The sequence below is a fragment of the Neisseria sp. 27098_8_139 genome (assembly GCF_041433195.1).
Classification (GTDB): Bacteria; Pseudomonadota; Gammaproteobacteria; order Burkholderiales; family Neisseriaceae; genus Neisseria; species Neisseria subflava.
In genome coordinates, this window is record NZ_JAPWBA010000005.1 from 57672 (window position 1) to 100473 (window position 42802).

The window sequence follows — 42802 nt, forward strand, 5'->3', positions numbered from 1 at the left end:
AACAGGGCGCGTGCATGGATATGGCGCAGGCGTGGGACGCTTCCGACGACTACCGCCCCGGCGAATATCCCGCTTCTGGCAACGTGGCAGGCAGCAGCAAAATCACGCCCTTCCTGCCCGAGCCTGTTCCCAATGCCGCCGCCATATATGAACCCAAACCGGTGCTGATGCCCGCGCAGGTGCTGCGGGTGTGGGTAAACGCCTATGAAGACAGCAACGGCAGCTTGGTTTATCCGACCCGCGTCTTCTCCGAAGTAACGCCGCGCCGCTGGAACGTCGGTTATTCGGCCGCGCAGGCGATTGAATCGTCGCGCACCGTTACCCCACTGGTTGCTCCGGCGGCGGACGGAACGGCACAGCGCGCCAGCGGACAGGGCGCGGCAGTTTCCGAAGGCAGTGCTGTTGCGACAACGGAAGAAAGCGATAGTGTGGAAACCGCGCCGCAGACACAGCCCGACAATACGCAAAGACCGTCTGAAAACACCCATACGCAGGACTCGGGCGGCAGTCCGGCACAAAGGCAGCCTGAAAGCCTGCCCGCCGGCGAACTGCCCGCGCCTTTGCAGTAACCCTTTTTTTAGCTGACAAGGAAAACGTAGTGAGAAAATTTCAAACCCTTCAATCCCAACTGTCCCGCCTGAACACACGCTATCTGCTGCTGCCGCTGTTCGGACTGCTTTCCGCCCCGGCCTTTGCCGGCTCGGACACCACCTTCCAAAGCATGGTGGACTGGATACAGGACAAACTGACCGGCTCAATGGGGCTGCTGCTCGCACTGATTGCGCTGGTAATTGCCATCATCAGCTCGACGATGGGTCAGTTCAAAGCCTTTATGGCGGTGCTGGTGGTGGTCGTTGCCGCCACGCTGGGCACAGCTATCATTGTCGGCATGTTCACCGCCACACTCTGAGCCACCGCGCTTTTCAGGCTGCCTGATGAAACTCTTTCTCTGCGAAAAGCCTTCGCAAGCCAAAGACATCGGCAAGGTGCTGGGTGTCTTGGGCGGGCGTAACGACGGCTATTTCCGCAAGGGCGATACCGCCGTTACTTGGGCATTCGGCCATATCCTGAGCCAGATGCCGCCCGCTGCCTACGGCGAGCAGTATGCCGATTTCGGCAACACCGCCGCGCTGCCGGTCATTCCCCAAACATGGCAGATGGAGGTATCCAAAGGCGCGGCCAAGCAGTTTAAAGTTATCCAAAAACTGCTGGCCGAGGCGGACGAAGTGGTCATCGCCACCGATGCCGACCGCGAGGGCGAGGTCATCGCACGGGAGATACTGGACTACTGCGGCTACCGCAAAAAGGTTTCCCGCTTCTGGACCAGCGGACTGGATACGGCTTCGGTCAAAAAAGCTCTGGCCAACATTCTGCCCGGCAGCAAAACCGAAGGGCTGTATCTGGCGGGGCTGGCACGCAGCCGCGCCGACTGGCTGGTCGGCATGAACCTGTCCCGCGCCTACACCGCCGCCTACGCCGAAGGGCGCGGCAGGGAACACACGCTGTCGGTCGGCCGTATCCAAACGCCGACGCTGGCACTGGTGGTGCGGCGCGACGCAGCCATCGACCACTTCAAACCCTATGCCTACTACACGCTCTCTGCGGTTTTTCAGGCTGCCTCCGGCAGCTTTACCGCCCTATGGCAGATACCGGACAGCCTGAAAAATTCAGACGGCCTGTGCACCGACCAAGACGCCGCCGAAACGCTGGCGGCGCAACTGGACGGCAGCAGCGGCACTGTCCGCACCGCCGCCACCGAGCGCAAACACACGCCTGCGCCGCTGCCGTACAGCCTGTCCGCCTTGCAGAAAGAAGCGGGCAACCGCTTCGGCATGAGTCCCGACGAGGTGCTGAAAACCGCCCAGTCGCTCTACGAGAAACACAAAATCACTTCCTACCCGCGCACACCGTGCCGCTACCTGCCCAAGTCGCAGCAGGCCGAAGTACCGCAGGTCTTCGCCGCATTATTGGCGCTCGATCCGTCGCTGGCCACCGTGTTGCAGGAGGCCGACGCACAACGGCCGTCTCGGGTGTGGAACGACGCGCAGGTCAATAAACACTCGCACCACGCCATTATTCCAACCACCGTCGCCAATGCCGATTTGTCGGCACTCTCCAAAGCCGAACGCGATCTCTACCTGATGATACGCAGCCGCTACATCGCCCAGTTCTACCCCGACTACGAATATGAGGCTACCGTTATCGAAACCGAATGCTGCGGCCACCTGTTCCGCACCGTCGGCCGCCGTCCCGCCAAAGCCGGATGGAAATCCCTGCTGGGCGATGCGGACGAAGAAACCGAAGGCAGCCTGAAAGACGGAGACGAAGAACAGGACAGCGGCCAAACCCTGCCGCCGGTCAAAGCCGGAGATGCCGTACAAGGCAGCCGCAGCAAGGCACAGCAAAAGCAGACCGCCCCGCCGCCGCGCTTTACCGAACCCAGCCTGCTGGACGAAATGCAGACCCTGTCGGATTTTTTGAAAACTGTAAACGACGAGCAAATCAAAAAGGTGCTGCGCCGCACCGAAGGGCTGGGCACCGAGGCCACCCGCGCCGCGATTATCAAACGGCTGTTTGAGATGGGCTACTTGGAAAAGAAAAAGCGCAAAGTCTATGCCACCGAAAAAGGCCGACGGCTGATTGCCCGTATTCCGAGTGCCATCGCCGACCCGGTTACCACCGCCAAATGGGAGATGGCTCTGGCCGCCATAGAAGAAGGCAAAATCAGCCTGGAAGAATTTACCGCCTATCAGGAAAACATGATCCGCAGGCTGGTGGCCGAAGCGCAGGCAGACGAGCGCAACAGGCAGCCTGAAAAAAGACATAAGGCCGTCTGAAAAGGTTTCAGACGGCCTGTTACCGGACCACACACAATGAACCGCAGACAGTTCCTATCCGCCGCAGCCGTATCAGCCGCCGGCATTCTGTTTTCCGACGAAGCGTTTGCGCTGGCCGACAACAGCGGTTTCTGGCGGCGCGACCGCCTGCTGGAAATGCGCCGCGCCGATACGGGCGAGCGGCGCATTATCCGCTTTTATGCCGCCGGACGCGGCTACCTGCAAGACGGCTATCTGGCTGCCCGCTGGTTTTTACGCGATGCCAAAGACGGCAACGCGGTCGTCAATATCGATGCGGGACTGCTCAACCTTTTGTACGGCTTGCAGGAATGGGCGCGGATTGCCGGTAAACACGACCCGCTGATTACCGTCAACAGTGCCTACCGCACCGCGCGGCGCAATGCCACGATTGAAGGCGCGGCACGCAACTCCATGCACATCCACGGCCGCGCCGTTGATTTGACCATGCGCGGTATCAGCTTGCGGCAGCTTGCCGATATGGCCGCGCATTTCAAGGCGGGCGGTATCGGCATCTATGACAGTTTTATCCATTTGGATACCGGCAGGATCAGAAACTGGCGGGGGTAGCCTGCGTTTGAAAATTCTCCCTTTTGACAAGTCTGCTAAACAAGCAGCATGGCAGCCAATATGTTCAGGTACATTGAAACGGTATTTTGCTTCGGCATAAACCCTTGTCTTGACAAGAGCACAAACGCAGGATAGTATCCTTGCACCCCCATTCTTACAGATCGGAATTTTTCCGGTTTTCTTATCCGGCTGTCTCCCGAAACGGAGACGGCTTTATGTCTATTTTCTCAACTGTCCGTGGCAATCTGGGACAGAATTTTTCCCTCAAAACCATCAACCGCGACGGCGAGCCGAGTACGGTGTTGAACTTTTCCGTTGCTTCCACACGCTACAAACGCCAAAAAACCGCCGACGGCGGCAGCCGCTACGAAGCGGCCGGGCCTGCCGAATGGATTGAATGCGAATACTGGAACCGTCAGGCACCGCATCTGGAAAAAGTATTGGCCAAAGGTATGCCCGTAATCGTGGAAGGCGAAGAGCTGATCGAGTTCTACGAAAAAGACGGTCAAAAAATCAAAGCACGCAAGCTGCGCGTTGAAAACATCTATCTGAATCTGGCATCCGAGCGCATTGAAAACGTCGCACTCAAACCGCCGCGTACCGCCGAAGGGGCGGATGACGGCGAAACTCCGTTTTGAGTGGCGGCAGTATGGGTATTTTCGAGAAAAACGCCGCCCGCGACTTGGGCTGGGAATACATCAGCCTGAGTACTGGCAACGACGACGAAGGCATTTTTTACTGCGAAAAAGACAATGCCATCGGCTCGGTATGCATGTTTTCGCCGCTGGCCGGCTGGGACGACAAAACTCCGGGCGCGGCGGCTACGCTGCTGAACGAAGCCTATCCGGGTGGAACGGTAATGCAGTTTGTCCAATTTGCCTCGCCCTATCTCGATCCGGTGCTGGGTAGCTATCTCGCGCCGCGCGACGGCGTGTCCGGAGATTCGGCGGTACAGACGGCGCGGCACGGTGTCGGCCGGCGGGCGGAGTTTCTAGCTCTGGGTGCACGGCACAAACTAACCGCGTCTTCCAATACACGCATGCTGGACAGCTACTGTCTGTGGACATTTAAAGTGCCGTTGAAGGTGCAGAACCCGTTTACCGGCAGCGAAAAAGAAATATCGGCGTTCCGGCGCGAATGCGATGCCTTTGTCAAACTGCGCGACACTGCCGTCTCGCAACTGGAAGTGATGGGCATCAAGGCCGAGATGCTGTCCACATCGGCACTGATGGGCATCATGCGCCGTTATTTCGCGGTGTACGAACCGTGGGATTTGGACGTAGAAGAGACCCGTCCGCTGAACGAGCAGCTTTTCCCCATAGGTTCGCGGATGAACTGGGACAACCGCCGCCACGACCTGATTCATTTCTCCGGTTTTTCCCATACGGACGAGCGGCAATATGTCGGCATGCTGGTTACCGACCGCTATCCTGGTCAGGAGCAGCCTTTCCATTTCGGCCGCATGATCGAACTTCTGGGCAATCCGCCCGGCAACGGGCCGCAAATCCCCATGCCCTATGCGTTGTGCACCACCATTCATTTCCCCGAACAGGGTGTAAAGGCAGCCAAAGTCCGCGCCTCGCAGACGCAGGTGGAAAAATCGTCCAACGCACTGATGCTCAAATGGTCGCCGCGCCTGCGCAAAAAACGCGAAGGCTTCCAGCAGCTGGCGCAACTGACGGTGGAAGGCGGCAATCTGGTCGAAGCCACCACCACACTGTGCCTGTTCAACCGTTCGGCGGCGGAAATCCGCAGTGCCCAAGCCTCGATTGCCTCGTATTACAAACGTTTCGGTTTCGTGGTGCGTCCAGAGAAATATATCCCCGAAGTTTCCTTCTTCAACCAGCTTCCGCTTAACGCATCGGCGGAAAGCATCCGCAACACCCACCGTTTCAAAACGATGGGCGGCAAACATGCCGCGCACCTGCTGCCGATAACCGGCGAATGGCAGGGCTTCGGCAATGAAATGCTGTTGTCCACCCGTCTGGGCCGTCCCTTCCATTACGCACTGATGGACAGCCGTAATCTCAACTACAACTGGATTTGGACGGGTGCGTCCGGTACGGGCAAATCGTTTGCCGTGCAGCGTCTGACACAGGACGAACTGTCGCTGGGCACCAAAATCTGGACCATCGACACCGGCGCGTCTTATCTGGCTGCCGCACAGGTTTCCGGTGCGCAGATTCTTGACTTCCATTTTGATTCCCAAGTCTGCCTCAATCCGTTTACCCGTATTGACAATATTGATGAAGAAATTGAACTGATTATCCCGATTATCGGCAAGATGGCGCGACCGAACGAAGGCTTGAACGACACCCAGCGCGCGCTGGTGGAAGAGGCGGTCAAATCCGTTTATGCCGACAAGGGCAATCAAGCCGAAATTACTGACATTATCCGTTTTTTCAACAACCAGACCGGTTCAATGATGCGCGAGCAGCACGAACTGGCAGTACTGCTGTCGCCTTTCGGCTCTACCGGCTCGATGGGACGCTGGTTCAGGGGCGAGAACAATTTCCGCACCGAAGCGGACTGGACGGTGCTGGAACTATCCGGTCTGACCGGCAACAAGCATCTGTGCGACGTGGTGCTGATGACCATCTCCACCACCATCGCCCAAGAGATGTTCGTTACCGCCGGCGGTCGCCGAAAAATGCTGATTATCGAAGAGGGTGGCGACCGGATTACCGATGCCTCGTTTGCCGACTTTACCGCCAAGCTGGCCTCAAAAGTCCGCAAAGAAGCCGGTTCGGTCGGCGTGGTGGTGCAGACTTTCGCACAGGTGTACAGCACGCCGCACGGCTCGGCGATTATGGCTTCTTCGCACACCAAGTTCCATATGCAGCAGACACCGGAAGCCATTGAAGAAGGCATTGAGAAAGGCTGGATTAAAACCGATGCCTATACCGAAAAACTGATGCGCGAAGTGCAGACTGCCAAAGGGCAGTACAGCGAAATCCTGATTCGCAGCGGCGGCAGCGCAGGCATTGCCCGACTGGTGGAAACGCCGTTTAACCGTGTGCTGTTCAGCACCGAAGGCGAACTATTCAAAGATTTGCAGCGGCGCGTGCGTGCCGGTGAACAAATCACCTATCTGGTCGAAGCCGAAGCCCGCCGGCTGTACGGCGACGGCACGCTGTAAGGCAGCCTGAAACGCAGAGGCCGTCTGAAAACCCCGTCAAACAAGGAATCTGTTATGAACCAACCCGAACAACGCCCCGAACCAGCCGTACAGCCTGTCGCAAGTGCCCCAAGCACCCCAAGCACCCCACCTGCTTCTGGTACAGGCAGCAGCTTTCTGAACAGTACGCTGCTGCTTTTGTCGCTGCTGATGGGCGGTTACAGCTTCTACCGCAGCCTGTACCCCACGCACGCGAACCAAATTACAGTGGTCGATTCCGACCGACTGGCTGCTTCCTATATCCAAGAAGCATTGGCGGATACCCGTGCGGGCAGCGATCCGGTGGCGGTACAGCAGCGGCTGCAAAGCCGTTTGAACGGCTTGCAGTCCAAACTTGATGCCATGTCCGCCGAAGGAAGACTGATTGTGCGCAAATCGGCAGTGCTGACCTATCCAGAAAGCGCGGATGCCACGGCACAAGTGGCCGCAGAGCTAGGCATTACCCTGACACCGAACAATGCGGCGGCGCAGCCACTGCCCGCTACGGGCGGGGCAGTTTCCCCACTGCCTGCGGTAAGGCAGCCTGAAAACGGAACAGGGACACTCCCAACCGAACCGGCTGCCTCCGCGCTGGGCAGTGCGCTGGACTGATGAACAGCAAGAAACCACTGCCACCGCTGCGCACCCGCCTGTTGGTACTGCTGTCGGGTGTCGCGGCAAGCGCGCTGGCCTGGCAGGCACGACCGCTGTTGCAGGAAAGATGGGCACTGATGTACGAGAAAAAGCAGGCGGGCTGCCTGCCGTGGCAGTTTTACTGGTTTGACAAAAAACAGCCCAAACCGGTGCTGCGGCGCGGCGATCTGATTCTGTTTCCGGCTCGCGGTATGGAGCCGGTGATTGCCGAGGGCAAACCTATCGGCAAAACCGTGGCAGGACTGCCAGGCGACGAAGTGCGCATTGTACAGGGGCGGGTCTATATCAACGGCCATCTGCTGACCGACGTTTCCTACGGCGCGACCAAACTGGGCAAATCGATCAACTACTGGGACAAGACATACAGATTGGGCAAGGATGAAATTTTTGTATTCGGCAGCGAACCGCACTCTTGGGATTCGCGCTATTGGGGACCGTATCCGGCTGCACTGGTTCGCGGCCGCCTGCATCTGCTGTTTTAGCGCGGCAGCAGCGGCAGACGGCTTTGACCTGCAACGCAGGCTGACCGAACAGCAGGCGCGTGCCGACAGTCTTTCAGACGGCCTCGACCTGCTGTTGAAAAGGCAGCCTGAAAACGGCGGCGGCACATTGGGGGCAAACCGCCAAATGCTGCTGCCGCCGGGACAGAACCCGATGTCGGCGCAACTGGCACAGGCCGATACCGTGGTGTTCGTTTCCCGCGCCATGCCCGAAGCGGAACTGTTGAAACTGCTTGTGCAGGGAGCGGGACGCAAAGGCACAGTGTTCCTGTATCGCGGCTGGGGCACTGGCGGCGCGGACAGCGCGTTTGCCTATGCCGAAGCACTGCTGCGCAAGCTGCCGCCTGCGGCACAGCGCAACCCGCCGCAGATTATGGTGCTGCCCGCAGCCTTCCGCCGCTACCGGATTGCCTATGCGCCGGCGGTACTGCACCGCGACGGCGGCAAATGGTATCTGGTGCAGGGAGCAGACACATTGGACAAAGCTGTGGCAGCGGTAAAAAGGCGCGAATTCAACCGCCGCCTGAGCCGCCAGTGGCGTGTATCCGAACCCGACCAGACCGAAATCATCAAAGCAGCAGCCGCGCGTTTCGACTGGGAAGGCGCAGCCAAACAGGCGGTGCAGTCTGCCGCGCGGCAACTGGAAGGCGGCACCGATTTGCCGTTGGCACAGGAAGCGTCCAGCCGCCTCTACACCCCGTATTCGATTACCGGTTTTGACATCCGCGATCCGCAAAGCGGCCGAATGCTTTATCCGCGCGGCAGCCATTTCAACGTACTGACGCTTGACCCGCAGGGCAGCCGTTCGCTGGTGGCGGTAGACGGGCGGGACGAGCGTCAGGTGCGCTACGCGCAGCGCATCGTGCGCGAACGGCCGCAGACGGTGGTGCTGTACACCCGTTTGGGCAGGCTGGCAGGAGCTGTGCCGTCCGCCTTCCCGCTCAACCCGACACTAATCAGACGGCTCGGGCTGCGCAGCGTCCCCAGCTATCTGCAACAGCAGGGGACGGACTGGCGCATCGTGTCCGCCCCGCCTGCCGATTGAGGGACCAATCATGAATGTTTTCCGTCAAATCGCCGCCGTTCTGGCTGCCGCATTATTGTTTTCAGACGGCCTGCACGCTGCTACGCCATCCGGCGGCAGCCTTACCGGTCTGACCTGTTCGCGTGCCGGCTACAACACGCTGATGAATTTCAACTACGACTCGGCGTTTCCGCTGCGCATTATGGGTAGCGACACGGTGATGAGCAGCGACGTGCCCGCGCCACCAACAGCCACCAGAAAATCAATCTGCAAATGCGGTAAGGAACCCTATGTCATTTACGGCTACACGCGCGGTATGTGGCTGCCGACCCGTTTTGTCGAAGTAGTGCGCGAAGCCTCCTGCTCGCCAGTGTACGGCGAATCGGTCAAACCGATACTGCAACAAATCGCGCAGGTATCCGGCATCGGTCAACTGCAACCGACTACGCTTATGACGGCGGGAGAGGCTGCCAAGCCTAACGAAACTTCCTTCCGCCACGTCCACAGCTGGCCATTCCCGTTCAACCCCTACAACTGGAATCCGCGCTGTTTCCACAAAGGGGAAAATCTGGAAACTTCAATATCGCAGATTTCGTGGTCAAAAAAAGACCCGGTGCTGATGAACCTGCTCTACCCCGAGTGGGCTGCGCTGGGTACGGTAGCCAACCAGCCACTGTTTGATTTGGCGGCGCACAGCGCGTCCTGTATTGCCAACACCACCGGCATCGGCTGGGGGCCAGTTGACGATGCCGCCTACTGGTTGGGCGGCTGTATGGGCAACAACCTGCCCGCCGCCGGCTCGATGTCGGCAGCCAAAAACAGCATTATCGGTACTTCCACTATTTTCAACCGTTCGCTGATGATGTCCAACCGCACCGGTGGCTATGCCTCGGTTTCAACAGTTGGCGATAAAGCCTTGTGCTCGCCAGTGCCTGTGCCGTATCCGAGCAAATCGGAATTCAAGGCATCAATGCTGTTTCCTTATCCCGAGTCTGGTCAAAGCGTCGGCGGACAAGGCGGCATGGGTGGACAAACCAGTCCGGCCGGAATGTTGAGCGGCGAAGTGGCCGATTTCGCCAATATTGGCGGTCGTGGGGCACACCGCTTGGGCGCAAGCAATTTTGCCTGGGCACTAGGACGCAGCGACCAAGCCTTGAACGAAAATGATTCGGACGCGGTTTACCTGATGTGGCGTTGGGTGGACTGCTGCGAATTTAAGTGAGAAACCAAGATGAAAATGATGAAAACAATTCTGCCGCTCTGTCTGTTGGCGACCGTCTGCATACCGGCGGCGGCTGATGACCAAGAACGCGCCTTCGGCAAAGGCGGTCTGCACGGCACGCGCAGTGGCAGTACGCAAAACAAACAGCCCTCAAAACAGCAGCTCTGGCAAAACGACCAAAGCTATGCGCTGGCTTTGGCCAAGCGTGCGGAAAACGGCGATACCACCGCCGCGCTGGAACTGAAAAATGCTGCCAACGGCGGCAACCGCTGGGCGGCGGTGCAGTACGGCTACCTTGCACACACTGGTCGCCTGCCCGGACTCTCCGGCAGAGCGGATACCGCCACAGCCGCCAAAGCCTACCGCATCGCACTTAAAGACGGCGGCGGCAACTATCTGGCTGCCTACAATCTCGGGCTGATGTACTACTACGGCATCGGCATGAAAGCCAATGGGGCGGAAGCCTTGCGCCTGTTCAAAACGGCTGCCGAGAATTACCGCAGTAAGGTTGCTTCGCGCGTGTTCTGGCCGGCGGAAGTCTATACCGCGCAGATACTGGAACGCGGCTACGGTGTGGCGAAAAACGAAGCATCGGCGGCCGAGTATTGGGAACGCGCCGCCAAAGCCAACGCGCCGGAAGGGCTGTACGGCTACGGCATGTTTATCCTTAACGGGCGAGGCGGTCTGCAAAACCCCTACCGCGCCTATCCGCTGTTGTTGCAGGCAGCCAATCGCTGGCATACCGGCGCGATGGTCGCATTGGCACAGTATCAGGGCAAAGGAGACAGGCTGCGTGATGCCGATCCGGTTGATGCAGCCAAATGGTGGATGCTGGCGGCGACCGCCGACAAACGCTACACCCGCCAAGCGCAAAAGGCGGTGGCTGCACTGCCCGCCGCGAAACAACAGCAGGTGCGCTCGCAGGTACGCTCGTGGCTGACCACCCATACCACCGTCCCCAAAAGTTTCGACTGGAAAAAACCGGTCAACGACACCTTGCCGCCGCGCTGAAAAGGAAAAATAAGCATGAAACGGATACCGTATCTGCGCACCGCCCTCTGCCTGTCGGCCGTCTGTCTGATGCTGGCCGCCGGACAAGCGTCCGCCGATGCCTACCGCAAGGCGAAACCGCAGGGCTGGCTGTGGTATGAGGACGATGCGCCCAAACCCGCAGCGAAACCCAAATCGCAGCAGCAGCCCAAACCACAGTCCGCGCCCGCTGCACCCGCAGCCGCCGCACCTGTTCAGGCTGCCCCCGAACCGTTTTCGGCGGCATGGGTGCGCGCCCAACTGCCGGTGCTGCTTGACCGTGCGATGACTAATCCCACCGACGAGAACGTGCGCGCCTACAAATATATGTCGCGCCTGATGGTGGACATGTCGATGAACTTTGCCGATGCCTCCGAGCGTGTGGTGCGCAACGACCCGATGTTGGACGAATCGGTACGCTTCCCGATTGCTGCGATGGCGCGGGCGCAGGCTTTGTCGCAAATTTCCCAAGCCAAGGAAAGCATTATCCGCGACCTGTCCGGCAAAGCCGGATTGTGGCTGTTTTTTGATTCCAAATGCCGCTTCTGCCACAGCCAGTATGCTGTGGTGCAGATGCTGGCGAAAAAATACGGCTTGCAGGTGCGCTATATCAGCACCGACGGCGGCGTGATCAGCGGTATGACGGCTGACAAACTGCGTTTTGATATGGGCGGCAACCGTGCCCGCACGCTGGGCATCAAGCTGACGCCGGCGGTGGTGCTGGCTGCTCCGCCGGAGCAGATGGCGATTGTTGCTCACGGTGCGATGTCGCAGTCGGAACTGGAAGACAAAATCGTGCTGGCCGCCATTGATATGAAGCTGGCTTCGCCCGAACTGACCGACTTGGCCAGGCTGCAAGAGCGCGGCGTGCTGACCCCGCAAGACATCGCCAAAGCCCGCCGTCAAATCCGCAATCCCGAAAATCCCGATGAGCTGGTCAGAATGCTCAACGGACTGATTCGTAATCGGATGTAAAGGAAAACGCATGAATACCCGACGCAAAACATTTTCAGACGGTCTCAAACGCTATATGCCTTCCATTCTAGCCGCATCGCTGTGGGCGGCATCTGCCGCCGGTGCGGACATCGGCAAAGGCATGGATGCAATGTGGAACAGCACCGCGCCCGCAGCGGCCGGCGTGAACGGCAACTACGGTGGCACGCTCGGCGGCTTGTCGCTGCGCTCGCCGGTACGCAGTTTCAACATCATGGCCTTTGATCCACCGCGTTTTTCGGCAGGCTGCGGCGGTATCGATGCCTATTTTGGCAGCTTCTCCATGATTTCCGAGAAAAATCTGAAAGACCTGATTCGCGCCATCATCGCCAACGGCACGGGATACGCGGCCAAAATCGCCTTGGACAATCTCTGTCCACCCTGCCAGAACATCATGTCCGGTTTGCAGGATTGGACAACCAAAATCAACAGCGCGGCCAAAAACACCTGCCAGCTGGGCACGGCCGCCGTTGATTACCTGCGCGGCAGCCGCAATCCTTCCGCTGCTGCTGATGATAGCAAGGCAAACGAGGAAGCCGTTTCCGCTGCCGCGTCCGGTGCAGCAAAAGACTTTGCCGAAGCCAACGACAGCCGCAGCTACAAGGGCAAAAACGCCAACCGCGCGGACGATGCCGCCGACCAGTCCACCGACTACGGCAACAACATGATGAACACTCTTGTTTCGGCCGGCGTATTCGGCGGGGCGCAACCTGTTATTGACACCCGCCCTTACGGCGGCGATCAAGGTTTTCTGGAAATGGCGATGAGCCTGTATGGCACGCAGATTCTGCTGACCGGTGCTGATGCTTCGTCCTCTGCATCTGGCGGGAAATTCACCAAAGGATCGCAGGAAAAAACCGACAAAGATCTCGCCCCGATTTGGACGTTTGCCGATGTGGTCAACGGTGCGCCGAGCAATGCTGCGTTGACACAATACCGCTGCAAAGACTTCAACGCTGCCAAAGCTGACAGCTGTCAGCATGTGTCCACTGCCGACTCTTCCTTCCCCGGTACCTACCGCTACATCCTTAACCTGCTGATTGGCAAACAGACTGCCTACGGCGACAGCAATGCGATGGGCGACTCGGTGGCGACACAAATCCAGTCCGGCTCGCTGATGGCCTACTTCGCCGATAACAACGCGCAGACGCTGACCCCCGAACAGCAGGCATTTTTGAAAAAGTTACCAAAAGAAGCATCCGACGTGCTCAGTCAGGCCGCAAGGGCAGGCAGCCAGACGGCGGTTAAGGCTGCCGATGCGGCGGCCAGATTCTACGGCGAGCAGATGGCGGCCGAGCTGGTCGGTGCGATGAACAAAACCGTTTCCGTCGCCTATTCGGCCAACATCACGGGCAACGGCAAGAAAATCGTCGCCATGTCGCCGGCGCAGAAGCAGCAGCTGGACAAACTGGAAGCCGAAACGGCCCGCTACGGCGAAAGCAGCTACCGCGCCGCCGCACAGCAGAATTTCGTTACCCTAGTTACCAGTGCGATGACACTGACCGGCAACAACAGCGGCCTGAAAGCACAGTGAGGCCGTCTGAAAAAACGCTTTGACGCACAGGCAGCCTGAAAAAGGTTTTCAGGCTGCCTGAACAGGAGAAAACCATGTCCGTCCCGTCCAGAAACCCCGCCCTTTTCAGGCTGCCTGATTCCCTGATGCGCCTGTGGCTGCCGCTGCTGCTGCTGACTATCGCTGTGGCCGCGCGTGCTGACGCGCTGCCCGAAAGCGTCGATACCGATGCGCCTTCGGACATTATGACGCTGTGGGTGGTTGGCGATGTTGATGTGATTGCCAAAGGGCTGAACGCGGTAGCGATGTTCTTCAACGGCATGGGCAGCGGTTCGCCGCTGGTCAGCCTACTAATACTGGGTTCGGTGCTCGCCCTGTGTGCGATGCTGGGACAGTTTATTACCCGCCGCACCATGCAGCCGGGCAACAACTTCCTGATGATTGTGCTGGTGGCGGCGATGTTTATTCCAAAAACCCCCGTCTGGATCGCCTCCTACTACGATGCGGGCGGCGGCAACAGCGGCGGCGCAGTCGGTTTCCGCAAAATTGACCATGTGCCAGTAGGCGTGGTCTATCCGCTGGCACTGTTCTCCTATGTTTCCAAAAAAATGACCGATATTTACGACACCGGTATGCAGGTACTGCCCGATTCCTCGCTGTCCGGTCCGTCCACTGCCGCGCCGCAGGGCGGTCTTCTGACCCACGGTGCGGAAGGCTATTTCAGCCCGCTCAAAACGGTGCTGCGCCTGCGCAACCAGTTCTCCGGCCCAGACAACACCCTGCTGTTGGCCAATCTGGCTAACGCCTCCCAAGTGTGCAACTGGTCCGACCGCTGGGGCGATGCCGACAAAGGTGGAATCTTCAATGTGCTGGCACGCGGGCAGCAGAGCGGGGTAACCAATATCGCCCTGCCCGCTGAAAAAGAAGGCGCGCCGCCAGTAATTGGTAAGGTGGGCTGCGCCCAAGCAGGCAAAATCATCTCGCTGATGATGCTCAAACAAGTGGCCAATCTCCCAGGTAAAGAGTATTCGCCCACTGCGGTGGCTGCGTCCAACAGCCGCAACCTTTCTGGCGTAAAAGGCAGCACCACCGATTTGGCGCAACGCTACAAGTCCGTCCAAGAGGAATTGGATCAGCTTCCCTCGGCAATGGCACTGGCTGCGGGCGGCAACGCTTCGCGCAGCACAGCGGCAATGGGCGTGAACGATCCTGACATTCTGCTGAAAATGGTGCGCAGCGAAATTGAAAAAGGCGAACTGCAACCGCCAGCACTGGCACAGGTGTTTACTGCCTATAACGCGGTTAATGCCGCTGAAATTGAAGCCAATATGGTGTTCTCACACATCGTGCAGCAGTGTTTGGGCGGCAATGATGTCAACTGCGCACGGCAGGCGTATATGATGACCGAAGCCCGCAACCGGGCAGCGGTAGATGCCGCCGGCGAGGCCTCGCTCTACCAGAATTTTATGGGACACGGCATGAACATCCTGATGTTCATATACATCGTGATGTCGCCGATTGTGATTTTTGTCGTACTGGTAATGGGGTGGAGCGGTATCCGAGTATTGGGCAGCTACCTGCTGTTTGCCGCATGGGTCAATTCCTGGCTGCCGCTCAACAGCGCGATTGCCTACTACATGCTGCAAAGCTACAACAACCGGATGCGCGAACTGATTATGACCATTTCCGCCTCCGACAATCCCTTGCAGGTGTATTCGCCTGCCGTTATCCAAAACATCTTCGACGGCACGCAGGACATGCTCGCCTCAGCCTCGACCATGATGGCTTCGACACCGCTGATTATGCTGTCGCTGCTCTCTGGTTCGGTTTACGGACTGGTGCAGCTGGCACAGCGTGCGAATATGGTGGGCAAGGATTATGTGGACGAAACCAAAGCCACCCCGCCACTCGATCAGTCGGAAGTTATCGGCATGAGTCGTATGATTGCCAACAGCACGGCTGCCGGTCCGATTCCTACATCTGGATTCGAAATGCATCGGGTTTCCGATGCCCAAGCAAACCACCATGCCGAAATCAATTTGCAGGCAGATCGGAGCTATGTTGATACCGCTATGCAGGCAGAAGCGGCAAAAATACAGATGCTGGAAGGCGCAGCCGATGGGATGACATTGGCGAAAATCGGTACGGACGGTATCGTTACCCAAAGCGGTTTGGTATATGCCCAAAACGACAAAGGGGAAAGCAGTGTCCGTTTTGCCCAGCAGGGAGATCATGCAATCCAGACTGGGGAGAGCTTTGTTGTGGGTGCGAATGCCAACGCAGGAAAAGGTGCTACGATTGGTTTTGGTGCCGACGGAAACAGGGATGATACGATTTCCTTTAAAGACAGTACCGGTCAAGACCATGCATTCGTACAAGGTAAAAACATTAGCAGCACTAATGGTATTAACTCTCAGTTTGGAACAATGGATAGCCAGCAATTGAGCCATTCCATTAACCAACAGTTGAGTGATGCCCGTGAACGGGTTCACAGTCTCAGCCAAGCCAGCAGCGAATCCCTCAGTAACGGGTTTAGTACCAAGCTGGATCAAAGAGCGTTTTCCGCACTGTTGTCTGCGAACTCTTATGACGCGCACCACCAACTGGAAAGCGGTGCCAATGCCGCTGCCCAATACGACCAAAGCGCGGCAGCCAAACTACATAACGCATCCGACAACGCAGCATCTTATTTCTCAACTTTGGCGAATCTGGCCTCTTCATCCAACGCCGGAGAACGTTCCGCCGCGTATGCCGCCATCCATGACCTAGCACAAGAAAATCCGGCCGGTCATGCCCAAGCCTATGCGCAAATGGCAGGCGGAGCGCTGTCTGTTGAGCAACACCGGCACGATATGTTGCTGGGCAACCGCTCGGCTATTGACCAACCCATATCGACTGACAATCTTTCTAAAAGTGCTTTTGCCAACCCGATCGATCACAGCAATTTACGCAACGATTTATTCGGGCTTAATCAATCAGCCTATGGCGACCCCGGTCATGCAGCCAGCAGTTTGAAAGATATGTCGCCACAAGACGAAGCAAAAATCATGGCGCATAACCATGACAAATTTAAAGAAATGGTAAATTTCAATAACCGGGTTATTGAGAAATACAATCTGCGCAGTGTGGCGGAACAGGCACAGGACTATGCTTTAATCGATGCATTTAAGGCATGGGATGCGGCAGGCGAGCAATGGGATCAAAAAGACTACGTCGGAGCGGCTCTCGGATATGGTGCAGGAACACTGGAAGTTCTTTCAATGGGGCTGGGTAAAACTTTCCGCAAACTTGCTGGAGTTGAAGAGAACAACGGCACTGGTATGGGAGATGTTATTGACCCTGAGTTGAGTGCCGACATCAAACAGGTACAGGAAAACCTGAAACAGATGAAGGCATTTAATATACAGGATATGGGGCATCGCACGGTTGACGGCGTGCCGATTGAAAAAGTGATCGGCCATCCAATATCGCATGAGCAACACAATTCATCCGATAGCAATAACCAGCGAACTGCCAGTCATGCGACACCATCTGCTCCCAAAGCATCAGCTGCCGCAGATTATGCACTGGCTCATGCACGCCCTAAAAGTATCAAGAGATGTGCCGAATATGTGAATAACGGTCTGCAAGCACAAGGCATACCGATACACGGACATGGTAAAGATGTTGCAAATAATTTAGTACAGCTTGGTTGGGTAAAAGTGCCTTATGATCAGAACTATGTACCCCGAGATGGAGATGTACTATCGTTTGCTGCACATGGAAAAACAAAAGGCGGAGGCGGAATTTATGGTCACGCCGCCATTTGGTCGCAAAAGGCCAACGGTGGGAAAGGTGCATGGGTATCCGATTATGTTCAAAACAGTATCTATCCGAACAGACATTATCATGGGATAACACCAACAATCGTGCGGATGTCTACTAGCCCTAGAAAATAAATAGTTGCAACAAAGGCTGTGCATAACAGCACAGCCTTTCTATTTTTAACGGCATTGCTTTAAACTGTTCTTATAACTTATTCCGCGATAAAACACGTCATCAACCTGACAAAATTTTTTAGAACAACTAACAGCCAAATCCACTTGCTGTTTTTCCCCTACGTTAAAAAATTCCGCTCTAATCCGACCGTTACGAAGCGCGGTAACTTTTACTGGATGCTTAAAAAAATCAGGTTCAATGCCAGCATTCCCCGGAATAATTTCAGGAAACGCTTCACAATCTAACCCAAGGCTTCCGGGGCGCGTATTAATCCAATCACGCCGTTTTTCAAGTGATTGGATTTCCTTGCTGAATTGTACATTTTCAATGTCTCTGCTGCCGATAGGAATACTATATATTTGGGTAACAAAGTCCACTTTGTTCTTCACAGAATCAGCAATAGCAGGGAAAGCCAAACAAGCCAATGCGCCAATCATCAGGATGCGGCTCGGTTTCACGATCATCTCCTAATTCAGGATATGGAGTAACAATGCCAAAGCCAGCGTAAGAATAACGAACAATCTTAGACCTTTATTCCTTTTAAGTACCTGAATAACATCTTCGCCATTATCGACATTAGGTCTGGAATGATGCCAAAAGTTGTTAATTTCATGAGCAAATAAGGGATTGTATCTGCGTTTCATTTAGTTACTCCTTCAATTACACCTCGGAAAACCAAGATGCCCAAATTTCCATTCTGTATCTGCTTATTGCTGCTGTCAGCCTTCCCTTTTCAGGCTGCCTCTGCCGATCATGTCAGCGACTGTTTAAAAGGACGATCCAAGTCAAATACCTGTCAGACGATGATTGCAAACTATTGGGCACACCACCAAACCATCGAACGGATTGCCCGACAAGAGGGGGTGGAGCCAGCACTGCTCAAAGCTCTAATCGCCTATGAAAGCCATTACAACCACAAAGCGGTTTCGCCGAAACAGGCTTCCGGTCTGACTCAGGTTATGCCGACAACGGCTAGGGGCTTGAACATCGATCCTGCAAAACTGTTTGTGCCGGAAGTTTCTGTCCGTACGGGTGCGCGTTATCTGAGACGGATGTTCGGTCAGTTCGGTCGGACAGATTTGGCTCTGGCCGCCTACAATGCCGGTCCCGGTCGGGTAATTAAAGCGGGATACCGTGTTCCGCCGATTGCCGAGACCCAAAATTATGTGTCCAATGTGTCGGCACTGTTTCGGGAATTCAAAAACAAGGAAAGAAACAATCCGACTGAAAACCGAACCGGCAGAAAAACTGTTGTAGTTTCCGCAACACCTGAAATCCGCGTAAAACAAACGACTCCCAAGCGTTCCGACCCTTACCAGTCCCATATTTCTAATTCGTACTGAACCGGCTGCGGCTGACACATCTCATAACTGCTTTTAGACTGCATGATGGCGGAATTACCGCCTTTTCTTTAATTTTCTATAAGGAAAGCATTATGTTAAAGTCTAACATTTCAAATCAGCTGCATCAACATATCAACGGTTTTTTGGATCACTGCCGTTCTCGCTGTTTTTCGGAAGGAACCATCGAGGGGTACCGCAGCAACCTACGACAGTTTGCTTCGCGGCTTAACGACTATGCGGTTAAACACGAGATTGCCGATTTTCAGGCAGCTTGTACTGAAATTGTCATGATGGAAACCATTACCATGAAGCAGGCAGATAATCCCGAATTGAAAGCGACCACCATACGCCGCTATATTTGTGCTTGGCGTAGTTTTATCGCTTATCTGGTCAAAGCCAACGTGCTGGATTTGTCTTACGACCGTTTTCGTTTTGATCTGCCGAAGCTGCCAGAGACATTACCTAAATCAGTAGATATGTCGGTGCTGGACAAACTGCTTGACAATCCGCAGTGCCTGCCAAAACAACCCCATTGGATGTATCTACGCAATTTGTGTATTTTTGAACTGATGACCTATTCGGGGCTGCGCATCTCCGAAGTTAGCAATCTGCTGATGACCGACGTTTATTTTGCTGAACGTCAGATACGGGTAATAGGTAAGGGGCAGCGTACCCGCCTAGTACCGATAACCGACACCGTAGCCAAACGCATTCGTGCCTACCTGAAAGAGCGTTCTGCGTCGGCGGTCAATATCCGAACCAACCATTTGTTTGTTGGTCGTGGCGGTAAAATGTTGCGCCCGTGCAGTATCCGTTTGTCCTTGCATAAAATGGTAGCAGCCCGCTTGGGCGAAGAAATGCATATCACACCGCACAGCCTCAGACACTCCTGTGCTACCCATTTTGTCCGCGAAACCCATAACCTACGTTTCGTGCAGATTTTGCTCGGGCATAAAAGTATCGCCACCACGCAAATTTATACTCATCTGGACAATGGTTTTATCCAAGAAATGTTTCACCAACACCACAGCCGTTAGGCTAGATAAGGAGTTCCATTATGAAACAACTGTTTTTTGCATTGCTGCCCGCTATCCTTTTGACCGCTTGCTCAACCAATCCCGATGGCAGTGTCAACTGGTCAGACAATCCGCTGAACAAGGTAGCGACCAAAGTGGACGATGGCGTTCAGAAACTGAACCATAATACCGACAAGGTTATCGCAAAAACCGGTGGCGGAGACCGCTTTGGCAACCATTGCGTTACCTGTTACGACCAAGGCACATCGCACAAGCAAATGCTCGAATGGGGCTATATCCGCCGCAATCCCGACTATCCGAAATATTCTTCCCAACGCTATGTGTTCACTTCGCGCAACTGCGACAAAACGCGACAGTCGCTTTGCTTCCGTCCAAGTAAGGATATTGCCGAACGACCATAGCATAGGCATTCCGCCTTGTTTTCAGGCTGCCCGATATGTGGACAGCCTGAATTTTATGTGCGACCGAACTGAGTTATGTCTTCGATACAGTGTATTTCCCGTCTGCAACCAGCTTGCAGATGCGTTTAACCGTTGCTTCACTGCATTCCAAAATCTTGGCCGTGCGGCTGATAGACAAACCCTGTTTGCGGCAGCTGATGACATCATCAATTCGCTTTTGGCTGATTCTGCGACCGAACTGTTTACCTTCTGATTTTGCTCGGCTGATACCAGCCGCCTGACGGCTACGGCGCATCTCATAATCGTCGCTGGCCGATTTCAGTAGGATTCTCAGTAACAAGTCTTGGATAGATTTGAACACAATCGATTCCATGCTGTCCTCTGCCGCCTTGACGGCTGGCAAGTCCAACACTTCCGGTAACAGCAGGCGTGCGCCACGGTTATTGATTTGGGCAATCAGTGCCTCGGCTTCGACCAGCGGCAGTCTGCTTAACCTGTCCATACTCTCGGCAATCACGATTTCGCCTGCTTGCAGGTCTTTAATCATCTCCAAAAGTTGCGGTCGGTCGGCATGGCGACCGCTGGCTTTCTCGGCATAAACCTTGGCTACATAGAAACCGCGCAATTCCGCCCACTTCTTCAACCCGAGTTGGCGGGATAAGTCCTGCTCCTCGGTTGAAACCCGGCAGTAAATCCGAGCGATTTTGTTTATTTCGGACATTTTGGATTTTTCTCCCATAGTCTCTCTTGTTTGATTTAGGTATGCTTTGTAAGCCAGTATGGAAAGTAGGGTAATAAATCCGTTCAAATAGGCTTAAATAAGCTAGGCTGATTATTATAGCCTTAATAAGCCATAAAGCATAACGCTTATCTTATTCTTCATCTGACGACCAATCCTCCACCGACAGTCCATGTATATAGGAAAATGCGCGGTCATTACTGACCAGAACGGCTCCGATGCCGTGTGCGTGCGCGGCAATCTGCATATCTGGCGCAGACAGACTGCGACCAGACGCTTCTACACCGGCTCGGAATGTTCCGTAAACCTCTGCTACTGCCGTATCAAATGGTAATACGTCCACCCTTAGCAGAAATTCGGATACCAGCCGGTGCAGCCGTCGTGCTTCTGGGCGTTTGGCCAAGCCGTACATCAGTTCCGCATGGGTAATGGCGGAAATGCACAGTTCGGACATCGGCACGTTTGTCAGATGTTTCAAAACATGATTATTGCCACGTACGGCAAGACTGACGATATTGGTATCCAACAGATATTTTTTCATTCCTGCCAGCCTTCAAAAGGATCGCGCAGGTTCGGAGCAGCATCTTCGGGCTGGCGGACAAATGGGTCGGTATCCGTTTCTACTCCGGCAGCCTGCAAACTGCCGATAAAACCTGCCCAGTCGGATGGATGCTTGGACAAAATCACATCCCCCGTCTTTTCGTCGCGGCGGATAAATACCTCCCCACCTTCAAAACGAAAAGCGGCAGGCAAACGAACTGCTTGGCTGCGCCCATTGTTAAACAATTTAGCTGTCTGCATATTGAGTCTCCTAAAAAATTACAATCTGATATTAGTATAAACCATGATATATATCATGCCAAGTGTCTGATGTTTTTTATAACGCATGGGCAACAAAAAGGCCGTCTGAAATTTCAGACGGCCTCTCTTGTGAAAAAGGGAAACGTTTCCGCAGAAACGCCCCATAGTTTGAAAAATCAACAACCATTGCCCAACAAATCTGCCAGATAAGCCGGCATTTCCCCGTTGGATACCGGCCAGTAGCTGTCGGCATCCAGCCAGTAGGTGCTGCCGCTCCAATCATTGACAAACTCGATGTCGGAACAGAACGTATCGATGTATCTCGCCATAACGATTTTCAACTCTTCACGGCGTATTTTGCCTTCGTAGCCGGACGAACCGATGCTGATGGAGATGGAAACACTGCCGAAGGTTTCGGGATGTTGCGAATAGACAGCCAGCGCATCGGCCAGTGCCTGCGCATTGATGACAATGCGGGCATCCAGCACGGGCAGGTCGTATTCGTCGTTACAGTAAAACGCCCATTCGTCTTTGCGTTCCGCAGGTAAATCCAGCAGCAGGCAGGTTTCCCGTGTCTGTGGGTTGCAGAAAGGGGTGAAGACCAAAGGGTTTTCAAGGGCGGTACAGTCGTTCATGGATGTTCTCCAAAAAAATGCAGGAGAACACCCTTGCGGGCGCACTCCCGCTTGGGGTTAAAAATATTTACAACCAAATAGTTATAACTAGGGGATTACTCATCCTCGTCATCGTCAAAGAACTCGCAGCCGAAATGCTCAACAGCAAAAGCGCGGTACTCCTCATCGCTGCACGGGTAGTCGTACAGTTGTGCGCCTTCGTTTTCGTAGCGTCCGGCAAAACACATTCCTTCTTCGATGTATTTGGCTTCCAGATGCAAATTCGGATAAGCGGCACAGATGGCGCGATAGATACCCTCCGGTGGCGACCAAGCGGTCTCAAAAGAAACCTCCAACAGACCGTCTGAAAGGCTAATGCAGCAGTCTTGCGCATTCCACTTGGTTCCCCAGTGGGATACACACCAGTGCCACCAGTCCGGCGAGCCGTAGCGTTCGATGTTCTGCATAATCAGCGCAGCGGCTTCGGGGTTCAGCCCGATTTCGCCTTGCAGTTCGGGAAAGGCTTTCAGTCGGCGGTTGATTTCGCCGACTTGCAACTCCGCCCAGACAAAAGTTCCGGACAGCTTTTTTTCCAGTCTGTCGTACAGGTCTTTGCCAATCAGGCTTTCGATTTGCGACATCCGCATGCCTTCGCTTAGTTGCGCCCATCTGAGTTCGTCAGACGAGCATGACGGCAAAGGTTGCGACAAGGCTTCGGGCATCGGCAGAATGCCGTTGAAATCAAACAACCGCTCTCTCGGCCGTTTGGGGTCGGGGCGGACGGTTTTGGAGGCCAGATCGGCCACTTGCGCAGCATCTCCGCTGACGCACAGATGGTTGGAACACCAATTGGGCATGATGCACTCCTTAAAAAAAGCGGGTCATCACGCCCTTGCGGGTGCGATAACCCGCAGGGTTAAAAAACAGACTAGCGGCGGTGTTTAATCGTCTTCGTCTTCATCATCGTATATCCAGCCGAAATGCTCGCGGGCAAATGCCTCAAACTCGTCATCTGGACAAGGTTCGTTGTACAGGCAGCCGTCTTCGCCGTAAAACGTACCAGCAAAGCCGCCGCCTTCGTCGATATAGCGTGCCTCCAACTGCAAGTCGGGGAAGGTTTCAACAATCTCGGCGAATACCGGCTCCGGCGGACTCCATGCGGTATCAAACTCAACATAGATTCCCGTATCGGAAAACGTGCCGATATGCTGGTGGTAGGCATTCCACTTGGTTCCCCAGTAGCGGTTACGCCATTCATACCAGGTCGGGCAGCCGTACAACTCGATGTTGCAGCGGATTTGTTCGCCGTAATCCAAGTTGATGCCGCATTTGGCGGCCAAATCGGGCTGTTGTCTGAACAAGGCTTCCACGTCGGATACCTTGTCTTTCTTCCAGTTGATTTGTCCACCCGCGTGTTTCACAAGGTTGTCATACAGTGCCTTGTATTTGGCTTGCAATACGGCGGCCGGTCGTTCTTTATCGATGGCAACCCACTTCTGCATCGACGAGGTCAGCGAGCCGGCCTCGATGTCCAGTGATTGGGGCATCGGAATCAGACCGTTGAAATCAACCACCAGCCTGATGTTTTCGTCGTCGCTGCTGTCCGGTATGCCCGAAGCAAACAGCACGGCTTTCAATTCAGCCAGCGATTCGGCGTTGCCGCTGATGCTGACTTGGTTGGTTACATGGTTAGGCATAGTAAAAACTCCTAAACGGCAGGAGCCGCCGCCCCACAGGGGCAGAAGCCCCCGCAGGGTTGGCAAAAAAGGGCGTATGCCCCGGTTGGTAAAAATACCGCCGCCGGACGAATCCGGCGCACCGTTTCAGGCGGCTGGTGCTTTATCGGAGCGGCCTGCTATTTCAGGCTGCCCAAATGGCTGCGGACGGTATCGCACGCCCAGTTGTAAACGACTTCCCAGCAGACTTTGTTCGGCTGTTCCAGCACCACATCGGCGTTGTAGCCGAAGTCGTGCAGGCTGAGACCTTTGCCGCCCATCCAGTCAAAAATGCTTTGACGATGGCGGCCGTACAGCCAGCGGGTGTCGTTTTCGGTCAGCTTGGCCAACACGGTCGGCAGGCTGCCTACATCGTATTCCACGTCTTGTAGCAGATAGAGGATGTCGGCTGTGCCGGACGGCAGTGCGGCATTTTCAGGCTGCCTTGCGGCAGGCGGGATAACCACCGCCGCCGTGTAGCAGTTGCTGCTGCGGCAGGGCGTGTTTTCAAAAACGTTTTCCCTGCGGACGTACTCCGCCGCCGGCTCAACCAGTTGAATCAGGGATTTGGCATAGCCCACTCTCTGCTCCAAAAAACGGCCGACTGCGTCCTGTATGGTTTCCTGCGGGTGTTGCAGCGGGAAAACCGTTTGGCCGTTTAACGCCAAAGCGGCTTCTTCCGCCGTCTCGAAACAGTCTTTGAACCAGACGATATAGGTGTTGGATAAAACTTCTTGCATAACAGACTCCTAATGAAAAAAGCAGGCTGCCATGCGCGGGGCACGGACACCCCGCTCGGGTTGAAGAAAAAGCCGTAACTGCACGAATGCGGTTGATGCTGTTTAACGGCTGCATCAAGACAGTAAAACGACTGCCGGCGTGTGAAACAAAGTCGGTTTTTCAGGCTGCCTTCGACCAACAAGGCAGCCTGAAAAACCCACCTTGCGGCAGGTTTGGATAAAAGCCGCAGGGCGGCAGGGTTTAACGAATGGTCAGCACCTCGCCGTATTCCGGCGAACCTTTGGTCAGATTGACGGCGCGGATACTCGGCACAAAGCGGTCAAGCGCGGTGGTGGTTACCACCAGCCGGTCTTGCGCGTCATACTCCTCGGCAGTGGTTACCACTTTGGTTTTGTGCGTCGATCCTTTGACCAGCAGCCTGCGGCCGTCGGCAGCGGTAACAATACCGCTGACCTGTCCGGCGGCCAGGGCCAGCGCGGAATGCCACTGCCCCAGCGCACACAGCGGGCGGCGTTTTTCCTGCACCAGATGCGCGCCGAACCAGTGTCCGAAGTGCGGCCACAGGGTTTGTCCATGCAGCGCGGGCAGTTCTTCGGCCAGCACGTCGGAGGAAACCTCTAAGCACAGTGGCTTGAACGGCTTGACAGCAGCGGGCGGTACTTCGTAACAGCAGTCCGCTTCGCTGCCGATGTCTTCGGCATGTTCAGAAGCCAGCAGGGTTTGGGTTTGCTGCTGCACCAGTTTCTTGCCGATTTGGCTGCGGTTGGCGGCTTTGATGCCCATAATGACCACCTGCCGGTAGGTATCGACTCCTGCTTTGAATATCCGTATATCGGTAAAGTAGGAGGCAATTTCGCGGCAGAAGCCTTCGGTCAGTGCCTGCGTGGGCACAATCAGCACCAGAATGCCGCCGGTTTGCAGCACGCCTGCGGTTTTGGCGAAAAACACCTCTTCCAGCCGTTGCGCCTTGCGGTTGTCCAACTGGTCTTTGGCGGCAAAACCGTAAGGCGGGTTGAGAAACAGCAGCCCGACGGTTTTGGCCTGCAAGATGCAGTTTTCGATGTCGGCGCGGACAAGGTGCTCCAAACGCTGCGCGGCAGCATCGGCACGCTGTCTGTCCAGTTCGATACCGAAGGTGCGGCAGCGGCTGCCGCAGGTGGTCAGATAATCAGCTAACGTTTCTAGTGCCAGACCTTCGCCGCAGCACGGGTCAAAAATACGCACTTCGCCGCCGCCGATGTCCAAGCGGTCGGTAATGCCTGCCAGCGTGGCTTCATCGGTGGGGAAGTAGCCGTTTTTGATGTGGTTGTAGGCCACACGGTCAAACATCAGATGGTTTTGTTGGGGGTGGGATTGGGAAAGCATATCGGCCTCCGTAAGAAAAAGAGGCCACCCCCGCAGGGACAAGCCCCTGTTGGGTTGGAAAAAAGTGAAAAAGGTTGGAACAATGCCGTTCCTCCACGAACGGAGGCGATGCTGTTTAACGGCTGCATCAAGACAGTAAAACGACTGCCGGCGTGTGAAACAGGTTTTTTCAGGCTGCCTGAACGCATCAGGCCGTCTGAAAAAACCTGCTTGCCGAGCCGTATCCTTGCGGACACGGTTCGGGGCAGGTGCGAAGCCTAGTCCGCCGCAGCGGTCTGGCTTTTCTCAATCAGGCGTTTGGCCAGTTCAACCTCAACGGAATCGCCGGACTGGTTGAGGATGTCCAAGCCCGAATCCGGCATGTCGCCGGAGGTGGATTGGGTTACGGCGATCTTTTTGCCCATCAGTTCGAGGCAGATGTGCTGCGCCGAATCTTTGTAGCCGGCGAAATACACTTCCACGTCTTCCGTCTGGCCGATGCGCCACGAGCGGCGGGCGGCCTGCATCAGGGTATAGACGTTGTAGCCGGTCTGCATGAAGTAGATGGTGGGAAACGCCAGAAGGTCAAGGCCGGTTTTGACCAGCTCGGGGTTGCAGATGACGACTTGGCAGCCTTCTTCCAAACGGTCGGTCACCCAGTCTTCGCGCTCGTCGGCCTTAACTGTGGCTTTCATCACGGCGGCTTTGATGCCGTGCCGCTGCAAAAGCTGTTTCAGACGGCCTGTGGTGTCGCGGGTGTCGGAATACACGGTATAGACCAGACAGCGTCTGCCGCGTTTCAGGCTGCCCTGCACCACTTCCAGCAGGTCGGCTTCTTTGGGCGAAACGTCTTGCGACCCGTACTGCGCCGGCGTGTAAAACAGGGTTTCCCGCTTGCGCTTCCAGTACACCGTTTCTTCCTGATGGCAGCAGTCCGGCCAAGCCAGCAGGGCGTTCATCACCACGCCGGTGAGCGAGTTGTCGCGCTTGCTTAAAGCCACTTTCAGGTAGCCTTTGAGCACGCGCTCCATCTGCTGATACACCGCTTTTTGCGCGTCGTCCATGTCCACCGGCCGGAAGATTTCCCGATAGCCCGGTAGCACGCCTTCGCCCAAATCGCGCAGTTTCAGAAACACCGTCAGCGGCAGCACATAGCGCATGATGCCCAGCGGCGAGAAGCCCGGCGCTTTGGCGGTGCGCACTTGGTTGCGGGTGGCTTTGGAACTGTTGAACGCTCCTTCGCTGTACTCGCTACCCAAATGGCTGCGCGTGATGTCTTTCAACACCCCGTGCTTGCGCATAAATGCCATGCCTGCCGTGCCGAGCGTACCGGCCTTGTTGTAGCCGAAGCCGTCGGCCAGCATGGACTGCGGATCAAGCCGCCACAGCAGGTAAAACAGGTCGTCCGCGTAGCCGCCCATCAGCGTGCCGGTCAGACATAGCACTTTGCGTGCGCAGCGTGCCAGCACGCCCATCGCCTGCCCTTGGGCAGTGCCGTAGTTTTTGTACTCGTGTCCCTCGTCCACCACCATTAGCCCGAAAAAATGCTTGGGCAGATAGCGTTTGACGAACTCGGTCGGCTGGTAACCGCCTTGTCCCAGCGTGAACTCGGCTTTGCTCAAAGCACGATCCAGCCGCGCCGCCTGACGGTCGCCGAACACAAACTCGCCGTTCTCGTCCATCAGGTTGGAAAACGCCTGCACGTTGTTTTCCAGAATTTCGGCCAGATAGCTTTCGCCGTAGGTCTGCACCAGCTTGGCGGCGGTTTTCGGGCCGATGGTCGGCAGTACCGAAATGGCTTGGATGACCCGCTCGTACACCGTGCTTTGGCTGCCGTTCTGCTCCTTGCGGCACAGCGTCCACAGCGGTTCGCCGCACTCGCACGATGCCAAACTTTTACCGCGTTTGGCGCGGCAGAACAGGCGGTTTTTTGACAGCGCGTCGTTCAGGCTTTGCGCGTCTTCATACGGCTGGTTTTCCGCATCGGTGATTTCGCTGCCGCATTTCGGACAGCAGAACAGCTTGCGCCGTACGCCGTCTTCGCTGCGATAGCGCACCGCATATGCCGGCCGCCAGTGGTAGCCCATGCGCATCCGCACCCGTCCTAGTACGAAAAACTCCGGTACCGTCGGGATTTCGCGACAGTGGCGGCGGATATGCAGCAGCTTGACCAGCGTGTCGGTGCCGTTGAGCACCCACACTCTCGCTTCCGGCACGGTTTTGAGGATTTCGCGCCGCCATTTGTACACCAGATGCGGCGGACTCAATACCAGCGTGCGCGTGCAGCCCTGATGGTGCATCGCCGCAGCGGCGGCAATTGACATCATGGTCTTGCCCGTGCCCATTTCCGCATTGATGACCGCAGCGGGGCGGTCTTCGCGCAGCAAGAGTTGCAATACCGCCCGCACCACTTCGCGCTGGGCGGCAAACAGCGGCCGTGCCAGCGCATCCAGCACGCGCTCGGTTTCGGGATACGTCTGCCCCTGATACAGCGGCCGGTTCTGCTCGGTTACCGCCTGAAACAGGCTGCCGCCGAAATCGGCCAGAAACTGCGACAGCGGCATTTCGCTGCCGGAAGCTGCTTCGGGGTTTTCAGGCTGCATCGCCTCGGGTGTGGCAGGCAGTACGGCGGGGGTTTCGTTGTCGTAATACATAGGGTTCTCCTAAAAAAACGGGAACCCTGCCCGTAAGGGGTGGGTTCCCTTACAGGGTTGGAAAAACGCTGCAAGCAGCGGTTGGGAAAAAGCCGCGAACCCACGATCGGGTGTGATGCTGTTTAACGGCTGCATCAAGACAGTAAACGACTGTCGGCGTGTGAAACAGGTTTTTTCAGGCTGCCTGAAAGCATCAGGCCGTCTGAAAAAACCTGCTTGCGCAGGTTTGGTAAAAAGCCGCAGGGCGGCGGGGTTGGTAACTTTACCGGTATTCCCGGATGAACTCGTTGAAAAAGTTACGGAAGGTGATCGCTTCACCGATGGTTTTAAAGTAATCGGACACACGACTGTAGGGTTGGAGAAAATCCGGCTCGTCTTCGTGATAACAATTTCGGCCGACATAGAATCCGGCACCCGAACACATAATGCGCAGGTCGGAAACACAGAGACCGGTCATCACTTCTAGGTCGTACTGCGGCTGGGAAGCGGCGAGGCCGTCCGTACCGCCGTATTCGGCTTCGATGTCGAGGCAGCAGGCTTTGCGGTAGAGGGTTTGGGAAAGGTTGAGGGACATGGCAATACTCCTGAAAAAAAACAGGGATACCTGCCCCTATGGGGCGGATACCCCAAAGGGTTGGCAAAAAATCAACGTGCGCAATCGTTGCGTTCACAGAACAGCGTGCTACTGCCGTCTGCGCTGCGACCTGCGGTCAGACCGCACAGCCAGCCACGACGGATCATCACAAGTGCGTACAGCGACAGCAGCAGTCTGCTGCGACTGCGGAACTCGCACATACTGTGCAGCACGCCTGCGTGCGGGTCGCAGTTTTCGTAATGGCGGCTTTCAATGCCGAACAGGCGTTCGGCGGCAGCGGCAAAACGGTGGGTTAAAGTAAAAGAAGGCATGGCAATACTCCTAAAAAACAGGGGACTGCCGCCCGATGGGGAAGCATGTCCCCAAAGGGTTGAAGAAAAAAATCAGCGTTGCTCGGATGTCTCGTTCAGTGCCAGCACCACAGTCAGCAGAACCGACAGCAGCAACAGGCTCAACGACAGCGTGCGGTGGAAGTCCGGCCCCCACAGGGCGAAGGACATGCCGTAAAACAGCGCGGTCATCAGCGAAAAGCCAATCATGAAGGGCAGATACCGCAGCAGGGTGCGGCGGCAGAACAGTTTGCGGAACATAAAACATCTCCTGAAAAACGGGGATGCGTGTCCCGCAGGGGAAACGTATCCCCACGGGGTTGGAAAAAATGCCTGTACAGGCGGACGGATAAAAGCCGTACCCTTACGAATAAGGGCGATGCTGTTTAACGGCTGCATCAAGACAGTAAAACGACTGCCAACGTGTGAAACAGGTTTTTTCAGGCTGCCTTACAGATTCAAGCCGTCTGAAAAAACCTGCTTGCGCAGGTTTGAACAATCAGGCTGCTTTAATCCGCATTCGGATAAAGTGCCTGATAGAGTTCGTCCAGCTTGCCAGTATCAATGTGGTAGCTGACACCGCCGTTGGGCGTATAAAGGTTTTCGGATACGAAGTCGGCAACAGGGCGGTCTTCAATCCAAAAACAGCTTGCTTCGCCGTTGATGTCGTCTGAAACACGGAACAGCGGCCATTTTTCGCGAATGGCAGCAGCCAGCTGATCGGCAACCACAGCTTGCGCGACATTGCCCAAAGGTGGCAAGTTTTCATAGTTGTACCATCTGGCGGCATTCCAGATTTCCTTGTCCAGGCTGCCGGACTTGTCCGGCCGCAGTCTGCCCAGCAGGGCGCACCACAGTGGGAAGTCTTCGCAAGTATGCTCGGTAAAGGCTGCATCAATCGTCATTTCGGTATCTCCGGTTAAAAACGGGAATACCGCCCCGGCGGGGATGGCATCCCCGTCAGGGTGGTTGGAAAAAAACTGCGTCAGGCTTCTACAATCCGTTCGATACGACCATACACATGGGCGCGGACTGCCGTTTTATCGGTTGCCCATACTTCGTACCAGCGTCCGTACTGCTTGACCAGAAAGAGTTTCAGCACATCGGAAAAGTCAAACGCCCAGCCGCTGACCGGTATCGCCTTTTTGAAAAAAGAGTTGTTGTTGACACCGTGCGTCAGTACGTTTTTGTCTTCCCGATCCAGCGGGATGCCCCGATTGATTTTGTCCATCAGGTCGGCGGCATAATGCTTGGCCGGTTGCTGCTCCACTGCGGTAGAACTGAATGGGTAGCAGGTTACTAAGGGTTTGGTTGGGTTCATGGTGTATCTCCATAAAACGGGGATACTCCTCCCGCAAGGGGAAACGTATCCCCACGGGGTTGGAAAGTGCCTGTACAGGCGGTTATGTAAAGCCGTCCTTCCGCGAACGGAGGTGATGCTGTTTAACGGCTGCATCAAGACAGTAAAACGACTGCCAGCGTGTGAAACAAAGTCGGTTTTTCAGGCTGCCTTGTTCGTACAGTAAGGCAGCCTGAAAAACCCACCTTGCGGCGGGTTTTGAAAAAGCCGCAGGGCGGCGGGTTGGTGTTTACGCATTCAGACGGCCGGAACGCAGTCCCTCGGAAACCAATACGTCGAAATCTTCGGGGATGCGCACATGCGCGGCCTGCAGGTTGAACAGCGTAGCATCCCCGCCGTTTTCGCGGTAGCAGCGGATGCTTTCCCGTTCGGTCAGGGCAGCCGTCAGGTAGGGCTGCCACTGTGGCAGCAGCGGCACGTCGGACAACTGCTCCACCGCCTGCCATACTGCTTTGTCCAAATCGGCAGCGGTATCCGTCTGCACAATCCACGCGCTGCGGTTGTCGCGATCGGGTTCTTCCAGCACGTCGGCATACAGGAACATATGCGTCAGCACGCCGAAATTGTGCGTGGCGTATTTGCTGATGCGTTTGCCCATGCCGTACACCTGCTGTGCGGTGGTACGCGGTGGATGCAGCTGTGCGTCGTCAGGCAGCCTAAAACCAACTTGGCGGATGCCGCCCTGCTCGGGCGGGGCGGTCAGTGCGGCCATAAACGACAGTACATTGGCATCGCGCCCGTGCAGGGAAGCGAACATTAGCCGTTCCTGATGGATAAAAAACGCATCGGCGAACAGGTCATGCGAAGAAGTGCGGTACAGCATTATGGGTGCTCCTTATGCCAAGACTGCGTGGGCGCGTGGAAACGGTAGCCCTGCTGTTTGACGGCTTCGCGCAACTGCCGGAACAGGTTGCGATCGTCCATCGACGGATCAAGCCGGATAACTGCCGCCTTGCCGGACAACATGCCTTCCAGTTTTTCCATCGAGTCGGCCAAGTCGTCTTCTTCCTGTACCGGCACAGTATCCGGCACATGAGATGTGCGGGCGGGTTCGGTTGCATCGGCAGGCACGGAGGCAGCAGGAGCTGCCGGTTTGACGGGCGGAGGAGTCTCCTCTTCCTGCTCGGCGGCGATGCCGGCCATTTGCAGAGATTCGGACACTTCCGCCACATGGTTCTGCGCCATAATCTGCAACTGTTCCCAGTCTAGATCGGCATACAGGCTGACCCAGATGCGGCCTTTGGCAAAGTTGGATTGGTTGTAAACACGGGTGAGATAGAACAGACCGTCATAAGAACCTTCGGGAAACTGGTCCAATACACGGTGCTTGATTTGAAACGCGCCGATCTGCGTTTGCAGTTCGCCGACGGTAAAAATACCACGGCTGCCGTTGCGTTCGATGACAGTGAGTTTGCCGGGAATGGCGATAGACATAATGTGCCTCCTGAAAAAAAGGGGCACACCCGCAGGGGACGCGCCCCATAGGGTTGGAAAAAGAAAGACTGCAAAAGAAAGCCGTGGCCGCACGAGTGCGGCTGATGCTGTGTAACGGCTGCATCAGGACAGAAACGGTCTGCCGGCCGGTAAAAACTTACCTGAACGCCCTGCAAAGCCAAGCCGCTCAGGTAAGGCTGCCTGAAAGCAGACAGCCGCTGAAAATACGGGCAGACCGCACCGCCACAGCGGAACGGGTGCGCCCGAAATCTGAAATAGAGACTTTCCACTGTTCACAAAAAATGTGGATAAGTCTGTCTGTAAATATCAAAGTCCCGATTGTTAAAGAACAAATTGAAGTGCTTAAAAATTCAGCACCCTAATCGCTTGCCGATGCCCGCCCGTGGGGACGGGCATCTGTAAGCAATCACAAACAATATTGGTTGTAAGCCTGCGGTTAAGGCGGGAACCGCAACCCGTACTGCCGGAGAAATAAGGGAGAGTTCGACCGATGATACTGACCGCAGCATAGTGCGTCAGAACCACGCTGTGGTCAGTATCATCAGGGATAAAGAAGCCGGATACGGCGGGATGGGAAATAAAAGAGGAAAGGGTTCTGAAAAGAAGCCTGCGCCGCAGAAGCGGCGGTACGGATACAGGCAACCGTACAAGGGGATGGATTTTCCGGGAAAGGCTGCAAAGCAACTTTTCCGGGAAAACCCACCGAAGCGGGTTTTCGTTAAATAAGACGGTTACTGGTTTTAGACTTTGAGGTTGTAACGTTTTCTCAAATCGTCGCGCTCTTTATCACTCATTTCCCGCCAAGCCTTGCGACCGGCGATAACGAGGAAAGCGACTGCACCAAAACCAATCATAAAAGTGATGGCGATAGATATCAGGCTAAACAGCATTTTTGTATCCTTTCATGATGAAAGCGACTATCCAAAGTATAGCACAAAAGAATAGGCTGAATACGAACAAAACCAACGTCGGCCAAAAAGGCCAGCCGTATTTAGTCAGTGCGAACCAAACTTGCGTTACACAAAACACGCCGAACAAATCCAGCTTGACAGCCAGAGCATCGACTTGTTTCTCGGATAACCGGCCTTTTGTCAGAAAAGACAAAATGCCTGCTTCAAGCCACCGATAGGAGTTAAGGAAAAAGTTCAGGTTCATAACCACTCCAAAAATTGAAAAAGCCGGAGCAGCAGAACCCGGAACCGGGACTGTTGCCCCGGTGGGGAGAAAAAGGAAAGAAAGCGGGTGCTTTCTTTCCTGTGCAGTCAGACTGCGGGTTTAAGCGGCAACTGCATCAGCAGGCACTTCCGAAGAAGATTCTGCATCAGGCTGACCGTCCTGCGACTTGTACCAGAGTTCGCGGTTGACTTTGACGAATTTAAATTTCAGTAACCGTGCGTCAATCGACGGTGTGGTTACTTTAATCTCTTCGCCTTTGTCGTTTTTAGCCGACGTTTCAAAGCAGACAGGTTTCAGGTCGGAGACCCGGAACCCTACAAACACAGTGGGTCTGCGTTTGTAATCTTTGTCCAAGAGCGCTGGAAATTCATCCAGCATACGGGCAAAAATCTCTTTGGCTTCGCCGCCGACAATGCGGACATCAAAACGCGATTTCTCATCGGCATCTCCGTGGAGGGCTTGGATAGTGCAGGCAAAGTACTCGGAACCCCGTTTCCCTTTGGACTGAACAATGCGGACACGGTTCAGGTAGCCGACACCGTCGGCGGTCAGGTTGAAGTAGGCGGGTACTTGTTGGGTTTGATTTGCAGACATGGTATATCTCCATAAAAACAGGGGATATACCTTGCCCCAAGGGGACAGATATATCCCCAAAGGGTTAGATAAAGAAAAGCCTAATAAGGCGTGCTTGATAAAAAAGCCGTGGTTTGACGAATCAAACCGTACAGATCGAGCGGCAGCTGTACCTTTGCTTTTTGAATGAAAGCAACAAAACATATGAAACGGTTTTATGTTTTCACAGTATAAAAAATTTGTCAAGATTTTTTTCGTGCTACTTAATTGGTTTGTCTGTCATGTATTACTTAGGATTTCGTGTGACCAGTGGTCACAAACTTTGCCGCATTCAAAAATCTGTAAAGGGAATTTACAACCTGTTTGTGTAGACTCTACACAAACTCTGCCGACCCAAAAAAATCCGTGTGGATTCCACACAACCTAACCCTGAGCCAGCTTCCCTATCGGGATGTTCTGCGACTGTGCCATCTTTGCCATCTCGTCCGCCAATGCATAAGCCGCTTTCAGTTTTTCCTGCAACCGCCGTCCTTCCGAGTGGTAACGTTTCATTGCCAGATGCACCCGCATATGCAGCAGCCTTTCATCATAAGACGCATTCGCCGCGTCCAGATAAACGGCCACTGTATCCCAGTCGGTAATATCCCTGCGCTGTTTGCCTTCGTATTCCGCCCAGCAGATGTTCGGCACATTGAATTCGCGCAGCGGATACGGTGGTGCGGCACGTCCTATCCGCACGGGAATCGTGCGGTAGGCCAGCCGCCGCACCAGTCCCATTTTGCGTGACTGCTCCACAAATTGCCTAGCCTCTTTAACCCACTGCAACACCGCTTCTTCCGTTTCTTTGATTTCTGCCTGAACCGCCTCAATCCCCCTTACCCTTAAAAGGCTTTTGTCGCACACAGATTGTTTACGGTTGGAAAACAAGTCGCCCATAGCAGCCAAACCTCCTCTTTATTCCGTATCAGAATACTCAATCAAGCCGAGTGCTAATGCTTTTTCGTACAGTTCGTTCAGACGGTCTGCTTCGATTTTTTGTACAACATACACATAAGCCGGTTTAGTTTCGTACAGCAGGACTTCTTTGGGCAGGGGAGACAGCCCGCCCGCAGCAACACCTTCTGCCAGTTTGGCAGCCAGCGCATCGTTTTCCAGCAGTGCCCGACGGTTTACTTGGCGGATTTGGCGGATACGCATTGCCGACAGGTAAATCCCTTGCAGCAGCACCCGCATTCCGCGACCGCTTTTGTGAATCACATCATTGCTGGCATGGTTGGTCATAACCCCTTTCATCCCCATCGTCATGGCCACACGCACCAGATAGTCGTAGGCCAGCAACAGTTGCAGCAGCCTGAAACCGTAGCCGCGCAAAGAAGCCACCTTAATCAGCAGCGGATTGTTGTTGGCCACCACGCTGATGTGGATACCGCCGCTACCGCAGGCTTCCAGTTGCTGCTGCAAACGGTCGGTATCCGTTGCAAGCTGTGCCGACACCGCCTCCATTTCGCTTTCCAAGCGCAACAGTTCCGCATGGGCAAACGGATTGTCGGCTTTGGTTGAACGTGCCAACTCTCCGCACAAACCCATTGCGTAACGGATGCCAGGCCAGCGCGGTCCTTTCGGATCGTTGCGCCCTTCCCACATCCGCACCGCATGTTTGGTGTGCAATTCAAAGGCATCTTCGCTGCCGCCCAACTGGCCGACATCTTCAAATGCTCGGTCTTCCGATGGATAAATTTCGTAGTCGTCCAAATCTACTGCGGCAATTGAACGCGAACGTGCCCGCCCGCTGCGGATACGCTGCCGCATAATATGCTGCTTCAACAGCATCTCATGCGCTGCCAGCACTTCCAAAGCTGCCGCATCAGAATGCCCGCTTTCCTCATCCGACAAACCGGACAGGCGTTTGCGCTCCGTTTCCCAGTCGTAGCTGTCTGAAAACACCGATTGCTCCGATACCGGAAACGCTATATCAAAAGCCTGCGCCACATGAACGGATTTTGGTTTGATTACCAGTTTCTGCTTGGTTTGAGCCATTTTGTACTCCCTGTTAGTTTGTCTGTCATGTATTGCTTGGCAATCTGTAACCACTGGTTACAAACTTGCCACACCCAAAATCTGTAAAGAGTGTTTACAGCCTGTTTGTGTGCCCCCACACAAACCTACCGACCTAAAAATCTGTGTGGACTCCACACAAACTCTGCCAATCTGAAATCTGTGACCACTGGTCACAAACCCCTACCGCATCCAAAAATCTGTGACCGAGGGTCACAAACCTTCTGTGTGGACTCCACATAAACCTGCCGACCTGAAATCTGTGACCACTGGTCACAAGTCCCTGCCGCATCCAAAATCTGTGTAGCCCCTACACACTCCTGCGCTGTTTCAAGTTTCGCAGCATCTCTTCCACCGCCTTGTCGCGTGCCGCATCGCTTTCGGCCGTTCTACGACCTTCTCGTTTCGGGGCAGGCTGCTGCGCTTGGTTTTCATACGCTGCTGCCCAAGCGGCTTGGCGTTCGCGGTTTTGTTTTGCCAGTGGCGCGGTAACGCAGATCAGTTCCCCTGCCGCTTCCTTGCGGCACAGTACGGTCAGCAGACCGAGCGGGCTGGTTACAGGTTTGGTCTGTCCGGCGATTTCGTCAAGAATCTCCTGCAAACGTTCCGCCGTGGTTTCAGGCAGCAGTTTGTCGAAGATTTGGCGGGCGTTATTTTGCAGCGACTGGCCGAAGGTTTTGGGGTAAACCAGTGCATCGTAGCGGGAAGGGGTTGGAGAAAAAAATCCGTCATTTCCCACTACCCCATTTCGTGTGCTTTCAGGCTGCCTGTGTTCCGTCTGCAAAAGGGGGCTATGGTTGTAGTTGTTCCCGATAGGGAACTGTCTGTAATCTAAAACCTTAACAATTTCCCCATTTGTCGGGTGTGTATTTTCCGATTGGTCGGCTGTGTATTCGCCCTTTTGTGAGGTATGTATTTTCCCATTTGTCGGGTATGTATTTTCCCTTTTGTCAGGTATGTTCTCCGAAAAGTGCACTACTGTATTCGCCCTTTTGTCGGGTGTATTCTCCTGAAAAGCGACTGCTGTATTTTCCCTTTTGTCGGGTATGTGTTCTGCAAAACTGTCTGTTGGAGAAACGGCGGCATTTCCGTTTTTCAGACGGCCTTCAATACTACTTTCAGGCTGCATCGGCAGGAAATGGCTGCGGCGGTTTTGCAGAGCCTGCCAGATGGCGCGGCCGTTAATCAGGGTAAAGATGCGCCGTGAGGCGTAAAAGTGTTTTTCAACGATAAACTGCCGCGCTTTGAGTTTGCTGCGGGCAGTCAGTTGGGTTTTGTAGGGCAGCGACAGGTATTTCTGCCATGCGGGGATATTGAAGCTGACAAACCAGCGTTCGCGTCCGTTGCCGCCTTTGGCGATGCACTGTTGCAGCATAAACGACAGCATCAGCGCGGAATGGATGCAGCCGGTCAGTTCAACCAGATCGCGGTGGTAGGCGATGCGCTCTTTGAAATAGCGCAGGAAAAACAGGTCGGATTCGTGCAGTGTCGGTACGGGTGCACCCTCAGGGCAGGGCACGCCGTTGGCGGCACACACCGCGCGTGAGAGCCTTTCCAAATTCAGGCGTAGTTCCAGCCGGCCTTTGCCAAAACCGAAGCGGCGGTAGCGGGTTTCAATCAAACCGCGTTCCAGCAGCTTTTTCTTGCAGGTACCCTGCTCGCGTTCGGACAGACCGGTTTCCTCAAACATCTGTACCACCGATTTGAATATCCAGCCCTGTGTGGCGGCTACATCGCGACCGTGGCGTACCCAATAGACCAGCTGCGACAAAAATACCGCCGCTTTGACCGAGCCGGCGACGGCAATCAGGCATTTGTAAACGGCAATGGTGCGCCCGCCCTGCAAAGCCTGTTTGCAGAGCATGATGTCGCGGTTGAACTCATTTGGGGCGGGCAGTTTCATGCTTATTCCGTCTCCATATTCACCGCTTCTGGTTTCAGGCTGCGGTCTTCGTATCTCACGATTCTCGGGGCACTGCCAGGTCGGTCAGTTTGTACCCAGTAATAGCCGTAATAACCGTCCTTATCGGCAGTGCTGAGTATGGTGGCGGATACTTCTTCCAAGCCGTCCTCTATTCTGATGCGGCAACCGACAGGAAGTTGCGGGCGGATGTCGTTATCCGCTACCCAGCGTTTTTCTACTTCCCTGAACAGTTTGCACAGAACCGTGCCAATTCGGGCAAAGTCTGCAATATCCCTATCATCAAAGGTGGCAAAATCGAAGCAGTTCGGGTAGTGCCGTTCCAAGCAACGCAACAGCTGATAGCCGTGCTGCGATACTTGAAAGTATTCACGGATAAAGCAGTCGCGTATCAAGACCAACTGTTCTTCGCTGAAAGAATGGAGAGACAGAGTCTCGTGGACGGCAGCCAATACCAGTTCGGGATCACGGATGTCTGGTCGGGGCGGGATATTCGTTTTCATCGTGCGTCTCCCTTTTCAGACGGCCAAAGCCTGCATATAGGCGGTGGTCAGCACAGCCAGCCGGTTCAGGCTGTAACGGCAGCGGCGCATACGCGGGAAACCGCCGTAGCCGTATTCCAGCACGCCGATGCCACACAAGGCTTCACCCGCCCGCCGCTGTTCGGCTTTACTGAGAAAGCTGCGTTCACTAACATTTTTTTCGGGAAGCAGCACCCAGTCGCTCCACGTTTCGCGCCCGCTCAGGCTGCGGTGCGGGGTTTCCGACTGGACAACGGCCAGATACAGCGCGGCTTTGAACGACAGTCCGAAATGCAGCAGGGTGCGCAGGTGCAGACGGTTGAGCGATACGGGTGGCGAGGCGATGTCAGACAACCGCAGCGCGGCATTGTTCCGCACCATTTTTTCCAAACATTCCCCGTTGAGCCGGTAGAGCGATACGCCGGTATCTCGCCGGTTTTCCAGCACGCCGGCGGTCAGTAGGGTGTCGCGCACCGCATACCAGCGACCGCGCCCCAAACCGGTCTGTTTGTGTACGATGTCTTCGTTCAGGGCAGCCCATTCGTCGTGCCCATACAGGCTGACGTAGCAGCTGAGAAAATAACCGGCGGTAACCGAGTTTAAGGCTTGGGCGAACTGGGTAACATACACCACAGGTTCGTCCCATAAGGCGGCCAGATAGGCGGTATCGTCCGCTATGTAGGTGTCGGGTACGACCATATCGGCTGTGTGTAGTAAGGCGGCATCGGGACTCATGCTTCTTCTCCCGAACAGCAAACGGTGCAGTACAACTGACCGAGGCTGTATTGCGGATACTGCGCCGCAAGTTTTTGGTAGCGGACAAAGGTATCTGTCTCATCAGCCCCTTGCTGCCAGCTTTCCAGCACCGACAACCGTTCTTCCAGTGGCAGTGCTGGAATGCGACCTTTCCCAACGGGTAGGTTCATTTCCTGACGCATCTGCCGAATGTCCTGCGGCGAGACTTCGCAGCACAGCAATAGAATCATGCGGTTGCTGCCGCCGTGTTGAATCAGCCATTCGCACCGTTGCAGGTGCAGGCTGCGCCGTTCCGAGTCGGTCGTCATGCCGTCCACGGCTGCCTGCAAATCGGGCAGGGACACGCGCACTTCCACCGCAGAGGCCAAACGGCGCGTCAGCTGGTGCATCTCTTCCGGTGTCATGGCGTGCAGGCGGGCGAACAATGCGGCGTAGCGGTGTAGTATTTCGGCATTGTCCGCCGCCTCACGCCGGTTTTTGGGCAGAACCAGCAGCGAGCCGACTACGGTCAGGAGTTGCTGGTGGACGGCAGTGTGGCCGTCCGTGCCGATACGGTAGTATTCCTTATCCACGGTTGCCCTCCTCGCTGCGATGAATGTGCCGGAGCATTGCCAGAATCTCTTCCACCGGTTGCGTGTAAGGCGTGTCGGTGGTCTGCCAGCGCAGAACCTGGTCAAGCAGGTAGTGCCGCTCGCCGATGCCCATTGTGTTGTATTCGTCAAATACCTCTGGGTCTTGGTAGGCCAGCCGCAGCGGTGAGTCGTCCGGCAGTTGCAGCAGCGGGTTGCCGCCGCCCAAATCGGGTTTGTTGAGCAGCGCGTCCTGCATGGAAACACGGCTCAGATAGGCGAACACGTCGCCCGCGTCTTCGTGCAGGTTGTCAATGACGTACAAGGCGGGCGGGTCGGCAGGACGGATACGGTGGAAGTCTGGATATTCGAGATAGAAGCCGTAGCGGAAAGCAGAATGGCTGCGGAAGCAGTGTGCCAGATGCACCTGTTCTAGCATGGTGCGCACCGCCGAATGCAATCTGCGGGCAGCTTCATCGCGTGAGAGGACGACAGGAGTGCCTACTGGCGCAGTTTCCTGTGCTGTGTGCCGTTGCGGCAGCGGGTCGACCACCGCCGCAACGGTGGTGTCGGATTGGGCACGGTTTGAGGAAATGGACGATGGAGTACGGTTGCCCGACTGGTTTACTGCCCCAGCTTCCTGCTTTTCAGGCTGCCTTTTGCTGTTTTCAGAGGGGCTGTGTGCTGTTTCAGGCTGCTTGGAAGCGTGGTCTGCTGTTGCAGCCGCCCCCGTATCATCGGACGTATTCTGCTTCGGCAGAACGTCCGCGAAGGTTTCACTAAAACGCTGTTGCAGGAATTTTTCCAAAGCGGGAAGATTCAACTCGGAAGCATCAGAATGCTTTGCCGACCATTCGGACAGGCTGCTGTGCCAGAAACTGTCAAAACGTTCGGCAAAACCGTTTTGCTCTGATAAGGCTTGTTGCTGGTTGAACAGCTTGCGTAATTCAAATGCTTTGGGGTTGGATAGGTCAGCCGCCTGCTGTTGCAGTTCCGACAATTTGTCGGCGGCAAAAAGCATCAACCCCAATGTTTTGTAGGATAAGGACAACCCGTGCGTCAGAAACAAAGCCTCCAACTCCCGCAGGCTCAGTTTCTTTTCACTTTGGCTCTGGAACATTTCACGCACCGCCGCATAGGCCTGCGCCTTGTCCCAGAAACACATCTCCGCACGCTGCTCGTTTTCAATCAGGTGGGCGATTTGAATGTCCGCTTCCGAAGTGTATTCGGTGTAGATGGCCGGAATTTCGGCAAACCGCGCATCGCCGGTTTCCGCCAGCAATTCCTGCATGATTTTGAGCCGCGTATTACCGCCCTGCGACAGCAAAAAACGGCTGCTGCCCGGACGGCGGGTAATGTGAACCGGCTGCTGTATGCCACTTTCGCGGACGGATTCCTTGATTTGGCGGTACAGTTCCGGATCGTGGCGGGTGCGCGGGTTCTTGTCGAAAAAGTCGATTTCCGCTACCGAAACATTGATAAACAGCCCCGGAAACATCTCCTCCTTGCGGCCGATGTCCATCGATGTTTGTGCAGGCTGAGGTATCAGCAGGCTGCCGGCAACCGCTTCCGGTGTCAGTTGGATTTTTGGTTTAGCGTGGACGGGATTGCTCATGACTGCACCTCCCGTACTGTTTCAGGCTGCCCTACACCTTCTTCCGGCAGCAGGTTTTCCAGATGCTCGCCAAACATATAGCAGGCAATCTGCTCTTCCTTGATTTTTGGGAATAATTCCTGAACCAACGCAATCATCAGCTGCCGCGCCGAATCGGATTTGCCTGCATGGGTATGTTCGTGGCAGTGCACCGGAATCCGCAGCGTCGCCGCTTCCTTATAGGCTTTGGCGTGAGGAATTTCCAAAGACAGCAGCTGCTTCTTGCCGTCCAAACCGCTGTTGAAATACGCCCTGATGCTCTCGGTAATCATCCGTGCATCTTTGGTACGGTCTTTGCCATAAATCAGCGCACGCAGCGGCGGCACCAGCAGATTCATCGCCGCGCCGTGGGCAAGACGCTCCAATGCCTCCTGCGTGCCGGAAATGAACTCCCGCGCACTCAGGGTTTCAGGCATAATCGGCGAAATCAGCATATTGGCCGCAAAGCAGGCCGCATCCTGAATCACGCCCACCGCACCTTTGGTGTCAATTAGGACGGCATCGTAGTTTTCGGAAATATAGGGGTGGATAAGTTTGTTGCGCAGCAGAAACGCGCGGTCGGGACGGTCGTAAACCTTGCTCTGAACATCGTCGCGGATGTTGTTGGACAGCACAATGTCCAGATTCGGATAAACCGTATTGGAGATGGTGGAACGGATAGACGCTTCGTCGTTTTTACCCAACAGCAATTCAACTGTGCCGTTGGGTGCGCGGCGGTGCAGCGGATAATATTTGCTCAAAGATGCCTGCGTGTCGGTATCGACCATCAGCACCCTGAAACCCATATCCGCCAGCACCGCAGCCAAAGCCGCCGTCAACGTTGTTTTACCCGTCCCACCTTTTGTAGAGACAACTGTCAAAATAACCATAAGAATATCCTTTTTTATCAAAAGCATATTCTCTTGAAGGCCTTAAAAGCAATCGCACCGTATCTAGGTTGAACTCACTGAAAAT

45 protein-coding genes (1 of these 45 running past the window's edge) are annotated in these 42802 nt (G+C 55.2%); 18 read left to right on the forward strand and 27 right to left on the reverse strand.

Annotated elements, in window-relative coordinates:
* From O3660_RS06925 to O3660_RS06990, 14 genes are all read left to right on the forward strand, one after another.
* Window positions 1–569: the 3' portion of a TraV family lipoprotein gene (locus tag O3660_RS06925; protein WP_371464736.1), read on the forward strand. Its footprint begins 103 nt before the window's first position; the window shows 569 of its 672 coding nt (coding positions 104–672); the start codon falls outside the window, past its left edge; its stop codon occupies window positions 567–569.
* Between the two features lie 29 nt (window positions 570–598).
* Window positions 599–910 carry a TrbC/VirB2 family protein gene (locus tag O3660_RS06930; protein WP_371464737.1) on the forward strand — a complete coding sequence of 104 codons (312 nt, stop codon included), beginning with the start codon at window positions 599–601 and terminating at the stop codon, window positions 908–910.
* Window positions 911–935: 25 nt separating this feature from the next.
* On the forward strand, window positions 936–2837 hold the full coding sequence (locus O3660_RS06935) for a DNA topoisomerase III (RefSeq protein WP_371464738.1): 1902 nt from the start codon (window positions 936–938) through the stop codon (window positions 2835–2837).
* A gap of 36 nt (window positions 2838–2873) precedes the next feature.
* Window positions 2874–3425 (forward strand): YcbK family protein, encoded by a 552-nt coding sequence (locus tag O3660_RS06940; protein ID WP_371464739.1) that lies wholly within the window; start codon window positions 2874–2876, stop codon window positions 3423–3425.
* A gap of 215 nt (window positions 3426–3640) precedes the next feature.
* Entirely contained in the window at window positions 3641–4063 is a 423-nt protein-coding gene (locus tag O3660_RS06945; protein WP_314268830.1) for a single-stranded DNA-binding protein, read from the forward strand.
* A gap of 11 nt (window positions 4064–4074) precedes the next feature.
* A complete protein-coding gene (locus O3660_RS06950; RefSeq protein WP_314268832.1) occupies window positions 4075–6564 on the forward strand; it encodes a TraC family protein in 2490 nt (829 codons plus the stop codon).
* 54 nt (window positions 6565–6618) lie between these two features.
* The gene (locus O3660_RS06955) at window positions 6619–7194 is read left to right on the forward strand and encodes a hypothetical protein (protein WP_371464740.1); all 576 of its coding nucleotides are present in this window, start codon (window positions 6619–6621) and stop codon (window positions 7192–7194) included.
* A 41-nt stretch (window positions 7195–7235) separates the two neighbouring features.
* Entirely contained in the window at window positions 7236–7718 is a 483-nt protein-coding gene (locus O3660_RS06960) for a S26 family signal peptidase (protein WP_371464741.1), read from the forward strand.
* A complete protein-coding gene (locus O3660_RS06965; protein ID WP_371464742.1) occupies window positions 7624–8781 on the forward strand; it encodes a TrbC family F-type conjugative pilus assembly protein in 1158 nt (385 codons plus the stop codon). Before O3660_RS06960 ends, O3660_RS06965 begins: the two co-directional genes overlap by 95 nt.
* Before the next feature lie 10 nt (window positions 8782–8791).
* Window positions 8792–9982: a TraU family protein gene (locus O3660_RS06970; RefSeq protein WP_371464743.1), complete on the forward strand. Its 1191-nt coding sequence runs from the start codon at window positions 8792–8794 to the stop codon at window positions 9980–9982.
* Between the two features lie 15 nt (window positions 9983–9997).
* Window positions 9998–10993, forward strand: a complete 996-nt coding sequence (locus O3660_RS06975; protein ID WP_169310094.1) for a tetratricopeptide repeat protein — start codon at window positions 9998–10000, stop codon at window positions 10991–10993.
* Between the two features lie 15 nt (window positions 10994–11008).
* On the forward strand, window positions 11009–11986 hold the full coding sequence (traF, locus tag O3660_RS06980; RefSeq protein ID WP_371464744.1) for a conjugal transfer protein TraF: 978 nt from the start codon (window positions 11009–11011) through the stop codon (window positions 11984–11986).
* Window positions 11987–11996: 10 nt separating this feature from the next.
* Window positions 11997–13538, forward strand: a complete 1542-nt coding sequence (locus O3660_RS06985) for a conjugal transfer protein TraH (protein WP_371464745.1) — start codon at window positions 11997–11999, stop codon at window positions 13536–13538.
* A 74-nt stretch (window positions 13539–13612) separates the two neighbouring features.
* On the forward strand, window positions 13613–17455 hold the full coding sequence (locus O3660_RS06990; RefSeq protein WP_371464746.1) for a conjugal transfer protein TraG N-terminal domain-containing protein: 3843 nt from the start codon (window positions 13613–13615) through the stop codon (window positions 17453–17455).
* A 45-nt stretch (window positions 17456–17500) separates the two neighbouring features.
* On the opposite strand, the gene O3660_RS06995 is transcribed toward O3660_RS06990, so the two are convergent.
* Complete coding sequence (locus tag O3660_RS06995; RefSeq protein WP_371464747.1) at window positions 17501–17953, reverse strand: hypothetical protein; 453 nt, start codon at window positions 17951–17953, stop codon at window positions 17501–17503.
* 222 nt (window positions 17954–18175) lie between these two features.
* Between O3660_RS06995 and O3660_RS07000 the strand changes: the two genes are divergently transcribed.
* The 3 genes from O3660_RS07000 (at window position 18176) to O3660_RS07010 (ending at window position 20276) form a co-directional block, all read left to right on the forward strand.
* Entirely contained in the window at window positions 18176–18838 is a 663-nt protein-coding gene (locus tag O3660_RS07000; protein ID WP_371464748.1) for a lytic transglycosylase domain-containing protein, read from the forward strand.
* 92 nt (window positions 18839–18930) lie between these two features.
* Complete coding sequence (locus O3660_RS07005) at window positions 18931–19875, forward strand: tyrosine-type recombinase/integrase (RefSeq protein WP_371464749.1); 945 nt, start codon at window positions 18931–18933, stop codon at window positions 19873–19875.
* A gap of 20 nt (window positions 19876–19895) precedes the next feature.
* Window positions 19896–20276, forward strand: a complete 381-nt coding sequence (locus tag O3660_RS07010) for a hypothetical protein (protein ID WP_314268863.1) — start codon at window positions 19896–19898, stop codon at window positions 20274–20276.
* 73 nt (window positions 20277–20349) lie between these two features.
* On the opposite strand, the gene O3660_RS07015 is transcribed toward O3660_RS07010, so the two are convergent.
* The 16 genes from O3660_RS07015 to O3660_RS07090 form a co-directional block, all read right to left on the reverse strand.
* The gene (locus O3660_RS07015) at window positions 20350–20997 is read right to left on the reverse strand and encodes a recombinase family protein (RefSeq protein WP_371464750.1); all 648 of its coding nucleotides are present in this window, start codon (window positions 20995–20997) and stop codon (window positions 20350–20352) included.
* Window positions 20998–21148: 151 nt separating this feature from the next.
* Complete coding sequence (locus tag O3660_RS07020; protein ID WP_371464751.1) at window positions 21149–21556, reverse strand: type II toxin-antitoxin system VapC family toxin; 408 nt, start codon at window positions 21554–21556, stop codon at window positions 21149–21151.
* Entirely contained in the window at window positions 21553–21816 is a 264-nt protein-coding gene (locus tag O3660_RS07025) for an antitoxin (RefSeq protein ID WP_007341084.1), read from the reverse strand. Before O3660_RS07025 ends, O3660_RS07020 begins: the two co-directional genes overlap by 4 nt.
* Window positions 21817–21992: 176 nt before the next feature.
* Window positions 21993–22451 (reverse strand): hypothetical protein, encoded by a 459-nt coding sequence (locus tag O3660_RS07030; RefSeq protein WP_371464752.1) that lies wholly within the window; start codon window positions 22449–22451, stop codon window positions 21993–21995.
* A 95-nt stretch (window positions 22452–22546) separates the two neighbouring features.
* A complete protein-coding gene (locus tag O3660_RS07035; protein WP_371464753.1) occupies window positions 22547–23287 on the reverse strand; it encodes a hypothetical protein in 741 nt (246 codons plus the stop codon).
* An 84-nt stretch (window positions 23288–23371) separates the two neighbouring features.
* Window positions 23372–24127 (reverse strand): hypothetical protein, encoded by a 756-nt coding sequence (locus O3660_RS07040; protein ID WP_371464754.1) that lies wholly within the window; start codon window positions 24125–24127, stop codon window positions 23372–23374.
* A gap of 158 nt (window positions 24128–24285) precedes the next feature.
* Window positions 24286–24885: a hypothetical protein gene (locus O3660_RS07045; protein WP_371464755.1), complete on the reverse strand. Its 600-nt coding sequence runs from the start codon at window positions 24883–24885 to the stop codon at window positions 24286–24288.
* Window positions 24886–25126: 241 nt separating this feature from the next.
* Window positions 25127–26251: a DUF6094 domain-containing protein gene (locus O3660_RS07050; protein ID WP_371464756.1), complete on the reverse strand. Its 1125-nt coding sequence runs from the start codon at window positions 26249–26251 to the stop codon at window positions 25127–25129.
* 257 nt (window positions 26252–26508) lie between these two features.
* Complete coding sequence (locus O3660_RS07055) at window positions 26509–28884, reverse strand: SNF2-related protein (RefSeq protein ID WP_371464757.1); 2376 nt, start codon at window positions 28882–28884, stop codon at window positions 26509–26511.
* Between the two features lie 262 nt (window positions 28885–29146).
* Window positions 29147–29458 (reverse strand): hypothetical protein, encoded by a 312-nt coding sequence (locus tag O3660_RS07060; RefSeq protein WP_371464758.1) that lies wholly within the window; start codon window positions 29456–29458, stop codon window positions 29147–29149.
* A gap of 71 nt (window positions 29459–29529) precedes the next feature.
* Window positions 29530–29790: a hypothetical protein gene (locus tag O3660_RS07065; protein WP_371464759.1), complete on the reverse strand. Its 261-nt coding sequence runs from the start codon at window positions 29788–29790 to the stop codon at window positions 29530–29532.
* A 72-nt stretch (window positions 29791–29862) separates the two neighbouring features.
* A complete protein-coding gene (locus O3660_RS07070) occupies window positions 29863–30207 on the reverse strand; it encodes a hypothetical protein (RefSeq protein ID WP_371464760.1) in 345 nt (114 codons plus the stop codon).
* A 110-nt stretch (window positions 30208–30317) separates the two neighbouring features.
* Window positions 30318–30713, reverse strand: coding sequence for a hypothetical protein (locus O3660_RS07075; RefSeq protein WP_371464761.1), 396 nt, complete (start codon window positions 30711–30713; stop codon window positions 30318–30320).
* A gap of 80 nt (window positions 30714–30793) precedes the next feature.
* Window positions 30794–31129, reverse strand: a complete 336-nt coding sequence (locus O3660_RS07080; protein WP_371464762.1) for a molybdenum ABC transporter ATP-binding protein — start codon at window positions 31127–31129, stop codon at window positions 30794–30796.
* A 268-nt stretch (window positions 31130–31397) separates the two neighbouring features.
* On the reverse strand, window positions 31398–31991 hold the full coding sequence (locus O3660_RS07085; RefSeq protein WP_371464763.1) for a hypothetical protein: 594 nt from the start codon (window positions 31989–31991) through the stop codon (window positions 31398–31400).
* The gene (locus O3660_RS07090; protein ID WP_371464764.1) at window positions 31991–32602 is read right to left on the reverse strand and encodes a DUF3275 family protein; all 612 of its coding nucleotides are present in this window, start codon (window positions 32600–32602) and stop codon (window positions 31991–31993) included. Before O3660_RS07090 ends, O3660_RS07085 begins: the two co-directional genes overlap by 1 nt.
* Window positions 32603–32655: 53 nt before the next feature.
* Between O3660_RS07090 and O3660_RS07095 the strand changes: the two genes are divergently transcribed.
* On the forward strand, window positions 32656–32985 hold the full coding sequence (locus O3660_RS07095) for a hypothetical protein (protein ID WP_371464765.1): 330 nt from the start codon (window positions 32656–32658) through the stop codon (window positions 32983–32985).
* Window positions 32986–33363: 378 nt separating this feature from the next.
* Here the strand turns inward: O3660_RS07095 and O3660_RS07100 are convergent, their stop codons facing one another.
* The 10 genes from O3660_RS07100 to O3660_RS07145 form a co-directional block, all read right to left on the reverse strand.
* Window positions 33364–33513, reverse strand: coding sequence for a hypothetical protein (locus tag O3660_RS07100; protein WP_314268888.1), 150 nt, complete (start codon window positions 33511–33513; stop codon window positions 33364–33366).
* Window positions 33514–33898: 385 nt separating this feature from the next.
* Window positions 33899–34393 carry a DUF3577 domain-containing protein gene (locus O3660_RS07105; RefSeq protein WP_107825739.1) on the reverse strand — a complete coding sequence of 165 codons (495 nt, stop codon included), beginning with the start codon at window positions 34391–34393 and terminating at the stop codon, window positions 33899–33901.
* Between the two features lie 402 nt (window positions 34394–34795).
* Complete coding sequence (locus tag O3660_RS07110) at window positions 34796–35308, reverse strand: hypothetical protein (RefSeq protein WP_371464766.1); 513 nt, start codon at window positions 35306–35308, stop codon at window positions 34796–34798.
* Window positions 35309–35326: 18 nt separating this feature from the next.
* Complete coding sequence (locus tag O3660_RS07115) at window positions 35327–36409, reverse strand: AcaB family transcriptional regulator (RefSeq protein ID WP_314268893.1); 1083 nt, start codon at window positions 36407–36409, stop codon at window positions 35327–35329.
* A 328-nt stretch (window positions 36410–36737) separates the two neighbouring features.
* On the reverse strand, window positions 36738–38330 hold the full coding sequence (locus O3660_RS07120) for a hypothetical protein (RefSeq protein WP_371464767.1): 1593 nt from the start codon (window positions 38328–38330) through the stop codon (window positions 36738–36740).
* A 2-nt stretch (window positions 38331–38332) separates the two neighbouring features.
* Window positions 38333–38851 carry a hypothetical protein gene (locus O3660_RS07125; RefSeq protein ID WP_371464768.1) on the reverse strand — a complete coding sequence of 173 codons (519 nt, stop codon included), beginning with the start codon at window positions 38849–38851 and terminating at the stop codon, window positions 38333–38335.
* Window positions 38852–38866: 15 nt separating this feature from the next.
* A complete protein-coding gene (locus tag O3660_RS07130; protein ID WP_371464769.1) occupies window positions 38867–39604 on the reverse strand; it encodes a hypothetical protein in 738 nt (245 codons plus the stop codon).
* Window positions 39601–40197, reverse strand: a complete 597-nt coding sequence (locus tag O3660_RS07135) for a hypothetical protein (protein WP_371464770.1) — start codon at window positions 40195–40197, stop codon at window positions 39601–39603. Before O3660_RS07135 ends, O3660_RS07130 begins: the two co-directional genes overlap by 4 nt.
* Window positions 40190–41809: a ParB N-terminal domain-containing protein gene (locus O3660_RS07140; protein WP_371464771.1), complete on the reverse strand. Its 1620-nt coding sequence runs from the start codon at window positions 41807–41809 to the stop codon at window positions 40190–40192. Before O3660_RS07140 ends, O3660_RS07135 begins: the two co-directional genes overlap by 8 nt.
* Complete coding sequence (locus O3660_RS07145; protein WP_371464772.1) at window positions 41806–42717, reverse strand: ParA family protein; 912 nt, start codon at window positions 42715–42717, stop codon at window positions 41806–41808. The genes O3660_RS07140 and O3660_RS07145 overlap by 4 nt, the downstream gene beginning before the upstream one ends.
* Window positions 42718–42802: the final 85 nt, after the last annotated feature.

Excerpts from the sequence above, each read along its gene's own strand:
- O3660_RS07075 (WP_371464761.1), bottom strand. The coding sequence starts at position 30,713 with ATGACGATTGATGCAGCCTTTACCGAGCATACTTGCGAAGACTTCCCA.
- O3660_RS07085 (WP_371464763.1), bottom strand. The coding sequence starts at position 31,991 with ATGCTGTACCGCACTTCTTCGCATGACCTGTTCGCCGATGCGTTTTTT.
- O3660_RS07100 (WP_314268888.1), bottom strand. The coding sequence starts at position 33,513 with ATGCTGTTTAGCCTGATATCTATCGCCATCACTTTTATGATTGGTTTT.
- O3660_RS07130 (WP_371464769.1), bottom strand. The coding sequence starts at position 39,604 with ATGAGTCCCGATGCCGCCTTACTACACACAGCCGATATGGTCGTACCC.
- O3660_RS07030 (WP_371464752.1), bottom strand. The coding sequence starts at position 22,451 with ATGAACGACTGTACCGCCCTTGAAAACCCTTTGGTCTTCACCCCTTTC.
- O3660_RS07065 (WP_371464759.1), bottom strand. The coding sequence starts at position 29,790 with ATGCCTTCTTTTACTTTAACCCACCGTTTTGCCGCTGCCGCCGAACGC.
- O3660_RS06985 (WP_371464745.1), top strand. The coding sequence starts at position 11,997 with ATGAATACCCGACGCAAAACATTTTCAGACGGTCTCAAACGCTATATG.
- O3660_RS07045 (WP_371464755.1), bottom strand. The coding sequence starts at position 24,885 with ATGCAAGAAGTTTTATCCAACACCTATATCGTCTGGTTCAAAGACTGT.
- O3660_RS06945 (WP_314268830.1), top strand. The coding sequence starts at position 3,641 with ATGTCTATTTTCTCAACTGTCCGTGGCAATCTGGGACAGAATTTTTCC.
- O3660_RS07080 (WP_371464762.1), bottom strand. The coding sequence starts at position 31,129 with ATGAACCCAACCAAACCCTTAGTAACCTGCTACCCATTCAGTTCTACC.
- O3660_RS07010 (WP_314268863.1), top strand. The coding sequence starts at position 19,896 with ATGAAACAACTGTTTTTTGCATTGCTGCCCGCTATCCTTTTGACCGCT.
- O3660_RS06990 (WP_371464746.1), top strand. The coding sequence starts at position 13,613 with ATGTCCGTCCCGTCCAGAAACCCCGCCCTTTTCAGGCTGCCTGATTCC.
- O3660_RS07105 (WP_107825739.1), bottom strand. The coding sequence starts at position 34,393 with ATGTCTGCAAATCAAACCCAACAAGTACCCGCCTACTTCAACCTGACC.
- O3660_RS07040 (WP_371464754.1), bottom strand. The coding sequence starts at position 24,127 with ATGCCTAACCATGTAACCAACCAAGTCAGCATCAGCGGCAACGCCGAA.
- O3660_RS06955 (WP_371464740.1), top strand. The coding sequence starts at position 6,619 with ATGAACCAACCCGAACAACGCCCCGAACCAGCCGTACAGCCTGTCGCA.
- O3660_RS07125 (WP_371464768.1), bottom strand. The coding sequence starts at position 38,851 with ATGAAAACGAATATCCCGCCCCGACCAGACATCCGTGATCCCGAACTG.
- O3660_RS06975 (WP_169310094.1), top strand. The coding sequence starts at position 9,998 with ATGATGAAAACAATTCTGCCGCTCTGTCTGTTGGCGACCGTCTGCATA.
- O3660_RS07000 (WP_371464748.1), top strand. The coding sequence starts at position 18,176 with ATGCCCAAATTTCCATTCTGTATCTGCTTATTGCTGCTGTCAGCCTTC.
- O3660_RS07070 (WP_371464760.1), bottom strand. The coding sequence starts at position 30,207 with ATGCAGCCGTTAAACAGCATCGCCCTTATTCGTAAGGGTACGGCTTTT.
- O3660_RS07035 (WP_371464753.1), bottom strand. The coding sequence starts at position 23,287 with ATGCCCAATTGGTGTTCCAACCATCTGTGCGTCAGCGGAGATGCTGCG.
- O3660_RS07115 (WP_314268893.1), bottom strand. The coding sequence starts at position 36,409 with ATGGCTCAAACCAAGCAGAAACTGGTAATCAAACCAAAATCCGTTCAT.
- traF (WP_371464744.1), top strand. The coding sequence starts at position 11,009 with ATGAAACGGATACCGTATCTGCGCACCGCCCTCTGCCTGTCGGCCGTC.
- O3660_RS06940 (WP_371464739.1), top strand. The coding sequence starts at position 2,874 with ATGAACCGCAGACAGTTCCTATCCGCCGCAGCCGTATCAGCCGCCGGC.
- O3660_RS07140 (WP_371464771.1), bottom strand. The coding sequence starts at position 41,809 with ATGAGCAATCCCGTCCACGCTAAACCAAAAATCCAACTGACACCGGAA.
- O3660_RS07090 (WP_371464764.1), bottom strand. The coding sequence starts at position 32,602 with ATGTCTATCGCCATTCCCGGCAAACTCACTGTCATCGAACGCAACGGC.
- O3660_RS07005 (WP_371464749.1), top strand. The coding sequence starts at position 18,931 with ATGTTAAAGTCTAACATTTCAAATCAGCTGCATCAACATATCAACGGT.
- O3660_RS06935 (WP_371464738.1), top strand. The coding sequence starts at position 936 with ATGAAACTCTTTCTCTGCGAAAAGCCTTCGCAAGCCAAAGACATCGGC.
- O3660_RS07055 (WP_371464757.1), bottom strand. The coding sequence starts at position 28,884 with ATGTATTACGACAACGAAACCCCCGCCGTACTGCCTGCCACACCCGAG.
- O3660_RS07145 (WP_371464772.1), bottom strand. The coding sequence starts at position 42,717 with ATGGTTATTTTGACAGTTGTCTCTACAAAAGGTGGGACGGGTAAAACA.
- O3660_RS07050 (WP_371464756.1), bottom strand. The coding sequence starts at position 26,251 with ATGCTTTCCCAATCCCACCCCCAACAAAACCATCTGATGTTTGACCGT.
- O3660_RS06970 (WP_371464743.1), top strand. The coding sequence starts at position 8,792 with ATGAATGTTTTCCGTCAAATCGCCGCCGTTCTGGCTGCCGCATTATTG.
- O3660_RS06950 (WP_314268832.1), top strand. The coding sequence starts at position 4,075 with ATGGGTATTTTCGAGAAAAACGCCGCCCGCGACTTGGGCTGGGAATAC.
- O3660_RS07020 (WP_371464751.1), bottom strand. The coding sequence starts at position 21,556 with ATGAAAAAATATCTGTTGGATACCAATATCGTCAGTCTTGCCGTACGT.
- O3660_RS07060 (WP_371464758.1), bottom strand. The coding sequence starts at position 29,458 with ATGTCCCTCAACCTTTCCCAAACCCTCTACCGCAAAGCCTGCTGCCTC.
- O3660_RS07015 (WP_371464750.1), bottom strand. The coding sequence starts at position 20,997 with ATGTCCGAAATAAACAAAATCGCTCGGATTTACTGCCGGGTTTCAACC.
- O3660_RS07120 (WP_371464767.1), bottom strand. The coding sequence starts at position 38,330 with ATGAAACTGCCCGCCCCAAATGAGTTCAACCGCGACATCATGCTCTGC.
- O3660_RS07110 (WP_371464766.1), bottom strand. The coding sequence starts at position 35,308 with ATGGGCGACTTGTTTTCCAACCGTAAACAATCTGTGTGCGACAAAAGC.
- O3660_RS07025 (WP_007341084.1), bottom strand. The coding sequence starts at position 21,816 with ATGCAGACAGCTAAATTGTTTAACAATGGGCGCAGCCAAGCAGTTCGT.